49 protein-coding genes (2 of these 49 cut by a window edge) are annotated in these 57,489 nt (G+C 72.4%); 28 read left to right on the top strand and 21 right to left on the bottom strand.

What is annotated here, in order from left to right; all coding sequences use genetic code 11:
* From ACQVFL_RS12720 to ACQVFL_RS12700, 5 genes are all read left to right on the top strand, one after another.
* Positions 1 to 1,670, top strand: partial view of a serine hydrolase domain-containing protein gene (locus ACQVFL_RS12720; protein WP_431729430.1) — the 3' portion only. Its footprint begins 340 nt before the window's first position; only the last 1,670 of its 2,010 coding nucleotides appear in the window; its start codon lies beyond the left edge, outside the window; the stop codon is at positions 1,668 to 1,670.
* 41 nt (positions 1,671 to 1,711) lie between these two features.
* Positions 1,712 to 3,046, top strand: coding sequence for a sensor histidine kinase (locus ACQVFL_RS12715; protein ID WP_431729429.1), 1,335 nt, complete (start codon positions 1,712 to 1,714; stop codon positions 3,044 to 3,046).
* The gene (locus ACQVFL_RS12710; protein WP_396694015.1) at positions 3,043 to 3,699 is read left to right on the top strand and encodes a response regulator; all 657 of its coding nucleotides are present in this window, start codon (positions 3,043 to 3,045) and stop codon (positions 3,697 to 3,699) included. The genes ACQVFL_RS12715 and ACQVFL_RS12710 overlap by 4 nt, the downstream gene beginning before the upstream one ends.
* A 46-nt stretch (positions 3,700 to 3,745) precedes the next feature.
* Positions 3,746 to 3,850, top strand: coding sequence for a putative leader peptide (locus ACQVFL_RS12705; RefSeq protein ID WP_396694017.1), 105 nt, complete (start codon positions 3,746 to 3,748; stop codon positions 3,848 to 3,850).
* A 115-nt stretch (positions 3,851 to 3,965) separates the two neighbouring features.
* Positions 3,966 to 6,419, top strand: a complete 2,454-nt coding sequence (locus tag ACQVFL_RS12700; RefSeq protein ID WP_396694019.1) for a M14 family zinc carboxypeptidase — start codon at positions 3,966 to 3,968, stop codon at positions 6,417 to 6,419.
* A gap of 78 nt (positions 6,420 to 6,497) precedes the next feature.
* On the opposite strand, the gene ACQVFL_RS12695 is transcribed toward ACQVFL_RS12700, so the two are convergent.
* Genes ACQVFL_RS12695 through ACQVFL_RS12665 form a run of 7 tightly spaced genes read right to left on the bottom strand, consistent with a single transcriptional unit; the run spans position 6,498 to position 12,618 of the window.
* On the bottom strand, positions 6,498 to 7,451 hold the full coding sequence (locus ACQVFL_RS12695) for an amidohydrolase family protein (protein ID WP_396694020.1): 954 nt from the start codon (positions 7,449 to 7,451) through the stop codon (positions 6,498 to 6,500).
* Positions 7,451 to 8,386 (bottom strand): MBL fold metallo-hydrolase, encoded by a 936-nt coding sequence (locus tag ACQVFL_RS12690; protein ID WP_396694022.1) that lies wholly within the window; start codon positions 8,384 to 8,386, stop codon positions 7,451 to 7,453. Before ACQVFL_RS12690 ends, ACQVFL_RS12695 begins: the two co-directional genes overlap by 1 nt.
* Positions 8,383 to 9,198 (bottom strand): ABC transporter ATP-binding protein, encoded by an 816-nt coding sequence (locus ACQVFL_RS12685; protein WP_396694024.1) that lies wholly within the window; start codon positions 9,196 to 9,198, stop codon positions 8,383 to 8,385. Before ACQVFL_RS12685 ends, ACQVFL_RS12690 begins: the two co-directional genes overlap by 4 nt.
* A complete protein-coding gene (locus ACQVFL_RS12680) occupies positions 9,195 to 10,004 on the bottom strand; it encodes an ABC transporter permease (protein WP_396694026.1) in 810 nt (269 codons plus the stop codon). The genes ACQVFL_RS12685 and ACQVFL_RS12680 overlap by 4 nt, the downstream gene beginning before the upstream one ends.
* Positions 10,001 to 10,822 carry an ABC transporter permease gene (locus ACQVFL_RS12675; protein ID WP_431729428.1) on the bottom strand — a complete coding sequence of 274 codons (822 nt, stop codon included), beginning with the start codon at positions 10,820 to 10,822 and terminating at the stop codon, positions 10,001 to 10,003. The genes ACQVFL_RS12680 and ACQVFL_RS12675 overlap by 4 nt, the downstream gene beginning before the upstream one ends.
* Positions 10,819 to 11,835 carry an ABC transporter substrate-binding protein gene (locus tag ACQVFL_RS12670; RefSeq protein WP_431729427.1) on the bottom strand — a complete coding sequence of 339 codons (1,017 nt, stop codon included), beginning with the start codon at positions 11,833 to 11,835 and terminating at the stop codon, positions 10,819 to 10,821. The genes ACQVFL_RS12675 and ACQVFL_RS12670 overlap by 4 nt, the downstream gene beginning before the upstream one ends.
* 36 nt (positions 11,836 to 11,871) lie before the next feature.
* Positions 11,872 to 12,618 (bottom strand): class II aldolase/adducin family protein, encoded by a 747-nt coding sequence (locus ACQVFL_RS12665; RefSeq protein ID WP_431729426.1) that lies wholly within the window; start codon positions 12,616 to 12,618, stop codon positions 11,872 to 11,874.
* Between the two features lie 343 nt (positions 12,619 to 12,961).
* Here ACQVFL_RS12665 and ACQVFL_RS12660 point away from each other — a divergent pair, with 343 nt between their 5' ends.
* From ACQVFL_RS12660 to ACQVFL_RS12645, 4 genes are all read left to right on the top strand, one after another.
* Positions 12,962 to 13,711, top strand: a complete 750-nt coding sequence (locus tag ACQVFL_RS12660) for a Clp protease N-terminal domain-containing protein (protein ID WP_431729425.1) — start codon at positions 12,962 to 12,964, stop codon at positions 13,709 to 13,711.
* A gap of 251 nt (positions 13,712 to 13,962) precedes the next feature.
* Positions 13,963 to 15,645, top strand: a complete 1,683-nt coding sequence (locus ACQVFL_RS12655) for a discoidin domain-containing protein (protein WP_431729424.1) — start codon at positions 13,963 to 13,965, stop codon at positions 15,643 to 15,645.
* Positions 15,646 to 15,691: 46 nt separating this feature from the next.
* Positions 15,692 to 17,710, top strand: a complete 2,019-nt coding sequence (locus ACQVFL_RS12650) for a glycosyl hydrolase family 28-related protein (protein WP_431729423.1) — start codon at positions 15,692 to 15,694, stop codon at positions 17,708 to 17,710.
* A gap of 52 nt (positions 17,711 to 17,762) precedes the next feature.
* Complete coding sequence (locus ACQVFL_RS12645) at positions 17,763 to 18,128, top strand: MmcQ/YjbR family DNA-binding protein (RefSeq protein WP_431729422.1); 366 nt, start codon at positions 17,763 to 17,765, stop codon at positions 18,126 to 18,128.
* Positions 18,129 to 18,177: 49 nt separating this feature from the next.
* On the opposite strand, the gene ACQVFL_RS12640 is transcribed toward ACQVFL_RS12645, so the two are convergent.
* Positions 18,178 to 19,947: a family 43 glycosylhydrolase gene (locus ACQVFL_RS12640; RefSeq protein ID WP_431729823.1), complete on the bottom strand. Its 1,770-nt coding sequence runs from the start codon at positions 19,945 to 19,947 to the stop codon at positions 18,178 to 18,180.
* A 394-nt stretch (positions 19,948 to 20,341) separates the two neighbouring features.
* Here ACQVFL_RS12640 and ACQVFL_RS12635 point away from each other — a divergent pair, with 394 nt between their 5' ends.
* Together ACQVFL_RS12635 and ACQVFL_RS12630 are read left to right on the top strand one after the other, a co-directional pair.
* Complete coding sequence (locus ACQVFL_RS12635) at positions 20,342 to 21,103, top strand: MBL fold metallo-hydrolase (protein ID WP_396694041.1); 762 nt, start codon at positions 20,342 to 20,344, stop codon at positions 21,101 to 21,103.
* The gene (locus ACQVFL_RS12630; protein ID WP_396694042.1) at positions 21,100 to 21,681 is read left to right on the top strand and encodes a DedA family protein; all 582 of its coding nucleotides are present in this window, start codon (positions 21,100 to 21,102) and stop codon (positions 21,679 to 21,681) included. The genes ACQVFL_RS12635 and ACQVFL_RS12630 overlap by 4 nt, the downstream gene beginning before the upstream one ends.
* Here ACQVFL_RS12630 and ACQVFL_RS12625 read toward each other — a convergent pair.
* The 6 genes from ACQVFL_RS12625 to ACQVFL_RS12600 form a co-directional block, all read right to left on the bottom strand.
* Positions 21,614 to 24,076 carry an alkaline phosphatase family protein gene (locus ACQVFL_RS12625; RefSeq protein ID WP_431729421.1) on the bottom strand — a complete coding sequence of 821 codons (2,463 nt, stop codon included), beginning with the start codon at positions 24,074 to 24,076 and terminating at the stop codon, positions 21,614 to 21,616. The genes ACQVFL_RS12630 and ACQVFL_RS12625 overlap by 68 nt on opposite strands.
* A 76-nt stretch (positions 24,077 to 24,152) precedes the next feature.
* Positions 24,153 to 24,551 carry a hypothetical protein gene (locus tag ACQVFL_RS12620; RefSeq protein ID WP_431729420.1) on the bottom strand — a complete coding sequence of 133 codons (399 nt, stop codon included), beginning with the start codon at positions 24,549 to 24,551 and terminating at the stop codon, positions 24,153 to 24,155.
* A 13-nt stretch (positions 24,552 to 24,564) separates the two neighbouring features.
* Positions 24,565 to 27,249, bottom strand: coding sequence for a CHAT domain-containing protein (locus ACQVFL_RS12615; RefSeq protein WP_431729419.1), 2,685 nt, complete (start codon positions 27,247 to 27,249; stop codon positions 24,565 to 24,567).
* Positions 27,246 to 27,644 (bottom strand): tetratricopeptide repeat protein, encoded by a 399-nt coding sequence (locus ACQVFL_RS12610; protein ID WP_396694050.1) that lies wholly within the window; start codon positions 27,642 to 27,644, stop codon positions 27,246 to 27,248. Before ACQVFL_RS12610 ends, ACQVFL_RS12615 begins: the two co-directional genes overlap by 4 nt.
* A 115-nt stretch (positions 27,645 to 27,759) precedes the next feature.
* Entirely contained in the window at positions 27,760 to 28,137 is a 378-nt protein-coding gene (locus tag ACQVFL_RS12605; protein WP_396694052.1) for an MmcQ/YjbR family DNA-binding protein, read from the bottom strand.
* A gap of 119 nt (positions 28,138 to 28,256) precedes the next feature.
* On the bottom strand, positions 28,257 to 29,273 hold the full coding sequence (locus ACQVFL_RS12600; protein ID WP_396694054.1) for a hypothetical protein: 1,017 nt from the start codon (positions 29,271 to 29,273) through the stop codon (positions 28,257 to 28,259).
* Between the two features lie 416 nt (positions 29,274 to 29,689).
* On the opposite strand from ACQVFL_RS12600, the gene ACQVFL_RS12595 reads away from it, so the two are divergent.
* Positions 29,690 to 29,920, top strand: coding sequence for a hypothetical protein (locus tag ACQVFL_RS12595; protein WP_431729418.1), 231 nt, complete (start codon positions 29,690 to 29,692; stop codon positions 29,918 to 29,920).
* 192 nt (positions 29,921 to 30,112) lie between these two features.
* The gene (locus ACQVFL_RS12590; RefSeq protein WP_396694058.1) at positions 30,113 to 31,537 is read left to right on the top strand and encodes a cellulase family glycosylhydrolase; all 1,425 of its coding nucleotides are present in this window, start codon (positions 30,113 to 30,115) and stop codon (positions 31,535 to 31,537) included.
* A 39-nt stretch (positions 31,538 to 31,576) separates the two neighbouring features.
* Here ACQVFL_RS12590 and ACQVFL_RS12585 read toward each other — a convergent pair whose 3' ends face one another.
* Positions 31,577 to 32,287 carry a siderophore-interacting protein gene (locus ACQVFL_RS12585; protein WP_396694060.1) on the bottom strand — a complete coding sequence of 237 codons (711 nt, stop codon included), beginning with the start codon at positions 32,285 to 32,287 and terminating at the stop codon, positions 31,577 to 31,579.
* An 88-nt stretch (positions 32,288 to 32,375) separates the two neighbouring features.
* On the opposite strand from ACQVFL_RS12585, the gene ACQVFL_RS12580 reads away from it, so the two are divergent.
* A complete protein-coding gene (locus ACQVFL_RS12580; protein WP_431729417.1) occupies positions 32,376 to 32,939 on the top strand; it encodes a GNAT family N-acetyltransferase in 564 nt (187 codons plus the stop codon).
* A 111-nt stretch (positions 32,940 to 33,050) separates the two neighbouring features.
* Here the strand turns inward: ACQVFL_RS12580 and ACQVFL_RS12575 are convergent, their stop codons facing one another.
* Both ACQVFL_RS12575 and ACQVFL_RS12570 read right to left on the bottom strand, forming a co-directional pair.
* On the bottom strand, positions 33,051 to 34,157 hold the full coding sequence (locus ACQVFL_RS12575; RefSeq protein ID WP_431729822.1) for a sporulation protein: 1,107 nt from the start codon (positions 34,155 to 34,157) through the stop codon (positions 33,051 to 33,053).
* Between the two features lie 208 nt (positions 34,158 to 34,365).
* Positions 34,366 to 35,796, bottom strand: coding sequence for a glucose-6-phosphate dehydrogenase (locus ACQVFL_RS12570; protein WP_431729416.1), 1,431 nt, complete (start codon positions 35,794 to 35,796; stop codon positions 34,366 to 34,368).
* A gap of 208 nt (positions 35,797 to 36,004) precedes the next feature.
* Between ACQVFL_RS12570 and pgi the strand changes: the two genes are divergently transcribed.
* From pgi to ACQVFL_RS12530, 8 genes are all read left to right on the top strand, one after another.
* Positions 36,005 to 37,639, top strand: a complete 1,635-nt coding sequence (gene pgi, locus ACQVFL_RS12565) for a glucose-6-phosphate isomerase (RefSeq protein ID WP_431729415.1) — start codon at positions 36,005 to 36,007, stop codon at positions 37,637 to 37,639.
* A gap of 753 nt (positions 37,640 to 38,392) precedes the next feature.
* Positions 38,393 to 39,424, top strand: a complete 1,032-nt coding sequence (locus tag ACQVFL_RS12560; RefSeq protein WP_431729821.1) for an AAA family ATPase — start codon at positions 38,393 to 38,395, stop codon at positions 39,422 to 39,424.
* On the top strand, positions 39,421 to 40,404 hold the full coding sequence (locus ACQVFL_RS12555; RefSeq protein WP_396694070.1) for a DUF58 domain-containing protein: 984 nt from the start codon (positions 39,421 to 39,423) through the stop codon (positions 40,402 to 40,404). Before ACQVFL_RS12560 ends, ACQVFL_RS12555 begins: the two co-directional genes overlap by 4 nt.
* Entirely contained in the window at positions 40,401 to 41,351 is a 951-nt protein-coding gene (locus ACQVFL_RS12550) for a VWA domain-containing protein (RefSeq protein ID WP_396694072.1), read from the top strand. The genes ACQVFL_RS12555 and ACQVFL_RS12550 overlap by 4 nt, the downstream gene beginning before the upstream one ends.
* A gap of 20 nt (positions 41,352 to 41,371) precedes the next feature.
* Positions 41,372 to 42,301 carry a S1C family serine protease gene (locus tag ACQVFL_RS12545; protein ID WP_431729414.1) on the top strand — a complete coding sequence of 310 codons (930 nt, stop codon included), beginning with the start codon at positions 41,372 to 41,374 and terminating at the stop codon, positions 42,299 to 42,301.
* Between the two features lie 6 nt (positions 42,302 to 42,307).
* Entirely contained in the window at positions 42,308 to 43,003 is a 696-nt protein-coding gene (locus tag ACQVFL_RS12540; RefSeq protein WP_431729413.1) for a response regulator transcription factor, read from the top strand.
* 47 nt (positions 43,004 to 43,050) lie between these two features.
* Positions 43,051 to 44,256, top strand: a complete 1,206-nt coding sequence (locus ACQVFL_RS12535; protein WP_431729412.1) for a sensor histidine kinase — start codon at positions 43,051 to 43,053, stop codon at positions 44,254 to 44,256.
* 204 nt (positions 44,257 to 44,460) lie between these two features.
* On the top strand, positions 44,461 to 44,760 hold the full coding sequence (locus ACQVFL_RS12530) for a BON domain-containing protein (RefSeq protein ID WP_396694179.1): 300 nt from the start codon (positions 44,461 to 44,463) through the stop codon (positions 44,758 to 44,760).
* Positions 44,761 to 45,003: 243 nt separating this feature from the next.
* Here the strand turns inward: ACQVFL_RS12530 and ACQVFL_RS12525 are convergent, their stop codons facing one another.
* Positions 45,004 to 45,567: an STAS domain-containing protein gene (locus tag ACQVFL_RS12525; RefSeq protein WP_396694079.1), complete on the bottom strand. Its 564-nt coding sequence runs from the start codon at positions 45,565 to 45,567 to the stop codon at positions 45,004 to 45,006.
* Positions 45,568 to 45,776: 209 nt separating this feature from the next.
* On the opposite strand from ACQVFL_RS12525, the gene ACQVFL_RS12520 reads away from it, so the two are divergent.
* From ACQVFL_RS12520 to ACQVFL_RS12505, 4 genes are all read left to right on the top strand, one after another.
* Positions 45,777 to 46,883 carry an L-dopachrome tautomerase-related protein gene (locus tag ACQVFL_RS12520; RefSeq protein WP_396694081.1) on the top strand — a complete coding sequence of 369 codons (1,107 nt, stop codon included), beginning with the start codon at positions 45,777 to 45,779 and terminating at the stop codon, positions 46,881 to 46,883.
* A gap of 94 nt (positions 46,884 to 46,977) precedes the next feature.
* Positions 46,978 to 47,148, top strand: a complete 171-nt coding sequence (locus tag ACQVFL_RS12515) for a hypothetical protein (protein WP_162854384.1) — start codon at positions 46,978 to 46,980, stop codon at positions 47,146 to 47,148.
* Positions 47,149 to 47,338: 190 nt separating this feature from the next.
* Positions 47,339 to 48,667: an extracellular catalytic domain type 1 short-chain-length polyhydroxyalkanoate depolymerase gene (locus tag ACQVFL_RS12510; RefSeq protein WP_431729411.1), complete on the top strand. Its 1,329-nt coding sequence runs from the start codon at positions 47,339 to 47,341 to the stop codon at positions 48,665 to 48,667.
* A 114-nt stretch (positions 48,668 to 48,781) separates the two neighbouring features.
* The gene (locus tag ACQVFL_RS12505; RefSeq protein WP_431729410.1) at positions 48,782 to 50,383 is read left to right on the top strand and encodes an RICIN domain-containing protein; all 1,602 of its coding nucleotides are present in this window, start codon (positions 48,782 to 48,784) and stop codon (positions 50,381 to 50,383) included.
* 135 nt (positions 50,384 to 50,518) lie between these two features.
* Here the strand turns inward: ACQVFL_RS12505 and ACQVFL_RS12500 are convergent, their stop codons facing one another.
* From ACQVFL_RS12500 to ACQVFL_RS12490, 3 genes are all read right to left on the bottom strand, one after another.
* The gene (locus ACQVFL_RS12500; RefSeq protein WP_396694087.1) at positions 50,519 to 51,943 is read right to left on the bottom strand and encodes an endo-1,4-beta-xylanase; all 1,425 of its coding nucleotides are present in this window, start codon (positions 51,941 to 51,943) and stop codon (positions 50,519 to 50,521) included.
* 263 nt (positions 51,944 to 52,206) lie between these two features.
* Positions 52,207 to 53,250 (bottom strand): acetylxylan esterase, encoded by a 1,044-nt coding sequence (locus ACQVFL_RS12495; protein ID WP_396694089.1) that lies wholly within the window; start codon positions 53,248 to 53,250, stop codon positions 52,207 to 52,209.
* A 20-nt stretch (positions 53,251 to 53,270) separates the two neighbouring features.
* A complete protein-coding gene (locus ACQVFL_RS12490) occupies positions 53,271 to 54,299 on the bottom strand; it encodes a LacI family DNA-binding transcriptional regulator (RefSeq protein ID WP_396694091.1) in 1,029 nt (342 codons plus the stop codon).
* A gap of 295 nt (positions 54,300 to 54,594) precedes the next feature.
* On the opposite strand from ACQVFL_RS12490, the gene ACQVFL_RS12485 reads away from it, so the two are divergent.
* A complete protein-coding gene (locus ACQVFL_RS12485) occupies positions 54,595 to 56,973 on the top strand; it encodes a glycoside hydrolase family 3 N-terminal domain-containing protein (protein WP_431729409.1) in 2,379 nt (792 codons plus the stop codon).
* Positions 56,970 to 57,489, top strand: the 5' portion of a protein-coding gene (locus ACQVFL_RS12480; RefSeq protein WP_396694095.1) for an ABC transporter permease. 458 nt of this gene lie beyond the right edge of the window; only the first 520 of its 978 coding nucleotides appear in the window; the start codon lies at positions 56,970 to 56,972; the stop codon falls past the right edge of the window. Before ACQVFL_RS12485 ends, ACQVFL_RS12480 begins: the two co-directional genes overlap by 4 nt.

Genomic DNA, 57,489 nt, shown 5'->3' with positions numbered 1-57,489 from the left:
TCGACCCGGACCGGCACCTGTTCCGGGTCGGCTCGGTGGCGAAGCTGGTCACCGCCGTCGCGGTGCTCCAGCACGTGCAGAGCGGCGACCTCGACCTCGACGCCGACGTCGAGGAGTACCTGGACTTCACGCTGCCCCGCCGCTACGACGAGGCGATCACGCTGCGGCACCTGCTGACCCACACCGCCGGGTTCGAGGAGCGGGTCGCCGGCCTGATCGGCCGCGACGGCAGCAGCCCGGACCTGCGCACGGCGTTGGCCACCGACCCGCCGGAGCAGCTCTACCGACCGGGTACGACGCCCGCGTACTCCAACTACGGCAACGCCCTGGCCGGGTACGTCGTCGAACGCGTCAGCGGCACGCCGTTCGACGAGTACGTGGGACGTCACGTGCTGGCCCGGTCCGGCATGGCGTCGTCGACGTTCGCGCAGCCACTGCCGCAGGCGCTGGCCGACCGGATGGCCAGGGGCCACGACGCCGCCGGTGTCGCCCGCCCGTTCGAGATCGTCGGCACGGTCCCGGCGGGCGCGTTGAGCGCACCCGCCACCGACATGGCCCGGTTCATGTTGGCGCTGGCCGGCGAGACGGTCGGCGAGGGTCCGCTGCTCGACCCGCCCACCCGCGAGTTGATGCAGCGGCCCGCGCTCGACGCCACCTCGCTCGGCACCCTCGCGGACGGCCCCCGGATGACGCTCGGGCTGTTCGACGAGAGCCGCAACGGCCGGCGCATCCTCGGCCACGGCGGCGACACCCTGTACTTCCACTCGCACCTGCAGATCTACCCGCAGGAACGGGCCGGCATCTTCGTCTCGCTCAACGGCGGCGGCCGGGGCGGATTCGACAGCCACGAACTGCGTCAGGCGGTGGTCAACGGCTTCGCCGACCGCTACTTCCCGGCCACGTCGGACCAGCCGACGGGGGTCGACGCGGAGACCACTGCCGCACACGCCGCCGCGGCGGCCGGCACGTACACCGAATCGCGCGGGATCGGCAGCAACTTCCTGACCCTGATCGGTCTGGTCGGCCGGACCACGGTCAGCGTCACCGACGACAACCGCCTGCTCTTCGAGCCGGGCCCGCTGTCGGCCACCCCGGCCCGCTACGAGGAGGTGGCCCCCTGGGTCTGGCGCGAGGTGGGCGGGCAGCGCACGCTCGCCATGCGGGTCACCGACGACCGGGTGACGGCGATCAGCTACGACTCCGCGTTCACCCTGCTGCCGGTCGAACCGGCACGGGCCACGGCGGTGGTCGTACCGGTGCTCGGCGTCTCGGTCCTGGTGCTGGCGCTGACCGTGCTCTCCTGGCCGTTCGGCGCCCTCGTCCGGCGAGTGCTCGGTCGACCCCGTCGCGACCCGGCCGGACGTACCGCCCGGGTGCTCAGCCGCGTCGCGGTCGCCGGTGCGCTGCTCGCGCTGACCGGCTGGGCGGTGAGCGTGGTGACCGTGATGGGGTTGCAGGACGTCTCCGCCGCCTCGCTGCGCACCATCCAGGCGCTCCAGGTGATCGGCCTGCTCGGGGTGCTGCCCGCCGGGGTACGGCTGGTCGACGACGTACGGCGTCGTGTCGGCCGGCACCGGGTCGCCGCCAGCGCCCTGATCCTGCTGGCGCTCGCCGGTACGGGTTGGTTCGCCGTCGAGTTCATGCTGCTCGCGCCTAGCATCTCCTACTGACGCGTCGATCCGGGACGGACCGGAGCAAGGAAGTCCACCGCATGAGCACCCACCCTGATCCGCAGACCGAGGCGACTCCCCGGTCGCCCCGGCTGACCGGGCGGCTCGACGAACAGCTCACCCGACTCGGCGTGACCGGCCGCTTCGCCCGGGACTGCCTGCTCGCGGCGGCACTCACCGTGCTCACTCTGCTGCTGCTGGCGCTGCTGTTCTGGATCGTCGCACCGGCGGAGGGGCTCTCCCTCGATCCGGCGCGGGCCTGGCCGCTGCTCCTGCTCTGCGGCGTCCAGGCGATGCTGCTCTGCCTGCGCCGGGTCCGTCCGCTGCTCTGTCTCGCCCTGGTCGTCGCCCTGCAACTGGTGATCGTCGGTCTGTCCCTGCCGGAGTTGTCGATCCGGGGCATCGCGCCGTTCGTCGCCGCGTACACCGTCGGCACGCTGCGGCCGGTCCGGACGGCGCTGCTGATCGCGGGGGCCGCCACGCTGGCGGAGACGGCGGGCGCGGTGGTCACCACCGCCGTCGCCGCCGCCTCCGACCTCCTCCTCACCACGATCGGCAGCCTCACCGCGAGCGCCCTGACCTACCTCGGCGCGGCCTTCGTCGGCGGCTACGTCGCCACCTATCGGCGCTACGTCGAGCTGGTCCGGCTCCGGGCCGACGAGGCGGTCCGGGCGCAGCAGGCGGGCGTGCAGGCGGCGATCGGCGCGGAACGGTCCCGGATGGCGCGGGAGCTGCACGACGTGGCCGCCCACCACCTGTCCGGCATGGTGGTGCAGGCGGCGGCGGTGGAGCGCCTGATCGACCGCGACCCGGCGGCGGCCCGCGCCGGGGTGGCCTGGATCCGCGCCCAGGGCAAGCAGACCCTGGACAACCTGCGCCTGGTGGTGGGGGTCCTGCGCGGGCGGACCGGGGCGGACGCGGGCGACGGCACCGTCCCGGTGCCCGGCCTGGCCGTCCTCGACGACCTCGTCCGCACCGCCGGTGACCTCGGCGGCCCGGTCGAGTTCGTCCGTGAGGGGCAGCCGCGCGAGGTGCCACCGATCGCCGACGTGGCGCTCTACCGGGTGGCGCAGGAGTCGCTGTCCAACGCCCGCCAGCATGCCCCCGGTGCCCCGGTCCGGGTGGCGCTGCGTTACCTGGACCGTCGGGTGACGCTTGAGGTACGCAACGACCCGCCGACCCGGCGGCCCGAGCCGGCCACCCGCGCCACCGGTGGCGTGGGCCTGGTGGGTATGCGGGAACGCGCACAGCTCATCGGCGCCGAGTTCACCGCCGCACCGACCGCCGACGGCGGCTGGGCGGTCACCGTGAGCCTGCCGACCGGACCGGAGGCCGCCCGCGTCGCGACGGCGACCGCGAAGGGGGACCCGACATGATCAGGGTGATGCTCGTCGACGACCAGGCGGTGGTGCGGGCCGGGTTCCGGGTCATCCTGGAGCAGGCCGGGGACATCGAGGTGGTGGCCGAGGCGTCGAACGGCGACGCGGCGGTCGACCTGGCCCGCCGACACCGGCCGGACGTCATCTGCATGGACGTCCGGATGCCCGGCGGCGACGGGCTCACCGCCACCCGCCGGATCGTCGGCGCGGCCACCGAGACGCCGCCCGCCGTGCTCGTGGTGACCACGTTCGACCTCGACGAGTACGTCTTCGGCGCGCTGGAGTCCGGTGCCAGCGGGTTCATCCTCAAGGACTGCGAGCCCGAGGAGCTGATCGAGGCGGTACGCCGCCTGGCCGGCGGATACGGGCTCGTCGACCAGGCGGTCACCCGTCGGGTGATCACCGAGTTCGCCCGCCGCACCGCCGCACCGCGCACCGACGCGGTGGCCGCGCACCAGCTCACCGCCCGGGAGGCCGAGATCGTCGGGCTGCTCGCCCAGGGTCTGTCGAACGTGGAGATCGCCACCGAGTTGTTCATCGAGACCAGCACCGTCAAGTCACACCTCGGCCGGGCGATGGCGAAGATCGGCGTACGGGACCGGTTGCAGACGGTCGTCTGGGCGTACCAGAACGGTGTGGTGTCCCGCTGACCCGCCGCCGGTGTGACGAGGTCGATCAGCACATTGACATTCGGGGATGGTCCGGGGAAAGATCCTCAGCGTGCGAAGCGCCTATCTGACCAAGCGGGGTCACATCGACCTCCTGCGCGTCGCCAGCGCTGCCTGTCGACCCTGCCGCTGACGCCGGGTTCCCCCTCTTCCGCCCGTCGCGGGCGTCGCCATCCGCGTTAGGTCTCCGGCCCTACCGTCGCGCCCGTCACCGGCACCGCTCCATCCCGACAGGAGAGCTGTCCATCGTGCACAAAACGTCCATACGTCTGGCCACCGCCGGGCTCGCCCTCACCCTGCTCGGCACGACGGCCTGGGCCGCACCGGCGAACGCCTCGGCGTTGCCGGCGGTGCCGCCGTCGGCGCCCGGCCTGCACGAGATCGCCGGCTACCCCCGGCAGAACGTGCTGCCGGTCTGGCCGGACAACCCCGCCGACGCCTCCATCCCGATCGGCGTCATCCCCTACGACGAGATCGCCCCGAAGCTCAACGCCCTCCAGGCCGCGAGTGACCGGGTCTCCGCCCGGGTGGCCGGCCGGTCCAGCGGCGGCCACGACCTGTACGCGGTCGTCGTCACCGCCCCGGAGTCCCGGAAGGAGGCCCGCCAGCAGGAGGAGTGGAAGCGCCTGATCGAGGAGGACCCGGTCCGGGCCCGCACCGACCGCAAGCTGCTGGCCGGGTACAAGACGCCGCTGTTCGTCAACGCCAACATCCACGGCAACGAGTGGGAGGGCACCGACGCGGCGTTGCGGGTCATCGAGGAGTACGCCACCAGCACCGATCCCGAGGTGGCGACGCTGCTCACGCGTAACCGACTGATCTTCAACATCACCGCCAACCCGGACGGCCGGGTCGCCGGCACCCGGGCCAACGGCAACGGGTACGACCTCAACCGGGATCTCACCATCGTCTCGCAGCCGGAGACGAACCTGATCCGCGAACTCGTCGTCGACACCAAGCCGATCATCACGCTCGACCTGCACGGCTACGTCAGCCCGACGCTGCTGCACCCGAGCACTCCGCCGCACAACGTCAACAACGAGTACGACCTGTTCATCAAGCACGCGCTGCCGAACGCGCTGGGCATCGAGGAGGACCTGCGGGCGCTCGGTCACGCCGAGACGCAGCGGGCCCGGATCCCGTTCCGGGACGACGCTCCTGGGGTGTGGGACGATTTCCCGCCGATCTACGTGCCGTCGTTCGCGCTGTTGCAGAGCAGCATCCCGTACACGATCGAGGCGCCGCTCAACCCGCGCGGCACGACGCTGACGCCGCAGGAACGGGTGCGTCGGTCGGGCATCAACACCGACGTGCACGAGGTGGCGATCAAGTCCTCGCTGCGGTACATCCAGGACAACCGCGCGCAGGTGCTGTTCGACCAGGCGGAGGTGTACCGGCGCGGGTGGGCCGGTGAGCCGCTGCGGGACATCCCCGACGACTTCGTGCCGGGTTGGGGCCCGGAGGACAACTACAACACCGTCTTCCCCCGGGCGTACGTCATCCCGACCGGTGCCGGGCAGCGTTCCGCGCCGGCCGCCGCGCGCCTGGTCGACCTGCTGATCGGCAGCGGCGGTCGGGTGTGGAAGGCCAAGCAGTCCTTCCGGGCCGACGGTAGGAGCTACCCCGCCGGCTCGTACGTGATCGACCTGCACCAGCCCAAGCGTGGCCTGGTCAACTCGCTGCTCGAACCGGGTATCGACCTGACCGACCGGGTGAACGACCTGTACGCCGGCCCGGCCGCGTGGAGCCAGGGGCTGACCTGGGGCGCCACCGTCGACACCCTGTGGGACGAGAAGCTGCCGAAGGTGCAGTTGACCCGGGTCCACGACGGGGTGGCCGAGGGCACGCTGCCGCCGGCCAGCGCCGACCTCCGGTTGGACATCCAGGACGCCGCCGACCTGCTCGTGGTCAACTCGCTGGTCCGCAAGGGACTGCGGGTGTACCGGCTGGCCGACGGGTCGGTGGTGGTGCCGTCCACCCCGGGCAGCCGCAAGCTGCTTCAGGAGGCGGTGCGGACGCACGGGGTGACCTTCGAGCGGGCTCCGGCCCGCTGGCAGGGCACCCCGGTGGGGGAGATCGTCGTCGGCTACCTGGGTGGCGTGGAGCAGCGCGACACCCTGGCCGCCCTCGGTTTCGAGGCGCGGCAGGTGACCGCCGCGACGCTTGCCGGCACGCTGACCGACGAGGTCGACGTGCTGCTGGTGGCGAGCAACCTGAACGTGGCGACGCTGACGCCGGAGAACCGGGCCGCGCTGGACGCGTTCCTGGCACGGGGCGGCGGCGTGGTCGGTCTCGGCACCGCCGGGGCGGCCTTCGGCAACGCCACCTCCCTGCTGAGCGTCACCGCGACCGCCGGGCCCTCGCTGGCCAGCGGGGTGGCGAACGTGGTCAACCGGGGTGGCCCGGTGAGCACCGACGCCAGCCCGTACACGTTCATCAGCCAGCCGGTCTGGTTCACCAACCTCGGTGCCGGGGTGACCGTGGAGCAGTCGTACGCCGCCGATCCGCTGCTCGCCGGCTGGTGGGCGACCACCGGGGCGAACGGGCAGGCCGCCGCCGCGCACCAGGCCAGCATCGTCCGGAGCGTGAGCCCCGGCGGCAACGGGGTGGTGCTGTTCGGCAGCAACCCGACGTTCCGGCTGCACCCCAAGGGGCTCCAGCCGCAGTTGGGTCGGGCTCTGCTCTGGGCCGCGCAACCGTGAGCTGACCGGCCCGCCGCCTGAGCGGGCAGGTGGGTAGGTCTCGTGTCGCTCGGACGACGAGAGACCTACCCACCCAGGTCAGCGGTCCGGCCCGGCACCGAGCAGCCGCAGCGCGTTGCCCCCGGCGACCAGCCGGGTGTCGGCCTCGTCCAGTCCGGCCCGCGCCAGCGCCGACTCGACCCGGGCGCGGCTGGTGGCGCGCGGGCCGATCGGCCAGTCCCCGCCGACCAGCACGTGGTCGGCCCCGAGCAGGTCGGTGGCGAACCTGATGGCGGCCGGTGCGAACCCCATCGTGTCGAGATAGACGTGCGCGCGCTGCGACGCGGGCGCCGCCGATGTCAGGACCTCTCCCCCGTCGGTGGCGGCGGCCAGGGACAGCCCGGCCACCCCGAGCATCGGGAAGACCACGTGCAGCCCCGGCAGCTCGGCCAGCACGCCGTCGACCAGCAACGACAGCAGCGCCGCGGCGTTGATCGTGCCCCGGGCCAGCGAGGTGCCGAACCGACCGAGACCGGCGAAGGCGGTGGTCATCGCCACCGGGCTGATCGGGTGCGCGAAGACCGGCACGCCGAGGTCCGCCGCGACGGCCAGGGTGGGGCGGGCGGCCTTCGCGCCGAGCAGGAGCCCGTCGGTGGCGCAGTCCACCACCAGCCCGGAGAGCCCGAGTTCCCGCACGGCGCGTACCGCCTCGTCGGCGGCCGGGTCACCGGCGAAGGCGTCGATGGTGGCCAGGCCCCGCAGGCGGTCCGGTGCGCTCGCCACCGCCTCGGCGAGATGGTCGTTGAGCCGCCGCAGGTCGTCCGGGCGGGTGCGTTCGCCGTGCGGCGTCACCAGCGCCGGTGGCGCGCTGAGCACCCGCAGGTCGATGCCGTGCCGACCGGTGTCGGCCAGCAGCCCCTCCAGGTCGGCGATCCGGCGGGCCAGCCCGCGCCAGCGTTCGGCCAGTTCCGGGGCGGCGTGCCGGGGCGGCAGCGCCGGATAGGCCGGACAGGCGTGGTGGGTGTGGAAGTCGGCGACGAACAGCGGCGGCATCAGACCTCGATGAAGGTGTACGTGAAGCCGCGCTCGGCCCGGTGCACGTATCCGGCGGCGGGGAACGGGAAGTGCGTCGGCACCAGCAGGTCACCGGAGTCGGCGGCCCGTTCCAGCAGGCGGCGGCGCTGGTCGGCGGAGTCGCCCGGCACCACGCAGTACCGGATGCTCCACTCGGGACGCTCCAGTTGCACCCCGTGGTGCAGCATGTCCCCGGCGAACAGGGCGCGTCGGCCGGCGGACTCGACCACCAGGTAGACGTTGCCGGGGGTGTGCCCGAACGCCGGTACGAGGTGGATCTCCGGCGTCAGTACGTGATCGGCCGGGACCAGGTCGAGCACACCGGCGTCGCGCAGCGGCAGGATGCTGTCCGCGAGGTAGTCGCCGGTGCGCCGCAGCGCCGCAGCGCCGTCGGGGCCGGTCCACCAGTCGAACTCCTCGCGGACCACCAGGTAGCGGGCGTTCGGGAAGGTCGGCACCCAGCCGCCGGAGCCGTCGGCGCTGGTGGCGAAGCCGACGTGGTCGACGTGCAGGTGGGTGAAGACCACCGTGTCGACGTCGTCGAGGCGGACCCCGGCGCGGGCGAACTGTTCCAGGAACGGTCGGTCGGCGCGGTCGAAGACGCCGCCGTTGCGGGGTTTGCCGTTGCCGCCACCGGCGTCGACCAGGATCAGCCGGTCCTTCGTCCGGAGCAGGTGGGCCTCCTGGTTGAGCACGATCCGGCCGTCGCGGGTGAACGGTTCGGCGGTGTAGAAGGCACCGTCGGTCCAGGACTCGGTCTCCAGTTGCGGAAAGAAGTCCGTCGGGCGCGGGAGGTAGTCGACCTCGCGGATCGGGAAGACCTCCACCTCGCCGACGTGGAAGGACCAGAGCGGGCCCTCCCCGCCGCCGGTGTCCTGCCAGCGTGGTGCGGTCTCCGGGGACTGCTCGCTCATCGGGTCACCTCGTGGGTTCGCGGGGTTTCGGGTTCGGGTGCGCGGCGGACCCGCGCGTAGACCTGGGCGCGCAGTTCGCCGAAGCGGGCCGAGGAACGGGTGCCGAGCTGGTCACGCTTGGGCGGCAGGTCGACCGGGAACTCGGCGACGACGCCGGTCGGGGCGGCACCGAGGACGACGACCCGCTGGCCGAGGTACACCGCCTCGTCGATGTCGTGGGTGACGAACAGGACGGTCATCGCGTACCGCCGCCAGAGCGTGGCCAGCAGATCCTCCAGGTCACCGCGGGTCTGGGCGTCGACCGCGGAGAACGGCTCGTCCATCAGCAGCAGCCGGGGCCGGTACGCGATCGCGCGGGCGATGGCGACCCGTTGCTGCATGCCGCCGGAGAGCTGCCACGGGTACGCCCGTGCCGTCTGGGCCAGCCCGACCGCGTCGAGCGCCTCGGCGACCGCCTCCCGACGTGCGGCGCGACCGAGCCCCCGGTGCCGCAGCGGCAGCTCGACGTTCTGCTGCACCGTCTTCCAGGCGAACAGGCTGCGGCCGTACTCCTGGAAGACCACGCCCAGGTCGGCCGGGGGCTCGGTGACCCGTTGCCCGGCCAGGTACACCTCCCCGGTCGACGCGGGCAGCAGCCCGGCGACGATCTTCAGCAGCGTGGTCTTGCCGCAGCCGGACGGCCCGACGACGGTGACGAACTCGCCGTCGCCGACCGTGAGGCTCACCCCGGCCAGGGCGTCCACGGTGCGCTCCCGGGCCCGGTACGACTTGCCCAGCGCGTCGATCCGCAGCAGGTCGGGTCCGACTGTCACGATGACTCCTCTCGTCCGGTGGTGCCTCGGTGCCACCGCAGGGCACGCCGCTCGACCAGCTCGAAGACCTTCGCCAGGGCGAAGCCGAGCAGACCGAGCAGGAGCACGCCGCTCCACATCTGCGGGATGGCGAAGGTGCGCTGGAACCGGATCACGGTGAAGCCCAGGCCGTCGGTGCTCATCAGCATCTCGCTGACCACCATGACGATGAGCGAGATGCCCAGCGCCTGGCGGGCACCGGCGAAGATCTGCGGGCTCGCGGCACGCAGGACCAGGCCGTGCCGGGTCCAGCTCGGCAGCCGGTACGCGGCGGCGGTCTCCAGGTGGACCTGGTCCACGGCGCGTACGCCGTCGGCGGTGTTCAGCAGGATCGGCCAGACCGCGCCGAGCACGATGACGATCAGTTTCGTGGCGTCGCCGATGCCGACCGCGACCAGCAGCACCGGGATCATCACCGGGGCCGGGAGCACCCGGAAGTAGGCGAGGATCGGGCTGGTCAGTGCGCGTACCACCGACCAGCGGCCGACCACGTAGCCGACGCCGACGCCGATCACCAGCGCGGCGGCGTACCCGGTGGCGAGCCGGCGCAGGCTCGGCACCACGTCGCGGACGAGGACGTCGGAGAGCCAGACCTGACCGAACGCCTCGACGATGCGGCGCAGCGGCGGCAGGAAGATGTTGGTGCTGTCCGCGCTGAGCACCCACCAGAGGGCGAACAGCAACACCGGCAGCCCCAGCGCGAATCCGACGGCGGAGGCACCCCGGGCCAGGCCGGTGCGCAGCGGGACGGATCGTGGGCCGGTCATCCGGTCGCCACCTCCCGCCGGGTCGCCACGTGCCAGTGCAGCAACCGGCGCTCGGCCAGGCGGGCGCCCAGGTCGAGCAGGATCCCCACCCCGCCGGTCAGCAGCACCAGCGCGTACATGCCGGTGAACTCGCCGGACTCCTGGCTGCTCCAGATCAGCTCGCCGAGACCGGCGGCGCCCATCACCAGCCCGCCGGTGATGGCCAGCGCGAGCGCCACCGAGACGATCAACCGCAGCGCGGTGCCGAGGTACGGCAGCACCGTCGGCCAGGTCACGTGCACGACCCGGGCCAGCGGGCCCAGTCGCATGCTGCGGGCGGTGTCCACGGCCACCCGGTCCACGTCGCGCAGCCCGTACAGCACCTGGAACAGCACGATCCAGAAGCAGGAGACGGCGACGAGCAGGACGGTGATCTGCGCGACGTCCAGCACCAGGACCAGCACCGGGATCAGCACGATCGACGGGACCGGGCGCAGGAAGTCCAGGGTGGACGAGGTGACCCGCAGCAGCCACGGCACCGAGCCGATGGCGAAGCCGACGACGATCCCGGCCACCACGGCGATCACCAGACCGGACGTGACGGCCAGCAGGGTACGGCCGGTCGCGGTCCAGAACCGGGCCTCGGTGAGCAGGCGGAGTGCCTCCGGGGCGACAGCGGACAGCGGCGGCACGTGCAGCGGCGAGAAGAACACGCGGGTCACCGCCTCGTACCCGGCCGCCGCCGCCAGCAGCCCGACCACGCCGAGCAGCCGGCGACCGGCGACCGGGCCGCCGGCCGACCCCCGGGTGGGGGCCGGCGTGCGGCTGCTCGTGGTCACGGCAGGATCAGCTCGTCGAGGTTCGGCGTGCTGCTGATCAGGCCGTCGCGTCGCGCGTACCCGGCGAGCTTCTCGGCGGCCTGCCGGCTCACCTCGTCCCGCCAGCCGGTGATGGTGATGGTCTTCGCCACCTCGGGGCTGATCTGGGTGAAGGTGGGGATCTTCGCGCGCACCTCGTCCTCGTGCTCGCGGGCGTACGCGTACGCCTCCCGGATGGCGTCGCGGAAGGCCGAGACGACCTCCGGGCGCTGCCCGATGTAGGTGCCGGAGGTGTACCAGGCGGAGACGGTCAGGTCCTCGGCCAGGTCGGTGAAGCCCCAGCCGATCGGCACCGCGCCCTGCGCCTTGGCCGCCGACAGGAACGGCTCCACCACCCAGGCGCCGTCCACCCGTCCCTCACTGATCGCGGCCGGGACCTGCGGGAACGGGATCTCGACCAGCTTCACCGAGTCGGAGTCGCCGCCGGCGGTCCGAACCGCCTCGCGGGCGGCGGCTGCGGCGATGTTGGTCAGGATGTTCACCGCCACCGTCTTGCCTTCGAGCTGCTTGGGGCTGGTGATGCCGGAGTCGCCGGCCACCACGAGCGCGCCGTAGTCCGCGCCCGCCTTACCGGTCGACGCGGACGCGGGCACCACCGCCTTCACGTCCAGCCCCTGGGTGCGCGCCACGATCAGCGTGGTCAGGTCGCCGGTGGCGAAGTCCACCTTGCCCGCCAGCACCGACGGCACCGAGGTCAGGTCGGAGGTCTGGGTGTCCACCTCGACCCGCAGGCCGTGCTCGGCGAAGATGCCGTTGTCCTGGGCGAGGTAGATCGGCGCGAGGTGGCCGAGCGGCGCGGAGGCCAGCCGGACCGTGGTCAGGCCGTCCGTGCCGGCCGCGTCGGCGGAGTCGTCGGCGGAGGAGCAGGCGGCGAGGGTGGTGGTCAACAGCGTGGCGGCGAGGACGCCGGCCAGGCCGCGGCGAACGGCGGATGTGGCGGGTACGTGCCGGAGGGTCGGGGTCGTGCGGAACATGGTCTTTCTCGATTCTCGGGTGGCTGACGGGGTCGGTCAGAAACGCAGACGCAGGTCGAGGTCGTTGACGTACTCCGGGAAGGGCACCGGTCCACCGAGCGGCCGGGCGGCGACGCTCGACACGGCGGCCTCCTCGATGGCGACCACCAGGCTCGCCGCGTGCCTCGCATCGTCCCCGGCGACGAGCAGGCCGTGGTTGCCCAGCAGGACGCCGTACGTCTCGGGGTGGGCCCGGTAGGTGTCGGCGATGGCGCGGACCGCCTCGGCGGTGCCGCGCGGCGCCCACGGCGCGACCGGTACGTCCACGGCCTGGCCGTGCACCAGCAACGCCTCGTACCGGGCGGGCAGGCTGGTCGAGGCGAGCGCGTAGCCCGTGGCGTGGGGCGAGTGGGTGTGGATGACGGCGGCCACGTCCGGGCGGGCCTGGTAGACGCCGACGTGCATCTTCAGGATGGCCGCCACCGACGTGGTGGGCGTGCCGTACAACACCTCGCCGTCGAGGTTCACCACGACGACCTCGTCGTTCACGGTCCGCAGGGCGGGTACGCCGACGCGCAGGTCGTCGGCGGGCCACGGGCGCAGCAGTTCACCCGCGTTGATCGCGAGCAGGTCGTGATGGCCCGGCAACCGGACGCTGATGTTGCCGTGTCCGCTGGCGGACATCGCCGAGGCGGCGAAGATCCGGTTGACGGCGGTGGTGAGGTCGGTGCGGGCGGCGGCCAGTTCGTCGGTGCCGAACGGTGCGGCCCGTCGTGCCGAGGGGGTGGGGACGTGCTGGGTCATGGGGTGACTGCCTTGTCGTAGTCGGGGTGCCGGTCGACGCACCGTGCGGCGGGCAGGCGCGGGTCGCGTCCGTGGTCGGACGCGTACGTGTACCGGTGCGTGGGGGGGGTGGTGGATGCCTTCGCGCGGGCCCCGGCGATCTGCGGCCGGGTCAGCGGCAGGGACAGAGCGCGCTGCCGGTGCGACCGTAGTCGACCGCGCGGCGGGCGGTCAGCGGCGTTGGCATAACCCTAGTATGCCCCTAGGATTTACAGGAGATCAAGCCGGTGAACGCTGTGACCTGCACCCCAGCCTCCACGCCGACCCCGCCTCCACACCGACGAGCCGCGACAGGACCCCCACCATGCCCAAAATCAACGTCTACCTGCCCGACGCGCTCGCCGAGCGGGTACGCCAGGCGCGGCTGCCGATCTCCCGGATCTGCCAGACCGCGCTGACCCGGGCGCTCGACGGCGCGGACCGGGTCGCGCACGACGCGGTGTCCGACCTCGCGCTGCCCGAGCCGGTCACGCTGACGCCGCCGCCGAACCACCACGTCGCGGCGATCCTGCGCCAGGCGTACGACGTCGCGGCGGCTCGCGGGTCGGCGGTCGTCGAACCGGTCGACCTCCTCCAGGCGTTCCTCGACGAGGGCGAGAGCCTGGTGCTGAACGCCGTCGACCTGCTCGGCTTCCCGGCCGCCTCGATCCAGGCCGCGATCGACGGAGCCGTCGGCCGTCGGCCGGGGCGGTCCCGCCCCTCGCGACGCCACGGCGGGGCCACGCCACCCACGCTGGGCGCCGGCGCCCGCACGACGTTGGCCACAGCCGCCACCCAGGCCGCCGACCACGGGTCCGCCACCATCGCCGGCAGCCACCTGCTGCTCGGGCTGACCACCGACGACGGCGCGGCCGGGGCAGTGCTGCGGGACGTGGGACTCACCGAGGTGGTCACCCCCGCCGTACTGTCCGCGCTCTACTACGGTGCGACCTTCGGTCGGGTGGCCACGGACCGGGACGCGGACACCGCCTCGCTCCGGATCATGATGTTCGACGTGCTCGAACGGCTCGACCGGCTGCACCAGCAGATCGCCGCGCCCGCGCCACGTCACTGAGGCCGCTTCCCGCTTCCGCTCACACTCCCGCTTCCCGCCGCGACGCCACGTCCCACCCCCGGGCAGTGGCCACCGTGCGTCCCCTTTGCTCTGCTCCGACCGGCGGCGGCCGACATGAGCATGCGCTTCTTACACTCATATTGCCGCAGTCTTTCATTCGATGGTCGGAGTATTGCGAGTCTGTGTCCACGGCTGGCATCATGACCGTCGATTCACCCCCTGCCCTCGTAGGATTCGAAGGAGTGGTCGGCATGGCGCTCACCCGCCGCACCGTGCTCGGCTCCATCGCCGCCGGTTCCGCGCTCGCCGCCGTCGGCGACACGCTGCCCGCCGTCACCCCCGCCGCGTACGCGGCCAGTCCGCCCGGCGACGTGGTCGGCAAGGTCACCGTCGGCTACCAGGGCTGGTTCAGTTGCCCGGGTGACGACGCCCCGATCGGCGGCTGGTGGCACTGGAGCAGGGACCGGTTCCAGCCGCCCTCCCCCGGCAACACCACGATCGTGTCCTGGCCCGACATGCGGGAGTACACGCGCGGCTACCCGACCGCGTACCCGAACCTCGGCGACGGTCGACCCGCGACGCTGTTCTCCTCCTACGACCAGCAGACGGTCGACACCCACTTCCGCTGGATGCGCGAGCACGGCTGCGACACCGCCGCGTTGCAGCGGTTCAACCCGTTCGGCGACGAGGGGCCGACCCGCGACGCGATGGCGGCGAAGGTGCGCGACGCGGCCGAACGACACGGGCGCAGGTTCTACATCATGTACGACGTCACCGGCTGGACGTCGATGCAGTCGCAGATCAAGCAGGACTGGACGACGCGGATGGCGGCGTACACCGCCTCGTCGGCGTACGCCCGGCAGAACGGCAGGCCGGTCGTCTGCATCTGGGGCTTCGGCTTCGCCGACGACGGGCGTCCGTTCGCCCCGGGACCCTGCCTCGACGTGGTCACCTGGTTCAAGGCGCAGGGCTGCTACGTGATCGGTGGGGTGCCGACCTACTGGCGGCAGGGCGTCAACGACTCCCGGCCCGGTTTCGGCGACGTCTACCGCGCGTTCCACATGCTCTCGCCGTGGATGGTCGGGCGCACCGGCACCCTGGACGGGTTGGACTGGTTCCACGCCAACGTCAACGTCCCCGACCTGGCCGACTGCGCCGCCCACGGCATCGACTACCAGCCCTGCGTGATGCCGGGCGACCTGTCCCAGGGGCACCGCCGGCACGGCGACTTCTACTGGCGGCACCTCTACAACATGGTCCGGCTCGGCGCGCAGGGCCTCTACGTGTCGATGTTCGACGAGTACAACGAGGGCAACCAGATCGCCAAGACCACCGAGACGCGGGCGAGCACGCCGGCCGGCGCGGGCATCCGCGCGCTCGACGAGGACGGCACCTTCTGCTCCGCCGACTACTACCTGCGGATCACCGCCGACGGCGGACGGATGCTGAAGGGACACCTGGCGCTCACCCCGGTGCGGCCCACCCCGCCGGTCGTCGGCGACGGACCACCGCCCGGCACCGACCTTGCCCGTGGTCGGCCCACCACCGCCAGTAGCAGTCTGCCGGGCTACCCCAGCCCGGCCACGGTCGACGGCGACCCGAACAGCTACTGGGAGAGCGCCAACCACGCCTTCCCCCAGTGGGTGCAGGTCGACCTCGGCACGGTCGGCACCGCCGGGCGCGTGGTGCTCCGGGTGCCGCCCTCACCGGCCTGGCAGACCCGCACCCAGACGCTCGCGGTGCAGGGCAGCACGGACGGCACGACCTGGACCACGCTGGTCGCCGAGGCCGGCCGGGTGTTCGACCCGGCGACCGGCAACCAGGTGACGCTGACCGTCGCCGCCTCGCCGACCCGGTACGTCCGGGTCCGGTTCACCGGCAACACCGGCTGGCCCGCCGGCCAGCTCTCCCAGTTCGAGGTCTACGCCGCCTGACCGTGCCCGGTCGCCTCCCCCACCACCGAGCAGAGACGAGTCACCCATGCACCGAGACAGATCCCCGGCCCGGCTGCGGGTGACCGCCGCCGTCACGGCACTGGCCACCGTCGGCGCGATCCTGGCCGGGCCACCCGCCGGTGCCGCCGGCCGTCCCGACGCCCCGGGGCCGGTGGTGACCCGGGCCGCCCTCGATCCGGCCCTGGTCACCGGCCGGGGCGCGCGGGTCGCCTTCCTGGAGCAGGAGGCGGAGAACGCGACCACGAACGGCGAGGTGATCGGTCCCGACCGGCGGGCCTACACGCTGCCGTCGGAGGCCAGCGGGCGGCGGGCGGTGAAGCTGCGCGCCGGCCAGTACGTCGAGTTCGTGCTGCCGGCCGCCGCCAACGCGATCACCGTGCGCTACAGCATCCCGGACGCGCCCGGCGGCGGCGGGATCACCGCGCCGCTGGACGTCGCGGCCAACGGCCGGCACCTGCGCACCATGACGTTGACCTCGCAGTACTCCTGGCTCTACAACCAGTATCCGTTCACCAACGATCCCGACGCCGACCTGCTGCACCCGGACTGGTGGATCACCGAGTGCTCCTGCGTACCGGCCGAGACCACGCCGTACCCGAGCATCCAGAAGCCCTTCCGGCCCAGCCACTTCTACGACGAGGAGCGCCTGCTGCTCGGCCGCACCCACCGGGCGGGCGAGAAGATCAGGCTCACCATGCCGCAGGGCACTACCGCCGCCTGGACCGTGATCGACCTGCTCGACTCGGAGCTGGTCGGGCCGCCCCGGGTCCGGCTGCGCGCCGCGAACGTGCTGGCCTTCGGTGCCGACCCCACCGGGCGGCGGGACGCGGCCCCCGCGATCGAACGGGCGATCGTCGCCGCCAAGCGTGCCAAACTGCCCGTCTACCTGCCGCCCGGCACCTACCAGGTGAACCGGCACATCGCCGTCGACGACGTGACGATCGAGGGCGCGGGCAACTGGTACACCGTCGTCAGGGGCCGCGAGGTGGCGTTGCCGACGCCCGCGCCGGACGGGTCGGTGCACACCGGCGTCGGCTTCTACGGCCGGGACGCCGCCGAGGGCGGTAGCCGAAACGTGCACCTGTCCGGGTTCGCGGTCCTCGGCGACGTCCGGGAGCGGATCGACACCGACCAGGTCAACGCCATCGGTGGCGCGTTCTCCGACTCCACCTTCCACGGGCTGCACATCCGGCACACCAAGGTCGGCATCTGGCTGGACGGCCCGATGCGCAACGTCCGGATCACCGGCAACATCATCGTCGACCAGATCGCCGACGCGGTGAACTTCCACACCGGCGTCACCGACTCGCTGATCGCGGAGAACTTCGTCCGCAACACCGGCGACGACGGCCTCGCCCTCTGGTCGGAGTCGACGGCGAACGCGCGCAACGTGATCGACCGCAACACCGTGCAGTCGCCGGTGCTGGCCAACGGCATCGCGATCTACGGCGGCACCGACAACACCGTCTCCCGCAACCTGATCGCCGACCCGGTCCGGGAGGGCAGCGCCCTGCACGTCGGCGCCCGCTTCGGCGCGGAACCGTTCGACGGGTATCTGCGGATCAGCGACAACACCACCGCCCGCGCCGGCACGTACGAGCTGAACTGGAACATTGGCCTCGGCGCGATCTGGCTGTACGCGCTGGACCGCAGCATCGACGCCCGCATCGAGGTGACCGGCGACGCGTACCTCGACAACACCTACAACGCGATCATGCTGGTCAGCGAGTGGGGCGTGAAGGACCTGTACGCGATCGACGGCGTGCACTTCCGCGACGTCCGGGTGGACGGCACCGGCACCTCCGTGGTGAGCGCCCGCACCGCCGGATCGGCCTCCTTCGCCAACGTCGACGCCCGGCACGTGGGCGCGGTGGGCGTCAACAACTGCGGCACGTTCCGCTTCACCCCGGCCGGTTCCGAGTTTCGCCTCACCGACCTCGGCGGCAACGACGGGGGCTGGCTGGCCGACTGGCTGTTGCCGAACACGCTGACCTGCGACGACCGTCCGCCGGTGGTGCCGCCACCACCGCCGGCCGGCTGGTGACGGCCGCGAGGCGTTCGCCCAGCCCGGCGTCCGGGTGCCGTACGGTGTGCCGATGACCGACTTGGTGGCGACCATCCGGCGGGTGTGCCTGGACCTGCCCGAGGTCACCGAACGCCCCAGCCACGGGACGCCGGCCTGGTTCATCCGGGGCAAGAAGTCCTTCGCCCAGGTGTGGCCGGACGGCCACCACCAGAACGACTTCCCGCACCTGTGGTGCGCCGCGCCACCGGGCTCGGCCGAGGAGCTGATCGCGTCCGCCCCGCAGACCTACTTCCGTCCGCCCTATGTGGGGCATCGGGGGTGGGTGGGTGTCCGCCTGGACACCGGTGTGGACGAGACGGAACTCGCCGAGGTCATCGAGGACGGGTATCGGGTGGTGGCACCCAAGACCCTGCTCGCCCAACTCGACGCCCGCTGACCGGCACGACCGTGGGCCCGGCCGACGACCGGGCCCACGGTACGGCGGTTCACTGGAACGACACGTCGTCCAGGTAGAGGCCGTCGGTGCCGGCCGCCGTCTCGACGTAGAGGCGGGCGCCGGTCAGGCTGCCGCTCCACGAGACCGTGGCGGTGCCGGTGAGCTGGGTCCAGCCGTTCGCGTTGACCGTGGCCGCCGGGGTGAGCTGTACGTAGTTCGTGGTGCCGTTGGCGGTCACCGCCAGCGTCGGCCGCACCGACGGGGTGCCGCTCTGCGACCGTACCCAGAGCGTCGTGGTGTACGTGCGGCCGTTGGTCAGCTTCGACGTCACGTCCTGGCTGGGGCCGTTCCACGACGCGGTACGCCCGGAGTGCAGCAGCGAGCGCGTGCCGCCCCGGACCACGCTGGTGTTCGACGCCAGCGTGCCGGCGCCGAAGACCGTCCAGCCGGTCGTACCGCTCTCCATGTCGCCGTTGGTGACCAGGTTGCCGCCGGTGCCGGTGCCGCCGGTGAACCGCCAGTTGTCGATGTTGAACAGGTAGCCGCTGCCGCCGGTGAAGCGCAGGTACAGGTCGCGGGTGCCGGTGGCGCCGCTGACGTTGCAGGTGGTGTTCGCCCAGTTCTGCCAGCCGCCGGTGCCCGGCACGGCACAGGTGCCGACCAGTGGGCCGGTGGTGCTGTCCAGCCGCAGCTCGATGTTCCCGCCGCTGGTGCCCGAGGCCACCCGGGCGGTGAAGGACGACGCACCGGTGCCGAACGCGACACCCTTGACCCGGATCCAGTCGTCGTTCTCGATGAACCCGACGTTCATGCCGCCCCCGCTGGACGCCTCGGTCTCGATGCCGTTGGCCCAGTCGATGGTCTCGGCCTCCTGCGTCACGTACGGGTTGAGCGTGCCCACCTGGGGTGGCCCGGCGGTGGTCATGTTCATCGTCGGGATCGACCCGTCGGCGTTGTAGCTGAAACGCTCCACCGCCACCGACCGGGTGTAGCCGCCACCGCCCGGCAGCGCGCCGTTGTGGTAGAAGAAGTACGAGTTCCCGGCGAAGTCGATGATGCCGGGGTGGTTGGTGAAGCTGCTGCCCTGCCTCGGCATGACCGTGCCCCGATAGGTCCACGGGCCGGTCGGGCTGGGCGCGGTGGAGTAGCCGATGAACTCCGAGCAGCACTCGGCGGCGAAGACGTTGTAGTAGACGCCGTTGCGCTTGTAGACCCACGGCCCCTCCTCGTAGAGGGTGGGTCGGCTCGCGTTGCCGGTCCGGGTGCCGAAGCCCGCCGTGGTCAGCGGGATCTGCGTCGGGCTGCCGGAGAACGAGATCATGTCGGCGTTCAGCCGGACGTACCACAGGTTCGGGTTGCCCCAGTACAGGTACGCCTGGCCGTTGTCGTCGATGAAGGCGTGCGGGTCGATCTCGTTGTTGCCGACCAGCGGCCGACCCAGCGCGTCGCGGAACGGCCCGGTCGGCGAACTGGAGACGCCGACACCGATCACCATCTGCCCGTTCGAGCGCTGCCGCACCGGCACGTACCAGTAGAACTGGCCGTTGCGGGCGACCACGTGCCCGGCCCAGGCGTTCGCGTCGGCCCAGGCGAACGTGCCCAGGTTCATCGGGACGCCGTGGTCGGTCCAGTTCACCATGTCCGCCGAGGAGAAGACCCGCCACTCCCGCATGGTGAAGTAGGTCGAGCCGTCCTCGTCGCGTCCGGTGTAGAGGTACACCCGGCCGTTGTGCACCAGCGGCGCCGGGTCGGCCGTGTAGACGTGCTGCACGAGCGGATTGTCCGCCTTCGCCGGAGCGGCGAAGAAGGTCACCAACATCATTGGAACCATCAGCCAGGCGATGCCACGTCTGGCTCTGGCGCTGCGCGGCAGCGCGGACACGAAGCTCACAACGGACTCCTGTAAAGGTGGTGGCGCGCTCGCCGGACCAGCCGTACGGGGACGGGAACAGCGGGGGCGAGCAGTGCCGGTCGACCGTGACCGAGGCGGTGTTAGCGAAAACATCAACGCCTCGGCCGCTCACCGGAGAGCTGCGGAAGCCGTGCTCACCTCCACCACCGATGGCAACGCTAACATGTGAGCGATCACACAAACAAGGATGACCATCTATCCCTTGCCGGGTCGGAGATGGGCCCGGCGCGGCCCCTGATCATGGCCGCCCGCCGACACCCGTTACGGTGGCAGGCGTGTCGACGTCGGTGCGGGTGACGGTGTGGTCGAGCTGACCTGGCACGGTCACAGCACCGTGTGGATCGAGGACTCCGGCACCAGGCTGCTCACCGACCCGCTGCTCCGCGACCGGCTCGCCCACCTGCGGCGGCGGCGCGGCACCACGCCCCGGCTACCGGACGCGCCGGACGCCGTACTCGTGTCGCACCTGCACGCCGACCACCTGGACCTCGCGTCGCTGCGTCGGTTGCCCCCGGCCACCCGCCTGGTGCTGCCGGCCGGGGCCGCGCCGCTGGTGCGGCGGGCGCTGGGCACCACCGCCGACCGGTACACCGAGTTGACGCCCGGCGAGGCGACCACCGTCGGCGAGGTGACCGTCACGGCCGTGCCCGCCGCCCACCCCGCCGGACGCGGCCCCTGGTCACGGCACCGGGCCCCGGCCATCGGGTACCTCGTCGAAGGGCGAGCCCGCACCTGGTTCGCCGGGGACACCGGACTCTTCACCGAGATGGACTCGCTCGGTCCGCTCGACCTGGCGCTGATCCCGGTCGGCGGCTGGGGACCCACGCTCGGCCCGGGTCACCTCGACCCGGAGGGCGCGGCCGAGGCGGCCCGGCGGGTCGCGGCGGCGTGGGCGGTGCCGATCCACTACGGCACCTTCTGGCCGATCGGATGCGACCGGGTCCGGCCGGACCGCTTCTTCGCGCCCGGCGACGACTTCGCCCGGCACGCGCGACGGATCGCCCCCGACACCCGGGTACGCGTCCTCGAGCCGGGTGAGTCCCTCACCGTGCCCGGCTCATGACCGAGATCCTCGGCACGCTGGCGTGGCTCACGCTGGTGGTGCTGTTCGGCGCGGTCGTCCCGGTGGTGCCCACCGGTGCGGCGGTCAGCGGGGCCGCCGCGCTCGCCGCCCACCAGGATCCGGTGACCGTGCTCCTGGTCGTGCTCGCCGGGGCGCTCGGCGCGTACCTCGGTGATCTGGTGGTCTTCGCGGTGCTCGGCTGGGGCGGCGAACGCATCGCCCGGCGGCTGCGCTGGCTGCGCGGGCCGCAGCGACTGGACCGGATGTCGGCGCGGGTCCGCGAGGGCGGCGTGCCGATGCTCCTGGTCTCCCGGCTGGTGCCCGGCGGCCGGCTGCCGGTGCTGCTGGCCGCGGCGATGGCCGGCATGACCTGGCGACGGTTCGCCGTGGCCAACCTGCCCGCCACCCTGCTCTGGTCGGTCCTCTACGCCATGATCGGCGTCCTCGGCCGGGCCATCTTCCCCGAACCGTGGCAGAGCGTGCTCGCCGCGATCGTGCTGGTCCTGCTGATCACTCAGGGATTGAGCCTGCTGGGGCGACGCCGGCCCGAGCCGCTCCATCCACCGGCGACGCCATGACCGGTATCCGCCGCCCCGCCTCCCCCGGAGCGGGCCGCGCCACCGCATCCGACGGCTCGGGCCCGGCCGTTCTGCCGGCACCCTCCCCCGCCTCGGAACGGGTCACCGCGTCGGCCCCGTCCGCCGGGTCGTCGGGGCCGTCGGGGCTGCGCAGCCCGAGCCGGGACAGCCAGTCGAGCAACTGACGGTGCACCGCGTCCGGGCCGACCAACTCGCCCTCCTGCGGCCAGTCGGCCGGATGCACCAGCAGCGCGTCGTTCTGCCAGCCGCCCAGCCCGCCGTGGCTGCCGACGAGTTCCTCGAAGGCGGTCACCTCCTCCAGGCCGGGGTCCACCGCACTGATCAACACCAGGTCACCGACGTGGTCCATGTCCTGGTGCCGCAGCAGGTCGTGCCGGGCCCTCGGCCCGTACGGCGTCAGCGGGTCGTCACCCTCGACGTGCCCGTCGGACAGCCGATGGGTCCCGGACCGGCCCACCGCGAGCGGTCCGGCGGCCGAGTCGACGACCACCATCCCGACGCCGGGATGCGCGGCCAGACCCGCCACCAGCCCCGGCGTCACCTCGTCGATCCGTTCGCGGGTGAGCCGCCCCGGATGCCGGGTCAGATAGACCATCGCCAGGTTGCCGGAGGCCACCACCACGGTCTCCGGTTCGGTACGCGTCGACGCGGCAGCCCGCTCGTGCGCCCGATGCGGCGGCGGGTGCGGGCCGCGTGCCGTCGCCGGGCGGGCCCGGACCGCCATCCGGGTCGCGGTGGCGGTCACCCCGCTGCGGCCGGAGACCTCGCTGAGCAGGGTGTCCACCCGGGCCCGCTCCTCGGCGTTGCGGGTGGTCTCGTGCTCGCCACCGGCGAGAGTCGTGTCCCGGCCCGGCCCGCGTGGGCGGCGTCGCGGCACCGGAACGGGTTCGGCCGCACCCGGTGCCACCAGCCGGGACACCACCTGGGTCAGGGACTCGCCGTACCGCTGGCGGAACGTGGCGCCCTGACTCTGGCCGTGGTCGCTGAGCACGACGATGTGGTAGCGCCGGGTCGCCTCGGCGGCCAGCCGTTGCAGGATGCCGAGCGTGTGGTCGAGCGACTCCAGCGCGGCCATCGCCTCCGGCCGGGCCGGGCCGGCGTGGTGGGCCACCTCGTCGTAGTCGACGAAGTCGCAGAAGATGACCGGGGCGCCCCGGGCCATCTGCTCGGCGATGAGCGACACGTTGAGGTCGTTGAGCAGGCTGGCCAGCGGACGCAACGCCAGGTACGAGCCGCCCCGGTCAGCCCGGGGCAGTACACCGCGCACCCGTCGCCGCCGCGCGGCGTGCAGTTCCCGCAGCACCTGCCCGGCACCGAGCACCACCGTCCGGGCGAAGCCGTACGGGCTGGTCATGAACGCCGCGTAGCCGGCCGTGGAGCGGCCGGGCAGCCCGGCGCGACTGACCGTCAGCAGGGTGGTGGGGGCGTCACCGGAGAAGGCGGTGCTGATGCTCACCCCGCCGTCGCGCAGCAGTCCCCGACCGGTGGACAGTCGCCGCTCGACCTCGGCCGCGTCCCGGGGACGGCTGGTCACCACGAGCCGCCCGGCCGGGGTGGTCCCGTCCGGGCCGGGCGGTGCCTTCTCGTACCAGCGGTAGGCCGGCACCCGACCGAACTCCCCGTGCAGCAGGCCGGCCTGGGCGGCGGGCGTGGTGGCGGGCAGTCCGGTGTGCCAGCGGGTCATCCGGTGACTGCGCGACCGCAGCCACCGGCCCATGGTGGGCAGGTTGCCGGCGCGCACCGCCCACTGCACCACCGGTGCGGCCACCCCGTCGAGCTGGACGACGAGCAGGCCCTCGGGCGGGGCGTCACCGACCGCGTCCCGCCGGGCCGGCGCGCGGCGGCGCCAGCGCCACCAGCGGCGGCCGTCCCGGTCGGTGGACCGCCGGACCCGGCTCATCAGCCGCAGCATCTCGCTGACGAAGGTGTCGTCGGTGCCGGCGTCGGCGAGCCAGTTGACCGCGGCGGCCAGGGCCACGGCGAGCCAGGCGGCGGCGAACGCGACGGCGAACCCGGCGACGTGCGCCTCCGGGGCCAGTTGCAACGCCACGTACATGACCACGGCCTGGACGCCCACACCGATGGTCAGCGCACCGAGACCGCCGAGCGCGGTGGCCAGGGCCAGCAGCACCGGGCGCAGCACCGCACCGACGCCGGTGACCAGGGCGACCAGCCAGAGCAGCCCGACCAGGCCGCTGATGGTGACGCCGGGCAGCAGCCAGAACGTCACGCTGAGCACCAGGAACGAGGCCGCCATGCTGCGCACCAGGGCGCGGACCCGGGCGAAGGTCGGCCGGTAGTCGCGCAGCACCCGCAGGGCGACCCGGACGGGTTCGGGCAGAGCGCGGCGCTCGGCATCCACCTGCGGTTCCATGTCGCCACCATGTCACACGGCACCAACAAGATCGAAAAGCCGGACCCGGCTTCCCGGCCGGTGGCGGACGGGACGGTCAGGGGTCGAGACTGGTGGCGGTCTCCGGCGGCCCGGACAGGCCGGTGCTGACCCAGCGGCGCTGGGTGGCGTCCCACGACAGCAGCAACCAGCCGGATCGGTACGGCGGCAGGTGCAGGTTCTCCAACCGCAGCGCCATCTCGGGCGTCACCCGTTCCGGCAGCCGCAGCACCACCCGCGCGGCGGCGGCGGTGAGCGTGACGGTGCCCTCGGCCCGGATCTCGTCCCGCACGTCGCGGCGGGCCCGGCGGGACAGCCTGTCCCGGATCATCTGGTAGACGTCCTCCCCCGCCTTGGTCGCCAGCGCCTGGACGAACGGCAGCAGTGCGGACCCGGCCAGCGCACCGATGAGAAGCTCGGGTACACCACGGCTGACGTCGTCACGCGGTTGGGTCACATCGACCATCGTGTCACGGACCGACGTGCAGGAAGGGCGCCCAGAGCGTGGGCCGGTCCGGTCGCGCGGCGCGCAGCGCGGACACCGCCTGGTGCAGGGCCGACGCGGCGTCGTCGACGCCGACCAGCCGGGCGTAGAAGTCGGCGGCGACGCCGGGGGCGACCGCGTCGTCGATCGCCCACGCCGTGCCGACCACGTGCCGGAAGCCGGCGATGTGGCAGGCACCGGCCACGTGCAGGGCCTCGTCGTCCAGGTCCTCGTGGGAGACCCCGGTGTCGCACGCCGACAGGTAGGCGACCTCGGCGTGCGCCAGCCGCAGCCGCGCGATGTCGGCCACGGTCAGCGGGGCGGCGGCGTGGTCGTGCAGGACGAGGTGACCGTCGGCGCTCCCGTCGGCCGCGGTGACGGCGTGGCCGGCGAAGTGCAGCCACGGGTGCCGGGGCAGCGCGTCGAGCACGGACCGCCGGACCGCGCGATCACCGAGGAGCACCCGACCGGCCGGATACCGGGTGGTCAGCATCCGCACCTCGGCCGGCACGTTCGGCAGATCACCCCGTCCGGGTGTCTGCGGCAGGGCGACCACCAGCGGCACGGCTGTCCGGGTCGGCGGGCGGGACCGCCAGGCGGCGACCAGGCTGCGCACCGTCGGCGCGTACGAGGAGATCACCCGGTCCAGCACGCCCGGCCCGTCCGCCGGCCCGGCGGCGTGCAGCGGGAGACTGCTCAGCGGCCCGGTCGGCACCCACCACATCCGGGAGCCGGGCGGCGGGGCGAGCACGTCGAACACCGGAGCGGCGACGGTGTCCCAGAGCCAGACCAGCGTCTCGGCGACCGTGGCCCGGGCCTCCTCGCGGAGTCGGGCGGGCAGGCTCGGCCGGTTGGTGCGGGTGACGGCCGCGCGCAGCCGCCGGGCCCGATCGACCACCTCATCGAGACCCAGCCGCAGCGGCACCACCTGGACCCGGCCCCCGGTGAGCACCAGGGCGTCACACCGCAACCCGCTGATGTTGAGCACCACGACGGGCCCGCGCCGGGCGATCTCGGCGAGCAGGTCGTCGACCGGAGGCGGGCGTAGGAACCCGGCGAGACCGTCGACGCGACGGATCTCGTCCAGCAGCGCGTCCCAGTCCCGGGCCAGCGCGTGCCGGTCCTCGCCGGGCATCGTCACGTCGTCCGGCCGGGAACTGAAGCCGACCCCCTCCGGCCGGTCGAAGGCGCTCCGCAACGCCTCGAAGCGATCCGCCAGGTCGGCTCGCCGCCGCCGCAACTCGGTCAGCTCGGTCCGGGTGTCCAGGGCGTGTCCGAGCAGCACCCCCCGGCCGTGTTCCAGCAGCCGCAGCGCGTCGAGCGGGTCACCGGCGGCGAGGGCGCAGGCGGCGGCGTCCCGGGCCAGACCGACGAAGGCGGCCAGGTGCCGCTCCCGGTCGGTGTGCGTGACGCGCCTCGGCGCGGTCCGAGGCAGCAGTCCGACCGCGAGATCGTACGCCTGTCGGGCCTCGGCGAGGTCCCGTCCCCGGCTACTGGCGAGCACGGCGTTGGCCCACCGTCGGGCGGCCTCGACGCGTACCCGGACCGGTGCGGTCGGGTCCCGCGCGACCCGGCGCAGGATCGCGATCGCCTCCCGGTACGCCTTGGGTTCGCCGCTGACCGCCCACACGGTCAACGCGGCGGCCTCGCCGAGCAGGGCATCGGCCCGCAGGTAGTGCCCGTCGGGCACGGCCGCCGCCGCGTCCCGGGCGGCCCGGGCCACCCGGCGGGCCTCCCGGGGACGGGGCACCTCGGCCGCGAGCCGGGTCACCTCCGCCCGCCGGATGTTGGTCAGCACGAGCATCCGTTCCGCCCGGTTGGGGTGCCCCTCGGGGGTCGCCCGCACCGCGTGCTCGGCGAGCCGGCCCGCCTCGGCCAGGTCGGCCGGATGCCGCCCGGCGGCGTACCGCTCGACCAGGACGAGCGCGAGATTCGACTCGAAGCGCGCCCGCAGCGGGTGTCGGTCACCGGCCGCCGCCACCGCCTCACGGCCCCGCTCGACCGCCTCGTCCAGCAGGGCCCGCTCCCGACCGTTCGTCGAGCGGTACCGCAGTCGCAGCATCTCAGCGAGGTTGGAGAGCATCCCGGCGAGGTCGTCACCGGGCCCGGCCACCGCCACCGCCTCGCGGGACAACTCGACCGCCTCGGTGAGGGCGGACGAGTCGTCGTACCGCAGCGACAGGGTGAGCAGCCCGTCGGCGAGGTTGGTCAACCGGCCCGCGCGACGCGGGTGGGCGGGGACGGTCTCGGCCAGCGCCGCACGGGCCTGGGCCACCGACTCGACCAGGTCCGCCTCGACACCGGTACGCCGCCAGCGCAGCCGCAGCACGCCGCCGAGGTTGGCGTGGAAGGACGGCGTGGCGGGGGTGCGCTCGTTCGGATACATCGCCAACGCGTCGCGGAACAGCCCGATCGCCGCGTCGAGGTCGGCCAGGTCGCCGAAGCGCTCGTAGCGGGACCAGCGGGCTGTACCGAGACCGTTGGCGGCGGTGCTGCGGATGTCGACGTTCCGGGCGACCGTCAACACCTCGGTGAAGACGGCGAGGGCGAGCTCCAGCTCCCGCAGCGACCCGGTGCGTTCGTACGTGTCGTGGTGCGCCTCGGCCTGTCCGCACACACCGACCAGCAGGTGGTACTGCGGTGTTCCCCAGGCGTCGGGGATGCCGGTCACCGGTCCGGCGGGGTGTCGGGCTCCGCCGACAACCGGCGGGCGAACGCCTCGCCGAGCGGGTCGCCGATGCGGCGGAACCACTCGGCGGCCTCCCGGTTACGGCCCTGCCCCATCAGGTAGAGGGCCAGGTTGGCCATCCCGTCGGTGTTGCCGGCCTCGGCCGCCCTGCGGAACCACTCGGCGGCCTCGTCCGCCCGGCCGCCGAGCTTCAGGGTGATGCCGAGACGGTTCATGTCCTCCGGCGACCCGCCCTCGGCCGCCTGCCGGGCCGCCGTCTCGCTGGGCAGCGCGGTGACGGTGAAGCCCGGTCCGCCGGCCCCGGCCGGCCGTGTCCCGCCCGACGGTCGTTGCGCGCCCGACGGTGGTGCACTGCGCCTGCGCCAACGACCGAACATCGCGCACCCCCGAAACATCGACTGTCGTCCAGTCTGTCACCGGGCCCTCGCGCAACGCAGTCCCCGAGGAGGAAACCCGACACCGCCCGCCCCGCGCCGACGCCGGGCGGCGGGGTCAGCGGACGGCGGCCTCGTCGAGGTCGGCGGCGAGCGACTCCGGCGCGCGCATCCGCCAGGCGTCGGTGACCAGCTCGGCGAGCCGGTCCACCTGCACCGCCGCCAGACGCAGCATGACCAGGGGCAGCCCGTCGTAGCCGGGGGTGGTGAAGAACAGGTCGGGCTCACCGAGCAGCAGGGCCTGCTTCTCGGCCTCGTCTCCGACGTAGAGCACGGCCACGTCGGTGCGGATCACCCGTGGCCGGCCCGGCAGGCGCTCGGGATAGGACCAGACGAACCCCCGGTCGGCCACCCGGAAGTCGAAGCCGTCGCTGTCGATCTCGACCGCCTCGGGCAGCGCGAGCGCCAGCCGACGGACGTCGTCCGCGTCAGCCATCAGGACCCCTTCCGCCCGCCCGTCGCGTCACGACGACAGGCTAGTACCCGGGTCGGACACCGCGACGACGGCGGGGGCGGGACCTTCCGGTCCCGCCCCCGCCGATCAGACGTCTGCGCTCAGGAGGTGAACTTGTCCAGAGCCAGCTCGATGGCGCCGTTGTCCGGCTGCGCGTACGACTTCAGGGTCTCCCGGTTGTAGGAGATGAAGCTCGGGCAGCGCCCGGCCGGGGCGTTGATCCGGCCGCCGTCGCCGATCTTCTCGCCGGTCTGGGCGTTGTGGAAGGTCAGCGTGTAGCGCGAGGAGATGTAGTCGACCGTGATCTGCTTGTCGTCGCGGTCCTTGTACTGGCACTTGCGCGGCTCGCCCTCGCTGCCCTGGACGAAGGTCAGGCAGCCGACGACCGAGACGGTCGACCAGTCGGAGGTCCGGGCGTAGTACGGCTTGTTGAAGCCGACCGACTTGCTCAGCCAGGAACCGGGGCGGTCCGGGTTGTTGGCGAAGGTGTAGACCTTGGCGCCCTTCGCGGAGGTGTACGGCGCCGCGTTGAGCACCGGGTTGCCGTCGCACACCGCGTTGAAGTCACTGGAGTTGCGGGCCGTGACGGCGTTGTTGTTGCCGTTGCCGCCGTCGTTGTCCGGCTCGGCCGGCGTCGGCGAGGGCTCCGAGCCTTCGCCGCCGTTGTCGCCGTCGGGCGAGGGGCTGCTGCTGGCGGCGATCTGCGTGGGCTCGTCGTCGTCGCCGAGCACGAAGTACCCGATGGTGCTGCCGCAGGCGACCAGCACGGCCATGACGGCGGCGCCGATGCCCAGGCCGAGCCAGACGCCCCGGTTACCACCGGACTTCTGCGGCTGGACGGCGTAGGGCGGCGGAGGAGGGGGCGTGGGTGCGCCGTACGGCGACGACGGGTACCCCGGGGCACCGGGCCCGCTCGTGGGGTACCCCGGCGCACCAGGTCCGCTCGTGGGGTACCCCGGGGCACCGGGCCCGCTGGTGGGGGAACCCGGCGGCATCGGGTAGCCCACCGGACTGCCGGGCGGCATCGGCGGCGGACCGACCGGGGAACCGGGCGGGTTACCCCACGGGGCGGCGTTCGGGTCCGGCTGCCCTCCGTACGGAGAGTGGCTGTCGCTCATCTGAAACCCTTGTCAAGTCGAGAGGCTCACTACCGATGATCAGGATCAGGGTAGTGAGCAGCGCAAATCCTGGTGGCACACCTGTGCCACGGTCCCGTGACGTGGACACGCGACCTCCCGAGAACCCTCACTCTGGGTATCCACTGTGCTGCGGAGCGCCGATCTTCGACCTTGCTCCATGGGAAAACGGGCCATCCTAGGCACTCAGCGTGATCTTTGCCATACGACAAGCGGAGGCAACGAATCGGCAACGATCCCGGACATCGACGAACTCCCCCGTACGCCTGATCGTGCGTTCAGGAACGGGGCGGCTCTCGCGGAGACCCCCGACCAGTCCGGGGTGGACACCCCGTGCCGGTGTGCGCCGCGCCGGTGGCGGGTATCCAGACCAGGACACCGGCGACGAGGAGGACGACATGACCGAGCCCCGATACACGCCGATCGCGTTCGCCGCGGCCGGAGATCTCGTACGCGAGGACGGCGCCCCGGAGGCGGGCGAGGTGGTCGGCGCGGACGACGCGGCGGCCGACGCCGCCCGGGCCGGCGCCGACATCGACCTGACCGGAGCGCAGCGGGACACCGACCCGACCCCGGTCGGCGCCGCCGACGCCGAGGCCGACCGGCGACGTGCCGCCGGTGAACTCTGACGTACGTCGCGACGTCCACCGCGACGCCCCGGGAGGCACTCCCGGGGCGTCGCCGCGTCAGGTCGCTTCGATGGCGCTAAATATTGCGCCGATGTTTCCAGCCATCGTAGGCTCCCGTGGGAGCGCTCCCGAGCCTCCGTCCCCTCTCGCCGGAGGGCCGTACCCCACCACGACCAGATTGCGACGGTCCCCATGAAGCATCCCCCGCGCCGTACCCGACGCCTCCTGGTCGCGGCCGGTGCCGTCGGCGCGCTGACCCTCGGCACGCTGGCCGCCCTGCCGACGACCGCCGCGATGGCCGCGCCCGGCTGCTCGGTCGCCTACACGACGAACAGTTGGTCCGGCGGGTTCACCGCCAGCGTGACCATCACCAACGTCGGCGACCCGGTCACCGGCTGGACGCTCGGTTTCCGCTTCCCGGACGGCGGCCAGCGCCTCGCCGAGGGCTGGTCGGCCACCTGGAGCCAGAGCGGCAGCGAGGTCACCGCGCGGAACGCGAGCTGGAACGGGTCGCTCGCCACCCGCGCGAGCACCACCATCGGCTTCAACGGCACCTTCACCGGCGCGAATCCGGCACCGACCTCGTTCACCCTCAACGGCACGGTCTGCACCGGCTCGACCACGCCCACCACTCCCCCGCCGACCACGCCACCACCGACCACCCCGCCGCCCGGCGGGCAGACCCCGGTGGCGATCAACGGACAGTTGCGGGTCTGCGGGGTCAACCTCTGCAACCAGTACGGCCGGCCGATCCAGTTGCGCGGCATGAGCAGCCACGGTCTCCAGTGGTTCGGCAACTGCTACAACGACGCCTCGCTGGACGCGCTCGCCACCGACTGGCGGGCCGACCTGTTCCGGATCGCCATGTACGTCCAGGAGGACGGGTACGAGACCGACCCGGCGGGCTTCACCAACCGGGTCAACGCCCTGGTCGAGGAGGCCACCGAACGGGGCATGTACGCGATGATCGACTTCCACACGCTCACGCCCGGCGACCCGATGCACAACCTGGAGCGGGCCAAGACCTTCTTCGCCGCGGTGTCCGCGCGGCACGCGTCGAAGAACAACGTGATCTACGAGATCACCAACGAACCCAACGGGGTGAGCTGGTCGACCATCAAGAACTACGCCGACCAGGTGATCCCGGTCATCCGCGCCAACGACCCGGACGCGGTGGTCATCGTCGGCACCCGGGGCTGGTCCTCGCTGGGCGTCTCGGAGGGCGCCAACCACACCGAGATCGTCAACAACCCGGTGAACGCGAGCAACGTCATGTACGCGTTCCACTTCTACGCCGCGTCGCACCGGGACAACTACCGGGCCGAGGTCGAGCGGGCCGCCGCCCGGCTGCCGTTGTTCGTCACCGAGTTCGGCACCGTGGACTACACCGGTGACGGCGCCGCCGACCTGGCCAGCAGCACCCAGTGGCTGGACCTGCTCGACCGGCTGAAGATCGGGTACGCCAACTGGACGTTCTCCGACAAGGCCGAGGGCAGCGCGGCGTTGCGGCCGGGCACCTGCAACGGCGGCAACTACACGGGTACGTCCGTGCTCACCACCTCGGGTGCGTTCATGCGCGAGCGCATCCGGACGCCGGACGACTTCCCGACGAGCTGACCGGGGGCGGCCCCGGCGCAGATCCGCCGGGGTCGCCGCTCAGCGGGCGTTCCAGTAGCCCACTCCGGTCAACTGCTGGCGGCCCACGCCGAGCCCGCGCCGGATGTGCTTGACGATGCTGCGGGTGGTGGCCGCCTCGCAGGCCACCCAGTAGTAACCGCCGTCGCTGGCCGGCATCCCGTCGCGGACGGTGTCGACCAGGTGCCGCCCGTCGTCGCGGCGCGGCACCCACACCACCTCGTGGTGCGCGCGGGCGCGGGCGGCCAGCTCCTTCTCGTCCTCGTGGGCGTACTCGATCCAGACCGTCGCCGGGATGTCCTGCGCGCTGTCCAGCAGACTGTTCACCGCCGGCAGTGAGGCCGCGTCCCCGACCAGATAGAGGTGCCGGGGCGCCGGGTCGGGCAGGGCGAACCCGGTGCCGTGCACGGTCGCCTCGATGGTGTCGCCGGGGCGGGCCGCGCCGGCCCAGCGGGCGGCGACGCCGTCGTGCAGCGCGAACTCCAGATGGAAGCGGCCGGTCTCCGGGTCCGGGTCGACGAGCGTGTACGCCCGCTGGTGCGCCCGTCCGTCGTTGTCGAACCAGAGCCGGATCCACATCGTCGGGTGGACCTCGCACTCCTGGAGCAGCCCGCCACCGTCGACCAGCAGGCGCTGGTAGCGCTCGTTCACCGGCGCGGAGTCCAGGACGGTCAGTCGGAAGTTCCGTCCGCCCATCGCCTTGAGGACCAGCGACTCCCAGTTCCGCTTCACCCGTGCCTCCTGCTACCGTGCCGAAAAGTTAGGTTAGGTTAACCTAACTCGCCGATCTTGGCGAGAGACACCTCCGAAGTGAGGCAGCATGTACCAGGAGAAGATCGCCGACCTCGGCACCCTCAGCCTGACCACGGTCGACCCGATGGTCAACGCGGAACTCCTGCACGGCTGGGTCACCCAACCCCGTGCGGTGTTCTGGGGCATGGGTTCGCACACCCTCGACGAGGTACGCGAGATCTACGAGTTCGTCGACGCCCTGACCACCCACCACGCCTACCTGATCCGGCTCGACGACGTGCCGATCGGCCTGTTCCAGACGTACCAGCCGGCGGCCGACCCGGTCGGCGAGCGCTACCCGGTCCGCCCCGGTGACATCGGCATGCACCTGCTGCTCGCCCCGCCACCCGGTCTGCCCCGCGCGCTGGCCGGCCCGGTCGGCGCCGCCCTGGCCCGGTTCCTGTTCCTGGACCCGACCCGGGACCGCATCGTCGTCGAGCCCGACGTGCGCAACGACGCGGCCCGCCGTCGACTGCTCGCCGAGGGGTTCACCCTGGCCGAGGAGATCGACATGCCGGACAAGCGGGCTCAGCTCGCCTTCCTCACCCGGGCCCGGTTCGAGGCGGACCGACCGGTGCCGACCCACCACTGACCCGGCACACGACACCGCCCGACCACCAGTGGGGAGCCTGGCGGCCGGGCGGCCGTCGCGGGTGGACACCCGCTTCGTGGTGACGTCGACGGGGCGACGAGGATCAGCGGCTCACTCCTCGCCGCCCTCGTCACCACCCTCGTCGTCACCGAAGGAATCGAAGACCTCCTCGGCGACCATGCCGCCGACGAATCCGAGCGCCGCGCCGCCGACCACACCGGCGGCGACCGCGCCCACGCCCGGCCCGCGCCGCTCGTGGTGCTCCTCCTGGTAGTGCCCGTACGTGGGCTGCTGCGGCGGGTAGCCGACCGGCTGCCCGTACCCGGGCTGAGGGTAGCCGGGCTGCCCGTAACCGGGTTGGCCGTAGGCGGGCTGCCCGTAACCTGGCTGCCCGTAGCCCTGCGGGCCGGGTTGGGCGAAGCCCGCGCCGGGGTGCAGGGTGCGGTACTGGTCGAGCGCCTGGCGGAACCAGCCGTCGACCTCGGCGGCCCAGTCCCGCTGGTCGGCGTCGGCGTGCGCGACACGGTAGCGGCCGTAGGAGTCGTGCCCGCCGGTGAACAGGCCGCCGCGCCGGTCGAACTCCAGCACCACGTCGACGCCCTGCTCGTCGGCGAGGAAGGTCAGTTCGACCTCGTTGACCTCGTGGGCGTACTGCGGCGCGGCGAAGAACTCGATCTCCTGATAGAAGGGCAGCGTCTGGTACGCCCCGGCGATCTGCCCGTGCTCCAGGTCGGCGCCCTTGAACCGGAAACCCAGCCGTCCGAACGCCTCCAGGATCCGCTCCTGCACCGGCAGCGGGTGCACGAACACCGGGTCGAGGTCGCCCTTGTCGACCGCGCCACGGATGGCGACCTCGGTGCGCAGGCCCATGGTCATGCCGGGCAGCCGCTGGCCGTAGACGTCGGTCACCGGGGTCTGCCACGGCATCGGGATCTGGAACGGCAGGGCCAGGTGCTGCCCCTCCGCGAGGCGCAGCCCGCCCGCGACCGGCACCCGGTGGAACTCGACGGTCGCGTCGTGGTCGCCGTCCGCGCCGTCGACCTCGACCCGGGTGACCAGGCTCAACACGACCTGGTCGATGTCCACGTCCTGACTGCCGCCGGTCAGGTTCACCTGGCCGGTCAGCACCGAGCCGGGGCGGGTGCCCGGGTCGGACAGGACCGTGTCGACGCTGGGTGCGCCGATCCCGAAGGCACCCAGCATCTTCTTGAACACCACGAGCTTCTCCCTCGACAACAGGCGCGACCGTGGCACGGACGTGAGACTTCTACGCCTAAGCCGTTGCGTCGCAACGGGATCGGCGCCGTCCATCATGGATCCCGTCGAGTCGGGAAGCTAGCACCGGCGGCTGAAAAGTAGCTGAGAGATATCGCACTGTCACCATCAGTGAGAGTCCCTCACGTGGGAGGTCGGTGGTCGCCCCTGGTCAGCCGCGTACCGGGCCCAGCAGTGAGTCGTCCGGACCGGCCGAACCGGCCGCGTACTCCTGCAACGGCACGTGCCCCGCCTTCCAGGCGGCCAACACCGGCTCGACGATGCGCCAGCACTCCTCGGCCACGTCGCCCCGCACCGACAGCGTCGGGTCGCCCTCGAACGCGCCGCGCAGCACCTCGCCGTACGCGGGCAACTCGCCGGGGCCGAAGTCCGCTGTCAGGTGCACCTGGTCCAGGTCGAACGGGTTGCCGGGGCCGTTGATGTTCAGGTTCAGCCCGAGACAGTCCGGCCCGAACCCGATCCGCAGCCGGTCCGGCTCCTCGTACCCGGTCAGACCGTCCGGCACCCGGGCCGGCTGCTTGAAGGTGATGACGGCCTCCTTGCGTACCGCCGAGGTGGCCTTGCCGGAGCGCAGCCGGAACGGGACTCCCGCCCAGCGCCAGGTGTCCACCTCCAGCACCACCTCGGCGAGGGTCTCGGTGTTCCGGCCCGGGTCCACGCCCTCCTCGGCGGCGTAGTCGGGCAGGTGGCGGCCGTCGACGTCGCCCGCCGTGTACCGGGCCCGGCGGCTCGCCGCCACCGGGTCGTCCTGCCACAGCCGGACGGCCCGCAGCACCTGCGCCTTGCGCCCGCGCAGTTCCTTGGCGCTCAGCGTGGGCGGCGGCTCCATGCCGAGCAGGGCCAGCACCTGGAGCAGGTGACTCTGCACCATGTCCACCAACGCGCCCGCACGGTCGTAGTAGCCGGCCCGACCCTCCAGGCCAAGGGTCTCGTCGAAGACGATGTCCACGCAGGCCACGTGGTTGTTGTTCAACACCGGCTCGAAGATCCGGTTGGCGAAGCGCAGGCCGAGCAGGTTCAGCACGGTGGACTTGCCGAGGAAGTGGTCGATGCGGTGCACCTGGTCCTCGGGCACCAGCGTGGCCAACAGCTCGTTGAGCGAGCGCGCCGAGATCCGGTCGACGCCGAAGGGCTTCTCCAGCATCAACCGGGTGCCCGGCGGTACGCCGATGCGGGCCAACGCGGCGGCCGACCGGGCGGTCACGAACGGCGGCAGCGCGAAGAAGATCACCACCGGGCCGGCACAGCCGCTGAGCAGCCCCCGCAGGTCCTCCTCGCGGGTCACGTCGGCGCTCACGTACCGGGTCTCGCGGAGCACCTCGTTCTCCACCGGGCCCTGCGCGTCGACGCTGGCGAACGAGTCGGCCACCCGGCGACGCCACCGCTCGTCGTCCCAGTCGTCCATGCCGCTGCCGATCAGCCGCAGATTCGGGACCGCGCCGCTGGCCAGCAACCGGCCCAGCCCGGGCAGCAGCAGCCGACCGGTCAGGTCGCCGCTGGCGCCCAGCACCAGCAGCGTCTGCCGAGGGGTGGCGGAGGTCTCGGAGGCGGCTGCGGGAGCCTTCGGTGCCGACGTCGTCATGCCTCCACCTTGCCCTGTCCGTTCCGGGACCGGGCAGCGACCCCGCCGTCATCCGCCGCCCGTGCGCGCAGCGCATCGACACCCACGCGGATCGTGACCGGTCCGACCGCGTCCGGCCCGGTGCGGCGATCTTCGTGTGGCAGGCTGGTCCCATCCCGCCGGACGGACGACGCCGGCGTGCCTACCCTGCGAGGAGACGATCGATCCGATGGCTGCGGACGTCACCACCACCGAGGAGTGGCAGGCCCTGCGCAAGCACGCCGACGAGATCCGCGCGACGCACCTGCGGGACCTGTTCGCCGGTGATCCCGACCGGGGCGAGCGGTTGACCGTCGAGGTGGCCGATCTCTACGTCGACTACAGCAAGAACCTGGTCACCGACGAGACCCTGGCCCTGCTGACCGCGCTGGCCGAGCGGGTCGGACTCACCGACCGCATCGCCGCGATGTTCGCCGGAGCGCACATCAACGGCACCGAGGACCGGGCCGTCCTGCACACCGCGCTGCGGCTGCCCCGCGACGCCACGCTGACCGTGGACGGCCAGGACGTGGTGGCCGACGTGCACGCCGTCCGGCAGCGGATGGCCGAGTTCGCCGAGCAGGTGCGGTCCGGCCAGTGGCGCGGGCACACCGGCGAGCGGATCCGCACCGTGGTCAACATCGGCATCGGCGGCTCCGACCTCGGGCCGGTGATGGCGTACGAGGCGCTCAAGGCGTACCGCGACGCCGGCATCTCCTGCCGGTTCGTGTCGAACATCGACCCCACCGACATCCACGACACCACCGCCGACCTGGACCCGGCCAGCACGCTGTTCGTGATCGTGTCGAAGACCTTCTCCACCCAGGAGACCCTGGCCAACGCCCACCAGGCCCGACGCTGGCTGCTGGCCGGGCTCGACGCGGGCGACGAGGCGGTGGCCCGGCACTTCGTCGCGGTCAGCACCAACGCCCAGCGGGTCGCGGACTTCGGCATCGACCCGGCGAACATGTTCGGCTTCTGGGACTGGGTCGGCGGACGCTACTCGTTGCCGTCGGCGGTCGGCCTGTCGGTGATGCTCTCCATCGGCCCGGCGCGCTTCGACGAGATGCTGGCCGGCTACCACGCCGTGGACGAGCACTTCCGCACCGCGCCGCTCGCCCGCAACGCCCCGGTGCTGCTCGGGCTGCTGAACATCTGGTACGTCAACTTCCTCGGCGCGCAGACCCACGCGGTGCTGCCCTACTCGCAGTACCTGCACCGGTTCCCGGCCTACCTGCAACAGCTCACCATGGAGAGCAACGGCAAGTCGGTCCGCACCGACGGTCAGCCCGTGTCGTACGACACCGGGGAGATCTTCTGGGGCGAGCCGGGCACCAACGGCCAGCACGCCTTCTACCAGTTGCTGCACCAGGGCACCCGGCTGGTGCCGGCCGATTTCATCGGGTTCAGCGAGCCCAACCACGAGATCGGCGACATGCACGACCTGTTCATGTCGAATTTCTTCGCCCAGACCGCCGCGCTGGCCTTCGGCCGCACCGCCGAGCAGGTCGCCGCCGAGGGCACCCCGGCGGACCTCGTACCGCACCGGGTGATGGCGGGCAACCACCCCACCACCTCGATCACGGCCCTCAGTCTCACTCCCGCCACCCTCGGCCAACTGGTCGCCCTCTACGAGCACATCGTCCTCACCGAGGGCGCGATCTGGGACATCAACCCGTTCGACCAGTGGGGCGTGGAACTCGGCAAGGTGATGGCGAACCAGCTCGCCCCCCTGCTCACCGGCGACCAGCCCGACCTGACCACCCTGGACAGCTCCACCGCCGCCCTCATCCGCCGCTACCGAACCCACCGCAACCGCCCCTGACCCCCCTGCCCCCACCCACCCCACCCCCACCCCACCCACCCTCGGCCCGTTGATCAAGGAGTTCTGGTCACCCCTGGTACGCCCACAGAACCAGAACTCCTTGATCACCCCAGCAGGTCCGGGAAGCCGCCCCGACGGGTCGACCTGCCCTGTGCCGCCTCCAGGCGTGGTGATCAAGAAGTTTTGGTCGCTAGCGGTGCGTCTACGGGGCCAAAACCCCTTGATCACCTCGGGCTGGGCGTCGGCGTGCCGCCTCGATGGTGTCGCCGAGCCGGTGGGCGGTGCTTACGCCGGCTCACTCGCGCCTCGACGTCAAGGTCGTGCTCGATGCTGGATCGAGTGGTTGTCGTGGCGCTGGGATGCCACTCGATCCAGGATCGAGCGTGATCTCGGCGAGGCGGTCGACCGCTCAACTGCCGAACCGGTGCGCGACCAGGGTCGGCGTACATCTGTGGGTCTGGGACCTGTCGAGCTGCGATCGCGACGGGCACCGTCGTGATGCGACGGTGCGCGGGCCGGGGCCGCGATCCGTCTGTGCCATCAGCTCGATAGTGCCCGCAAACCCCACTTCACCTCGCCGGGAAGGAGACCGGGTCCATCGACCTGGCGGTCCCCGGCCTTCACGGTCGTCGTTCGGTTGTCTTTCGGGGGGCTCTGGCCCAATGGGTCAGGAGCGGGTACCCGGCCTTCCCCGTGGGTCGGGTACCCGCGTCCCTGACGCGACCGAGGAGCGACTGCGTGACGACGACCGACATACGCGAATTCGACGTCATCGGCGAGCACGCCGGGGCGGCCCGACTGTTGGAACAGACCCTGTTCGAGGTGAAGCGGGTCATCGTCGGGCAGGACCGGCTGGTGGAGCGGCTGTTGACCGCGCTGCTGGCCCGGGGGCACTGCCTGCTGGAGGGCGTACCGGGGGTGGCGAAGACGCTCGCCGCCGAGACCCTGGCCACGGCGGTGGGCGGCAGCTTCGCCCGGATCCAGTTCACCCCGGACCTGGTGCCGTCGGACATCCTCGGCACCCGAATCTATCGCCCGTCGACGGAGAGCTTCGACGTGGAGCTGGGACCGGTGATGGCCAACCTGGTGCTCGCCGACGAGATCAACCGGGCTCCGGCGAAGGTGCAGTCGGCGCTGCTGGAGGTGATGGCCGAGGGGCACGTGTCGCTCGGTGGACGCACCTATCCGGTGCCGACCCCGTTCCTGGTGCTGGCCACCCAGAACCCGATCGAGTCCGAGGGGGTGTACCAGCTACCGGAGGCGCAGCGTGACCGGTTCCTGATGAAGGTCGTGGTCGACTACCCGACGGACGACGAGGAGCTGGGCATCCTCTATCGGATGGGCACCAGCAGCCCGGCCGCGCGGCCGGTGCTGGACCCGGGCCGACTGGTGGCGCTCCAGGCCCGGGCGCGCGAGGTGTTCGTCCATCATGCGTTGGCCGAGTACGTCGTACGCCTGGTGCTGGCCACCCGGGACCCGCGCCGCTTCGGGCTGGCCGACGTGGCGGACCAGCTCGCGTACGGGGCCAGTCCCCGGGCCACGCTCGGCCTGGTCGCCGCGGCACGGGCGCTGGCCCTGCTGCGGGGCCGCGACTACGTCCTCCCCGCCGACGTGCGGGAGATCGCCGCCGACGTGCTGACCCACCGGCTGGTGCTCAGCTTCGACGCGGTCGCCGACGACGTGGACGCCGGTGAGCTGGTGCGGCGGATCGTGGAGGCGGTGCCGCCGCCGCAGATCGCCCCCGCTCAGGAGCAGCAGGGGCCCGGCCTGGGGGCGGCGGCGTGAACGCGCACACGACGAGTGTCGGGCGGCTCGCACCGCAGCGTCGGCTGCGCCGGTTGGAGTTAACGGTCACCCGCCGCCTGGACGGGCTGCTGCACGGCCAGCACCTGGGGCTGCTGCCCGGTGCGGGCAGCGAGCCGGCGGGCAGCCGCGAGTACCGGGCCGGTGAGGACGAGGTGCGGCGGATGGACTGGTCGGTGACGGCGCGTACCGCCGTGCCGCACGTGCGGACCGTGGACGCGGACCGGGAGCTGACCACCTGGACGCTGGTGGACGCCACGCCCAGCATGGACTTCGGCACCGCCGAGTTGGAGAAGCGGGAACTGGCGGTGGCGGCCGTGGCCGCCGTCGGGTTCCTCACCGCCGGCACCGGCAACCGGCTCGGCGCGCACCTGCTCGGTGACGCGGGGGTACGCCGATTCCCCGCCCGTACCGGACGGCACCACCTGATCAGTCTGCTGCGGACGCTGATGGAGGTGCCCCGGGGCCGGCCCGCCACCCAGCCGGTGGCGCTGGCCGACGGGATCGACGGGTTGCGCCGCTCCGCCGGTCGGCGTGGGCTCGCCGTGGTGGTCTCCGACTTCCTCGACGGCCTGCCCGACGAGGGGATGGGCGGCGCGGACGGGCCGCCGCCGGACTGGGAGCGACCGCTGCGGCGGCTGGCCGCCCGGCACCAGGTGCTCGCGGTCGAGGTCCGCGACCCACGCGAACTGGAGCTGCCCGACGTCGGCCTGATCACCCTCGTCGACCCGGAGAGTGGTCGGCGCCGCGAGGTGTCCACCGGCAGCCGCAAGCTGCGGGAACGGTACGCGGCGGCGGCAGCCGCCCAGCGACTGGCGGTGAACCGGGCGTTGCGTCGGGCCGGTGCGTCACACCTGCCGTTGAGCACCGACCGGGACTGGATCACCGACATCGTCCGTCACGTCCACGCCCAACGACGGCTCGCCCGAGCCACCCGACCGGCTGGAGGGAGAAGCGCGTGAGTTGGGAGTCCCCGGAAAGGTTGTGGCTGCTCGCCGGGGTGGTCGCGCTGGTCGTCGGCTACCTGGTGACGCAGCGGCGACGCAGCCGGTACGCGGTACGGTTCACCAACCTGCGACTGCTGGACAAGGTCGCGCCGAGCCGTCCGGCGTGGCGTCGACACGTACCCGCCGGTCTGTTCGTCGCCATGTTGGCGCTGCTCGTGGTCGGGTTCGCCCGGCCCACCGACGAGGTACGCGTGCCGCGTGAACGGGCCACCGTGATGGTCGCGGTGGACGTGTCCCGGTCCATGCTCGCCGACGACGTACCGCCGGATCGGTTGATCGCCGCCAAGGACGCGGCCCGGGAGTTCGTCGCGGACCTGCCGGAGGAGTTCAACGTGGGGCTGGTGGCGTTCGCCGGCAGCGCCCAGGTGATGGTGCCGCCCACCGGCGACCGGGAGGTGATGGCGGCCGGTATCGACCGGCTCGACGAGGGCGTCACCGGCGTGCAGGGCACCGCGATCGGCGACGCCATCGACGCCTCGCTGGAGTCGATCCGCACGCTGGACGCGCAGGCGGTCACCGAGCCGCCACCGGCCCGGGTGGTGGTGCTCTCCGACGGGGCCAACACCACCGGACGCAACCCCACCTCGGCGGCGGGCGACGCGGTGGAGGCCGGGGTACCGGTCGACACCATCTCCTTCGGCACGCTCGACGGTCAGATCGGCGCGGGTCAGCGCGTACCGGTCGACGGGGAGACCCTGCGGGTCGTCTCGGAGCAGTCCGGGGGCGGCTACTACGAGGCGGGCAGCAGCGCCGAGTTGCGCGAGGCGTACGCCGACATCGGTTCGTCGGTGGGCTACCGGATGGAGCGGCAGGACGTGTCGGCCCGGTTCATCGGTGGCGGGCTGGTGCTCGCGCTGCTGGCCGCGGCGGCGTCGATGTTCTGGTTCTCCCGCCTGCCGTGACGACTTCGAAGGGACAGTTCATGACGAGCACGATTCCGGGCCTCGGTGAGCCGCGCGGGCCGCGGTTCGTCTCCCCGAACCTGCATCCCGGTGCCGCCCCGCACGGCGTACCGAGAGGCACACCGGCTCCGCCGGGCGTACCCACCGGTGCTGGTGGGGTGGTCGGGCCGGACACGCCGCCGGACGTCTCCCCCGGCGGTGGGCCGTCGCGGTGGCCTCGGAAGTTGCTGGTCGGGTTGACGCTGGTGGCGGTCTCCGCGGGCGCCGGTGGGGTGGCCGGTCACCTCGCCGCCCGCGACGACGCGCCGGAGGCGGCGGAGGCCGCGCCACCGCTCGCCCTCGGGCCCGGTGGCGACCTGGTGGCCGCCGCCGACCGGGTCCTGGCCGGGGTGGTGTCGGTGCAGACCTCGTCCGGCGGGCGCGGTGCCTCCGGTTCCGGTTTCCTCATCGACGACCGGGGGCACGTGGTCACCAACGACCACGTGGTGGCCCGGGGCGGCACCATCCAGGTGGTCGGTCAGGACGGCCGTCGGTTGACCGCGCGGTTGGTGGGCCGTGATCCGGGTACGGACATCGCCGTGCTGCGCGTCGATCCGGGCAACGGGCTGCGCCCGCTGCCGCTGGCCCCGACCGGGCAGACTCGGGTGGGCGAGCCGGTGCTGGCCGTCGGTTCGCCGCTGGGGCTCTCCGGCACCGTGACCGCCGGGATCGTCAGCGCGCTGGACCGCCCGGTCCGGCTCGGTGGTGGCGCGCGGCAGCCGGCGGTGCAGACCGACGCGTCCATCAACCCCGGCAATTCGGGCGGGCCGCTGGTCAACGGGCGGGGCGAGGTGGTCGGGGTGAACACCGCCATCGCCACACTGGAGGGGGGCGGCAACATCGGGATCGGTTTCGCGGTCCCGATCGACCGCGCGTCGCAGGTGGCGCAGAGGCTGATCGCGAGAGGGTGACGGGACATGCGGCTGCTCGTGGTGGAGGACGAGGAGGACCTGGCCGGCGCGTTGCGGCTCGGGTTGGTCCGCGCCGGTTACGCCGTCGACGTCGCGGTGGACGCGGCGCAGGCGTACGAGCTGCTGCTGGTCAACGCGTACGACCTGATGCTGTTGGACGTCAACCTGCCCGACGAGGACGGGTTCGCGGTGTGCCGGGCGATCCGCTCCGGCGCGGTGGAGGTCGCCGCTGGGCAGGACCTGCGGGTGTTGATGCTGACCGCCCGGGGCGCGCTCGGCGACCGGGTACGCGGGCTCGACGAGGGCGCCGACGACTACCTGGTGAAGCCGTTCGCCCTCGCCGAGCTGCTGGCGCGGGTCCGGGCGCTGTTGCGGCGGGACACCGGCGGCACCGGGGCGGTGCTGACCGTCGGGGCGTTGACGCTGGACGTGGCGCGGCAGGAGGCCCGGCGGGGCGTACGGGAACTCCAGCTCACCCGCAAGGAGTTCGGGGTGCTGGAGTACCTGATGACGCATCCCGGTCGGGTGGTGCCCGCCGAGGAACTGCTGGAGCACGTCTGGGACGCCAACGCCGACCCGTTCACCGAGACGGTCCGGGTCACCGTGGGTACGCTGCGACGCAAACTCACCGGCACCGACACCGAGCCACCGATCGAGACGGTGATCGGGCGCGGCTACCGGTTGCGAGAGGTGGCAGCGTGAGCGAGGTGGCAGCGTGAGCGAGGTGGCAGCGTGAGCGAGGTGGCGGCGTGAGGCTGTTCCGGTCGATCCGGTTCCGGTTGACGGTGCTCTACTCGACGCTGTTGTTCGCGTTGGCCGGGGCGGGGCTGGCGGTGGCGTACGTGGCGGTGGACCGGGCGGTGGACCCCAAGCCGATCAGCAAACGGTACGAGGCGCAGCTCTACAAGCAGAAGGAGGACGGCCGGACGGTGGCCACCGGCACCACCATCGAGGTGGCCGAGGTGCAGCAGATCGAGGACGAGGTCAACCTGCGGCTGTTGCAGACCGTCCGGGACTACTCGCTGATCGCGCTCGGTGGACTCTTCGTGGCCAGTCTCGGCATCGGGTGGGTGCTGTCCGGGCGGGCGTTGCGTCCGGTGGGCGCGATCGCGCGTACCGCCCGGGACATCCAGGCCACCGACCTGTCCCGCCGGATCCGGCTGGCCGGTCCCCGCGACGAGCTGCGGGATCTCGGCGACACCATCGACTCGATGCTGGACCGGCTGGACCACGCCTTCCACGCCCAACGTCAGCTCATCGACGACGCCTCGCACGAGTTGCGCAGTCCGCTGGCGATCATCCGGGCGAACCTGGACGCGTCGCTGAACTCGCCGGAGGCGACCGAGCCGGAGCGTACGGCGGCGGTGGCGACGATCGACCGGGCGACCACCCGGATGTCGCGGCTGGTGGAGGACTTGCTGGCCACCGCACGCCGGGACGCCGACGCGATGGCCGACACCGACGTCGACCTGAGCGCGGTGGCCCGCGAGGCGGGTGAGGACTTCGCCCCGCTGGCCGCCGGGCGCGGGCTGCGGCTGCGGTACGCGCTCGGCACGGACCTGGGTCTCATCGGCGACCCGGACGCGTTGCGCCGGGCGGCGGGCAATCTGCTCTCCAACGCGGTACGCCTGTCCCCGCTGGGCGGTGCGGTGCACGTGGCGACCGGTCGGGCGGGCGGTTGGTTGTGGCTGGCGGTGGCGGACGAGGGGCCGGGTATCGCCGAGGACGACCAGCGCCGGGTCTTCGACCGGTTCTGGCGCGGCGAGACCGGGCGGGGCGACTCGGGTGACCGGCGTACCGGGCTCGGGCTGGCCATCGTGCGGCAGATCGTGGAGTCGCACGGCGGGCAGGCGGCGGTCTTCTCCCGGCCCGGCGCGGGCAGCGTCTTCGTGTTGTGGTTGCCCGCCGCGGACCGGGCCGACGACGCCCCACCGCCGGTCACCGCACCACTCTGACCTGGCCTTCTGCCGCGTGGCTGCCGGGCCGGGACGGGCCCGACGCCGGGCGCGGGCATCGGTGGGCGGCGGGCATCGGCAGGATCTGTCATGCAAATGTCATCCAACCGTGCGGTCCACTCCAAGGTCGTTGCGCAGTGTGGTGGTCGATCGGGACGGCGCCTCGCGTCGCCGGCGTCGACGACGAAGGAGACCGCTGTGGTGATGCCGTGGCCCTGGCCGATGCCCGACGACCACTCCTTCCGTGCGCTCTGGGACGAACCGCAACACCACGACGAGGACGTCCGCCTGGCCGCCCTGGTCGCCCAACGACTCAGCGCCGACTGGACCACCCGACGGCAGCAGATCACCGTGATGGTGCAGAACAGCGTGGTGATCCTCACCGGGCTGGTCGGCAGCGCGGAGACCCGCCGGGCCGCCGGTGAGCTGGCCTGGGACGTCGAAGGTGTGGTGGACGTCTGTAACGCCCTGCGGCTGGCCAACACCCGGCGCAGCCGCCACTGAGCTTCGGCTCGCCCGTACCGCCAGGCACCGGCTGGTACGGGCGAGCCGGATCTGTTCACCCCGTGTCGCCTATCCCCCGGCCAGGTCCCGCGGCCGGACCGGTCCCGGGCCCCTCCCCCAGGGCCCGGGATCGGGCGACACGACCCGTCGCGGTGTCGCTCGCGGAACAGCACCGGAGACGACGACGGTCCCGCCCGCCGATCGGCGAACGGGACCGGGCATCGCGACCGGGTCGGTCTCCGGTCAGTGGGCGGAGTCGGCGGCAGCGCCGCCGAGCCGGGCGAAGGCGTCGGCGCGGGTCTCGACGAGCGGGAACACCTCGTCCAGGCGGGTGACCTGGAGCACCTGACGGATCAGCGGCGACCTCGTCACCACACAGAGCGCCGCGCCACGCTCGGCGAGGCGGTGGTGGGCCCGGACGAGCAGTCCCAGCGCGGTGGAGTCGATCAGGTCGGTGCGGCCGAGGTCCACCATCACGTGGCCGCCCATGTCGGTCGCGTGCCGCAACGCCAACTCCAGGGCGTCGCCGGTGTCGAGGTCGACGTCACCGGCGATGGTCACCACGGTCACGCCGTCGAGGTGCTCGATGCCGGTGACGCCGCCGGGTACGCCGTCGGAGGCCGGGCCGAGTCGGGTGCAGTGGGCGCATCGGTGCGGACCGTCGGCGAGTGGGGAGCCGCTCCAGCCGTGCTCGGAGAGCAGCGTCCACACCACCTCGCCGCCCGAGGGCGCACCCGACCCGGTGACGATGTCACCGCAGTTGTCGCAGGTCAGAGTGACCAGGTGGTCGTCCAGTCCGACGGCCATAGCGCGCTCCTTTCCACACGGAGGGGTTTGACCCACCCTGCCGACGGCAGGTGGCGGGTACCGCGCGGACGCATGACGGTTGCGTGACGAATGGATTTCCGGCCGTCGGTGGGTCGGATGGCTGACGCGAGGTGTCGAACCCCCTGCCCGATTTGCAATGATTGATATAGAGAGATCAACCGATGCCGGGATCTTCCGGGAGGTCGCAGATGCGCAACGGACTACCCACCGACGAACCGGTCGGCACGCTGGACGTGGTGCACCGGTTCCGAGGCCCGATGCCGACCGGGGTCACCGTCTCACACCGGGGGCGGATCTTCGTCAACTTCCCCCGCTGGGGTGACGAGGTGCCCGCGACCGTGGTCGAGCTGCGGCGCGGACGCGAGGTCGCCTACCCCGACCGGGCGTGGAACACCCCGTCCGGCAACGACGACCCCTCCGCCTTCGTGTCGGTGCAGAGCGTCGTGGTCGACCCCGCCGACCGGCTCTGGGCGCTCGACACCGGCAGCCCGATGTTCCAACCGACCGAACCGGGCGGGCCGAAGCTGGTCCGCATCGACCTGCGCACCGACCGGGTCGCCCAGGTGATCACGTTCCCGCCCGACGTGGCACTGCCCACCTCGTACCTCAACGACGTCCGTTTCGACCTGCGGCGCGGCGAGGCGGGTCTGGCGTACCTCACCGACTCCGCCGACGGGGCGCCGAACGCGCTGATCGTGGTGGACCTGGCCAGCGGCGAGTCGTGGCGCCGACTCAACGACCACCCGTCGACCAAGGCCGCACCGTTGGCCGACTTCCGCCCGGTGGTCGAGGGCCGCCCGTTCCTGGTCCGGCCGCCGGACGGCCCGCCGCAACCGGTGGGCGTCGGTGCGGACGGCATCGCCATCTCCGCCGACGGGGCCCGGCTCTACTACTGCGCCCTCGCCACCCGTCGCTGGTACAGCGTCGCCACCGACGCGCTGGCCGACCGCACCCTGGACGACGCGGCGGTGGCGGCGAGCGTGGTCGACGAGGGAGACAAGGGCGGCGGCGCCGACGGGCTGGAGTCCGACGACGCCGGACGCCTCTACCTCACCAACTACGAGCACAACGCGGTGCTGCGCCGACGACCCGACGGCGGGTACGAGACCGTGGTGCACGACGCGCGGCTGCTCTGGCCGGACACGCTGAGCGTGGCCGTCGACCGACACCTGTACGTGATCGCCAACCAGGTGCACCGGCAACCGCCGTTCAACCGGGGACGGGACCTGCGCCGCAAGCCGTACGCGCTGTTCCGCACCCGGATCGACGCCGGTCCGGTGCTGCTGCGGCCCTGACCCCGTTCGGGTGGTCGGCGGCACCGCCCACCCTGACGTGCCGCCGACCGCACGTAGCGTCGAGGAGCAACGCCCACGAGCGGAGGAGCGGGTCGTGACCGAGCCGGAGGAAGAACGCGAGAAGACCGCGAAGACCGACCAGGTGCTCTTCTCCCCCGACGGCGACCCGCACCACGACCCGGCGCAGGCACCACAGCCCGACGAGCATCTGCCGTCGCTGTTCTCGCACGACGGCGAGACCGACGTGGTCGACGACGAGCAGTGAGCACGGGCACCCCTGCCCGGCGGCGCTGACGGCGACCGTCAGCCGGGTCGGGTCGACAGCGCGGCGGCTTGCCACCCACCACCCCGCCAACTGATAATCATCGATGTTCCTTGAGCCGGACGACCATGGGCACCGGGCAGCCCTCGATCGGAACAGCCCTGTCCGCACCCCGTCCGGAGGACACGCCCCGATGAGAACGGCGATCAGACTGTGTTGCGCCGCCCTGGCGGCCATCGCGTTGACGGCGCTGGCCGCGCTGTCGATCCCGACCCCCGCCTCGGCAGCGACGCTGACCGAGGTCACCAACTTCGGCACCAACCCGAGCAACCTGCGCATGTACCTCTACGTGCCGGACCGGGTCGCACCCCGGCCGGGGCTGCTGGTCGCGGTGCACTACTGCACCGGCAGCGGCCCGGCCCTGCACTCCGGCACCCAGTTCGCGTCGCTGGCCGACCGGTACGGCTACATCGTGGTCTACCCGTCGGTGACCCGCAGCAGCCAGTGCTTCGACGTCTCCTCGCCGCAGGCGCTGCGCCGGGGTGGCGGCAGCGACCCGGTGGGCATCATGTCGATGGTGGACCACGTCCGGCAGCGCTACCCGGTCGACCCGTCACGGATCTTCGTCACCGGTGTCTCGTCCGGCGCGATGATGACCAACGTGCTGCTCGGGGTCTATCCGGACGTGTTCGCCGCCGGTGCGGCCTTCGCGGGCGTACCGTTCGGCTGTTTCGCCACCACCAACGGCTCGGAGTGGAACAGCGAGTGCGCCAACGGGCAGGTGACGCGTACCCCGCAGCAGTGGGGTGACCTGGTGCGGGCCGCGTACCCGGGCTACACCGGAGCGCGACCGCGCATGCAGATCTGGCACGGCACCAACGACGACATCCTGCGGTATCCGAACTTCGGTGAGCAGGTCAAACAGTGGACGAACGTGCACGGGCTGAGCCAGGCCCCGACCGCGACCGACAGTCCGCAGGCCGGCTACACCCGGACCCGCTACGGGAGTAGCGGCGGCACCGCGCCGGTCGAGGCGATCAGCATGCAGGGGGTGTCGCACAACCTGCCGGTCGACGCCGCCGGGGCGCTGCGGTTCTTCGGCCTGGACGGCACGCCGCCGACCACCACCCCGACGCCGACGACCACCCCCACCACCCCACCGCCGACCCCGACCGTGCCGCCGACCCCGACCCTGCCGCCGGGTACGGGCTGCCGGGTGGGTTACACGGTCAACGCCTGGAACACCGGGCTGACCGCCTCGGTGACGATCACCAACACCGGCCCGACCCCGGTCGACGGCTGGAGTCTGGCCTTCACGCTGCCCGGCGGGCAGACCATCACCGGCGGCTGGAACGCCACCTATGCCCCGTCGTCGGGTGCGGTGACCGCCCGTAACGCCGCCTACAACGGCACCATCGCCCCGAACGCCTCGGTCACCATCGGCTTCCAGGCGACCCACGGCGGCAACACCGCCGCACCGTCGGCCTTCACCCTCAACGCCACGCCCTGCGCGATCGCCTGACCCCGGACCGGCGTACCCCTCGCCACCGGGCGGCGGCGCCCGCGCGGTCCACGTCCGCGCGGGCGTCGCCGCGTCGTAACCGACCACCACCGATCCACACCCCGGAGGAACCGCATGCTGCTCAGGACAACGAAGGGACGACCACGGCTCGGCCTGGTGGTCGTCGCCGCGCTGGTGCTCCTCGGCACCGCCGAGACGGTCACCGCGCCGGCCGCACGGGCCGCCACCGTGGACCCCAACGCCACGTACGTGTTCGTCAACCGGCACAGCGGCAAGGCGATGGACGTGTGGAACTGGTCCACCGCCGACAACGCCCCGGTCAACCAGTTCACCCGCAACGACGCGGCGGTGCAGCAGTGGCGCTTCGTCGACGCGGGCAACGGCTACTACCAGATCCGCTCGGTGCACAGCGGCAAGGTCCTCGAACTGCCCAACGCCAACGACGGCGTCCAACTCGTGCAGAACACGCCGGTCAGCGGCAACAACCGGCAGCACTTCCGGCTGGCCGACTCCGACGGCGGCTACGTCCGCTTCGTCAACCGGCACTCGAACAAGGCGCTGGACGTGTGGGAGTGGTCCACCGCCGACGGCGGCATGATCTCGCAGTACCAGGACGTCGGCGGCACCAACCAGCAGTGGCAGTTGGTGGTCCTCGGCGGTTCCAGCGGCTGCGGCACCGGCGCGTTCCAGGCCGAGGCAGTCCTGAACGGTGGCACCTGGACCGCCCGCAACGGCGGCAGCACGGTCTACACCGGCACCGACATGCGTGCCGCCGTGCAGGCGGCGGTGAACAGCCTCAGCGCCGGCCGGACCAGCAAACAGCGGGTCGTGGTCCGGGGTTCCGGCACGATCAGCGCGGGCTCGCGCATCTCGCTGCCCAGCTACACCACGATCGACGTGTGCGGCACCATCAACGTCACCGGCTCAGGCTCCGGTGACCAGGCACCGATCTACTCCCGCGGCACCACCCAGGTCGAGGTGCAGAACCTCAGCGTCACCGGCGCCCCGTTGTACGGCATCTTCATGCGCAACGTGACGAACGTGATCCTCGGGCAGATCGACATGCGGCTCTCCGGCGGCCTGGGCGTCCGCATCGACAACCGGGGCGACACCAGCCAGTGGTCCCGCAACATCCGCATCGACAACGTGTACGTCTCCGGCGCCCGGTCCCACGCGGTCGAGACGTACGGGGTGGACGGGCTGACCATCGGCACGGTGACCGCCCGCAACGTCGGCGAGTCGGGTCTGCTGCTCAACGAGACGATCAACGCCACGGTGACCACGGTGGACGCGGAGAACGCCGGTACGGGTACCGGTTACGCCGCCTTCCGGGTCGCCAACCGCGCGGGTCGGATCGGCTCGTCGTACCCGATCAACATCCGGGTCGGCACGGTCCGGGCGCGCGGCGGAGGCCGGGGTGTCTTCTGTGTCTCGGAGTCCGGCGGCACGGCGATCAACCGGGTGGACATCGCCAACACCGGCAACAACGCCGTCCTGATCGAGAACTGCACCGGCGTGGACATCGCGGCGGGCGGCGGCACCATCAGCGGTGGCGGGGAGGTCCGCCTGGCGGCCCGTGCCGAGTTCCCCGGCAACCGGGACATCACCCTGCGGAACTTCACGCTGGCCAACAACCGGATCGTGGAGAACCCCTGCGCCACCAACCTGACCATCAGCAACGTCACGCTCTCCAACGCGAGCATCAGCCGCTGCTGACACCCGCGCGACCGCGCCCGGCGCACCGGGCGCGGTCGGCGGCGTGCGGTATGCGGCGTGCGGCGTGCGGCGTGCGGCGTGAGGAAGGGTCCCCTGCTATGCACGAGGCGTTAGCAGGGGACCCTTCCTTTCATCTCAGCTCGCGGTACAGGTGGGGGTGGCGGTCGGGCCGGTCCCGTTGCCCTGGAAGCCGAACTCGGTGGTGGTACCCGCGTTGACGGTTCCGTTGTAGCTGACGTTGCGGAAGGTCACGTTGCCGCTGGTGCCGCTGCCCTGGGCGTTCCAGGTGTTGGTCACCGTGCTGCCGCCCGGCAGCGCCACCGTCACCGCCCAGCCGTTGAGTCTGGTCGAGCCGGCGGTGACCCGGACGGTGGCGACGAATCCGCCGGTCCAGGAGTTCAGCGACACGGTCGCGGTGCAGCCGGATCCGCCGGGCGGCGGGGTGGTCGGCGGCGGGGTCGTGGGCGGCGGAGTGGTCGGCGGCGGAGTGGTGGTGGGCGGCGGGGTGGTGCCGCCCGCGTTCAGGGCCTCCAGCGTCGAGTTGTACGCGGCCTTCTTGTTGCCGCTGCCGTCGAAGAGCAGCGGGGTGCCGCCGGAACGCCACGAGTCGGTGTCCCGGATGCCCCACACCGTGATGCCGGTGCAGCGGGCGACGGCGAGGCAGTCGGTGACCACGCCGCGGTACGCGTTCGCCTGCGAGGTGCCGGAACCCTCGATGTCCAGCTCGGTGATCTGCACGTCCACCCCGAGGGCGGCGAAGCTGGAGAGCGTGGTGCGGTAGTTGCCCGGGTAGGGCGAGTTGGCGTTGAAGTGCGACTGGAGGCCGACACAGTCGATCGGCACACCGCGCTGCTTGAAGTCCTGGACCATCCGGTAGACGGCCTGGGTCTTGGCGTGGGTCCAGTCGTCGGTGTTGTAGTCGTTGTAGCAGAGCTTGGCACCGGGGTCGGCGGCCCGGGCGGCGCGGAACGCGGCCTCGATCCAGTCGTTGCCGGTGCGCTGGAGGTTCGAGTCGCGCCGGGCGCCGCTGCTGCCGTCGGCGAACGCCTCGTTCACCACGTCCCAGGAGTGGATCTTGCCCCGGTAGTAGGTGGCGACCTGGGTGACGTGGTTCAGCATCGCGTTACGCAACTGGGTGCCGGACATGTTCTGCATCCAGCCGGGCTGCTGCGAGTGCCAGGCCAGGGTGTGCCCCCGGACGGACATGCCGCGCGAGATGGCGTGGTTGACGATCCGGTCCGCGTTGGCGAAGTTGAACTGCCCCTGCTGCGGCTCCGTCGCGTCGATCTTCATCTCGTTCTCGGCGGTCACCGAGTTGAATTCGCGGTTGAGGATGCCGACGTAGGTGGAGTCGGAGAGCTTGTTCGCCGCCACGGCCGCGCCGAAGTAGCGGCCCTTCTCGGCGGCCGAGGCACCCAGGGTGGTCGCGGCGCTCGCGCTGGAGGCCACCACCACGCTGGTGGAGATGAGGGCGAGACCGACGGCGGCCGAGACCAACGCGATGCGTGGCCGCAGTCGGGGAGCCGGACGCCCGCTGCCGCGGGCGAAGGCGTTGTTCATGGCATGAGCCTTTCGACGAAGCCGTGCTTGATGGAAGCCGGCCCCGACTACTGCCCAAACATGGTGGCTCCCGCCGTCTGCGCGGATGCCCGTGAGCCGCGCCGGTCGGTGCCTGCAGCCCGCCACCATGAGTAGATCGAGGCTGTTGTATCGAAAACAGTATCGAAACACGTCTGAAAGCTCAACGCGCACCGACACACTTTCGACACATCCGAGCCGGACCTGCGTGCACCTCGCCGCGGGATAACCCTGTGGCCAGGGCGTCAGCCGGTCCCGACCGACAACTCCGGAAGTTTCGGTGCACCGGACCGGTCCGCCGACCCGGAGAACAGGTCGGCGAGCCACCGCATCTGCCGACGTACGTGGGTGGCGTCGCCGTGCTCGTGGCCGTTGAACGGGTACACGTGCATGCTCCGCTGCGGGGCGGGGCCGCCGGTGCCGGCACCGTACTGGTTGTAGGCGGCGAAGACGGTGCTCGGCGGGCAGACGGTGTCCCGCAGCCCGATCCCGAAGTGCGCGGGCGCCTGCGCCCGCCGGGCGAAGGCGACCCCGTCGACGTAGGACAGGGTGCGCCGGACCGCCGCCTCCGCCTCCCGGTGCACGGCCAGATAGCTGACGATGTCGCCGTACGGCGCGGCGTCGGTGATCTCGATGGCCCGCTGCACGTGACACAGGAACGGCGCGGTGGTGATCAGCGCGGCCAGGTCGGGCACCAGCCCGGCGACGGCCAGCGCCAGACCACCGCCCTGGCTGTTGCCGGCCGCGACCGTCCGCGCGGGATCGACGCCGGGCAGGGCACGGGCGGCGTGTACGGCCCGGACCGCGTCGGTGAGCAGCCGCCGGTAGTAGTAGCCCTCCGGCGCCAGGATGCCCCGGGTCACCGGCGTCGGCCCGCCGGGCGTCGCGCCGTGCGGGTCGGGCGTGTCACCCAGGCCGTACTGGCCGGACTGTCCCCGGGCGTCCATCAGCAGGTGCGCGTACCCGGCGACCGGCCAGGTCAGACGCTCGTGCGGCAGGCCCCGGCCGCGCCCGTAGCCGACGTACTCCACCACCACCGGCAGCGGCCCGTCCACCCCGGCGGGCCGGGTGTACCAGGCCCGCACCGGCTCGTCGGCGAAACCGGCGAACGTGACGTCCCAGGTGTCGACCAGACGCAGGTCGGTCGGCTCGGCTCGAACGTCGATCAGCACCGGAGTCGCCGCCGTCGCGTGCAGGGTGTCCCGCCAGAAGGCGTCGAAGTCGGCGGGCTCGACCACGGCCGGGGCGTACCGCCGCAGCTCGTCGAGGGGCAGGTCGAACAGGGGCATGGCACCTCACAGCGGGTGGCTCAGGTGGGCGGTGGGGCGGTGCTCTCGCGGATCATCAGCTCGGCGACCAGGTCGATGCGGCTGGTCGGCAGCGCGACGCCGCGCGCCAGGTCGAGCAGCATCTGGGTCGCCGTTCCGGCCATGTCGCGCAGCGGCTGGTTGACGGTGGTCAGCGCGGGACCGATCCAGGCCGAGACGGGCAGGTTGTCGTAGCCGACCACGGACAGGTCGCCCGGCACGTCCAGGCCGAGCTGCCGGGCGGCCCGCAGCACCCCCATTGCCTGGAGGTCCGACCCGGCGAAGACGGCCGTCGGGCGGTCCGGACGACTGAGCAACTGCATGCCGTGGGTGTAGCCGGCGTCGAGGTGGAAGTTGCCGAACCGGACCAGGTCGGGTGCGATCGGTACGCCCATCTCCTCGTGCGCGCAGCGGAACCCCGCCGTCCGGGCCCGCGCGCAGAGCACGTCGGGTGGACCGGAGATGATCGCGATCCGCCGGTGGCCGAGCTCCAGCAGGTGTCGGGTGGCCAGCAGGCCGCCGTTCCAGTTGTTCGAGCCGACCGCCGGCACCGTGGCGGCGCTGGCGCTGTCGTTGTCGATCACCACCACCGGGATCGACTGCCGGTCGAAGCGTCGTCGCTGCTGGTCGGTCAGGTTGCACATGACCAGCAGGACGCCGAGCGGACGCCGGGCGAGCACCGCGTCCACCCACGACGGCGGCGGTCGACGCGCGCCGCCGAGCTGGGAGAGCACCAGGTTGACCGGGGGCAGGGCGGCGACGGCCTCGACCCCGCGGATGATCTCCAGGGCCCAGTCCGAGCCGAACTCGTGGAACACCAGCTCGATCTGTCCCTCGCCGGACGACCGCCGGGCGCGTCGACGATAGCGGTGGCGCTCCAGGCTGGCCTCGACCCGCGCCCGGGTACCGGCGGCGACGTCGGACCGGCCGTTGAGGACCTTCGAGACGGTCGCCGCAGAGACCCCCACCTCCCGCGCGATGGTCGCGATGGTGGTGGAGCCGAGCACGTCCGGCGATCGGTTCTCCGTCATCCGGCCCTCTGCAAAGATCCCGAAAATTTCGGGGAACCATAGCATGGGATCCCGGCGATGGCGACGACGTCAGTCGATGTGGTGGCGAGAAGTACGAACGGTCGGAAATCGCTTGCCTGCACTGTCGGTGCCGTGTGGGCAGTCGCTTCACGGACCCTTGACACACTCCATCGACAGCCTTAGGTTCCCGACACAGGTGACGAACTGGTTTCCGAAAATTTCGAGAATCGCCGTCCGCAGCGGCGTCCATGTGGCCTGCCGAGACGACCTGCCCGGTGCGGCCAGAGGGGTTCGCATGACGAGTCAGCTACCTGTCGACGATCGATTGACGTCACCGGACGAGGATCGGTGGCGCGACCCGGCCCTGCGCCCCGACGAGCGGGCCGACGCGCTCATCCCGCTGATGTCGCTGGAGGAGAAGGTCGCCCAGTTGGTCGGCCTCTGGGTCGGCGCCGACGCCTCCGGCGAGGGCGTCGCGCCCCACCAGACCGACATGGTCGAGCACACTCCCCCTTGGACCGAGGCGATCCGGCACGGCCTGGGGCAGTTGACCCGGCCGTACGGCACCGCGCCGGTCGACCCGGTCCTCGGCGCCCGGTCGTTGGCCGCCTCGCAGGCGCAGATCGTCGCGGCGAGCCGCTTCGGCATCCCGGCGCAGGTGCACGAGGAGTGCCTGACCGGCTTCGCCGCCTGGCGGGCCACCGTCTACCCGGCGCCGCTGACCTGGGGCGCCGCCTTCGACCCGGAGCTGGTCGAGGAGATGGCCGACCGGATCGGCCGGTCGATGCGGGCAGCCGGCGTCCACCAGGGACTCGCCCCGGTGCTCGACGTGACCCGCGACTACCGGTGGGGACGCACCGAGGAGACCATCGGCGAGGACCCGTACCTGGTCGGGACCGTCGGCGCGGCGTACGTGCGGGGGTTGGAACGGGCCGGGGTGGTGGCGACCCTCAAGCACTTCGCCGGCTACTCGGCCTCCCGGGGTGGGCGCAACCTGGCGCCGGTGCCGATGGGGCGCCGGGAACTGGCCGACGTGATCCTGCCGCCGTTCGAGATGGCGTTGCGGCTCGGCGGCGCGCGCTCGGTCATGCACTCGTACGCCGAGATCGACGGGGTGCCGGTGGCCGCCGACGAGGAGTTGCTGACCGGGCTGCTCCGCGACCGGTGGGGCTTCACCGGGGTCCTGGTCGCCGACTACTTCGCCATCCGTTTCCTGCAGAGCCTGCACGGGGTGGCCGCCGACGCCGGGCACGCCGCCGGTCTGGCGTTGCGCGCCGGCATCGACGTGGAACTGCCCACCGTGGACGCGTACGGTGCCCCGCTGGTGGCGGCGGTCCGCTCCGGTGCCGTCGCGGAGGCGCTCGTCGACCGTGCGCTGCGCCGGGTGCTGATCCAGAAGATCGAGTTGGGGCTGCTGGACGAGGACTGGCAGGAGCTGCCGGCCGACGTCGACGAGCTGCGCCTGGACGACGAGGCCGGTCGGTCCGTCGCGCTGCGGCTGGCCCGCCAGTCCGTCGTCCTGCTGCGCAACTCCCACGGGGTGTTGCCGCTCGCCGCCGAGCGGCAGGTGGCCCTGATCGGCCCGGTGGCGGACGACCCGATGGCGATGCTCGGCTGCTACTCGTTCCCGCTGCACGTGGGGGTGCACCATCCCGAGCACGGCGTGGGGGTGGAGATCCCGTCGCTGCGTACGGCCCTCCAGCAGCGCCACCCGCGCCTGACGTACCTGCCGGGGACCGCCGTCACCGGTGACGACACCTCCGGCATCGCGGCGGCGGTCCAGGCCGCCGCCGAGGCCGACGTGGTCGTCCTGGCGGTCGGCGACCGGGCGGGCATGTTCGGCCGGGGCACCTCCGGCGAGGGCTGCGACGCCGTCGACCTCGACCTGCCCGGCGTGCAGGCCGAGCTGGTCCGTGCGGTGCTGGCCACCGGTACACCGGTGGTGCTGGTGGTGCTCTCCGGCCGACCGTACGCGCTCGGCGCGCAGATGGACGACGCCGCCGCCGTCGTGCAGGCGTTCTTCCCCGGGCAACTCGGCGGTCAGGCGCTGGCCGAGGTGCTCACCGGTGAGGTCAACCCGTCCGGGCGGTTGCCGGTCAGCGTGCCCCGGCACGGCGGCGGCCTGCCCGGCACGTACCTCTCCCCTCCGCTCGGCCACCGCACGCAGGTGTCGTCGGTGGATCCGACACCCGCGTTCCCGTTCGGGCACGGCCTGAGCTACACCACCTTCGAGTGGGGTGACGCCACGGTGGCCGGTGCCGACGAGGACGGACCCACGTCGTGGCCGGTGGACGGCACCGCCACGGTCGGCGTCACGGTCCGCAACACCGGCTCGTGGGCCGGCACCGAGGTGGTCCAGCTCTATCTGCACGATCCGGTCGCGCAGACCACCAGACCGGTGGTACGCCTGGTCGGCTACGCGCGGGTGCCGTTGCGACCGGGCGAGGCGGCCCGGGTCACCTTCGAGGTCCCCGCCGACGTCGCCTCCTTCACCGGGCTGCGCGGCCGACGCGTGGTGGAGCCCGGCGACGTCGAGCTGCGGCTGGCCCGCTCCAGCGGCGACCCGGTGGCGCGCCTGGCGCTGCGGCTGGTCGGCACCGAACGCGAGGTCGGCCCCGAGCGGGAACTGGTCTCGCGGGCCCGGGTCGCCCCCGCCACCCGGGGTCGGCGATGAGTGCCCCGGCCATGGTCACCGCACCGGCCCCCGACCCACCGGCGCGCCCGCCCGGCCCGCCACGCGCGGCCCGACGCACCTGGCGGCGGGCGCTGCGCCGGGACTGGCAGCTCTACTCGCTGGCGATCCTGCCGCTGCTGTTCTTCCTGATCTTCCGGTACCTGCCGATGCTGGGCAACGTGATCGCGTTCCGCCGGTTCCAGCCCGGCGGAAGCATTTTCGGCGAGTACTGGGTCGGGCTGCGGTACGTGAAGATGTTCCTGACCGACCCGACGTTCTGGAACGTCTTCACCAACACGCTGGTGCTCGGCGGGTTGACGCTGCTGTTCTGCTTCCCGCTGCCGATCGTGCTGGCGTTGCTGCTCAACGAGGTCCGGGCGCGTCGACTCAAGCGGTTCGTGCAGTCCGTGTCGTACCTGCCGCACTTCCTGTCGATCGTGATCGTGGCCGCCATGGTGATGCAGTTGCTCGCCATGGACGGCACGGTGAACTCACTGGTCACCTCCGCCGGTGGCG

The organism is Verrucosispora sp. TAA-831, from assembly GCF_050780145.1.
In the GTDB taxonomy this organism is placed as follows: domain Bacteria; phylum Actinomycetota; class Actinomycetes; order Mycobacteriales; family Micromonosporaceae; genus Micromonospora.
This window is presented reverse-complemented; position numbering and strand designations above follow the sequence as displayed.

Bases quoted from the DNA above. Each gene is read 5' to 3' on its own strand.
- ACQVFL_RS12610 (WP_396694050.1), bottom strand. From the start codon at position 27,644: ATGTTCGGTCGTTGGCGCAGGCGCAGTGCACCACCGTCGGGCGCGCAA.
- ACQVFL_RS12485 (WP_431729409.1), top strand. From the start codon at position 54,595: ATGACGAGTCAGCTACCTGTCGACGATCGATTGACGTCACCGGACGAG.
- ACQVFL_RS12520 (WP_396694081.1), top strand. From the start codon at position 45,777: ATGCGCAACGGACTACCCACCGACGAACCGGTCGGCACGCTGGACGTG.
- ACQVFL_RS12690 (WP_396694022.1), bottom strand. From the start codon at position 8,386: ATGAGCGAGCAGTCCCCGGAGACCGCACCACGCTGGCAGGACACCGGC.
- ACQVFL_RS12605 (WP_396694052.1), bottom strand. From the start codon at position 28,137: ATGGCTGACGCGGACGACGTCCGTCGGCTGGCGCTCGCGCTGCCCGAG.
- ACQVFL_RS12640 (WP_431729823.1), bottom strand. From the start codon at position 19,947: ATGTTGGTGACCTTCTTCGCCGCTCCGGCGAAGGCGGACAATCCGCTC.
- ACQVFL_RS12600 (WP_396694054.1), bottom strand. From the start codon at position 29,273: ATGAGCGACAGCCACTCTCCGTACGGAGGGCAGCCGGACCCGAACGCC.
- ACQVFL_RS12650 (WP_431729423.1), top strand. From the start codon at position 15,692: ATGCACCGAGACAGATCCCCGGCCCGGCTGCGGGTGACCGCCGCCGTC.
- ACQVFL_RS12625 (WP_431729421.1), bottom strand. From the start codon at position 24,076: ATGGAACCGCAGGTGGATGCCGAGCGCCGCGCTCTGCCCGAACCCGTC.
- ACQVFL_RS12680 (WP_396694026.1), bottom strand. From the start codon at position 10,004: ATGACCGGCCCACGATCCGTCCCGCTGCGCACCGGCCTGGCCCGGGGT.
- ACQVFL_RS12630 (WP_396694042.1), top strand. From the start codon at position 21,100: ATGACCGAGATCCTCGGCACGCTGGCGTGGCTCACGCTGGTGGTGCTG.
- pgi (WP_431729415.1), top strand. From the start codon at position 36,005: ATGGCTGCGGACGTCACCACCACCGAGGAGTGGCAGGCCCTGCGCAAG.
- ACQVFL_RS12695 (WP_396694020.1), bottom strand. From the start codon at position 7,451: ATGCCGCCGCTGTTCGTCGCCGACTTCCACACCCACCACGCCTGTCCG.
- ACQVFL_RS12495 (WP_396694089.1), bottom strand. From the start codon at position 53,250: ATGCCCCTGTTCGACCTGCCCCTCGACGAGCTGCGGCGGTACGCCCCG.
- ACQVFL_RS12655 (WP_431729424.1), top strand. From the start codon at position 13,963: ATGGCGCTCACCCGCCGCACCGTGCTCGGCTCCATCGCCGCCGGTTCC.
- ACQVFL_RS12705 (WP_396694017.1), top strand. From the start codon at position 3,746: ATGGTCCGGGGAAAGATCCTCAGCGTGCGAAGCGCCTATCTGACCAAG.
- ACQVFL_RS12715 (WP_431729429.1), top strand. From the start codon at position 1,712: ATGAGCACCCACCCTGATCCGCAGACCGAGGCGACTCCCCGGTCGCCC.
- ACQVFL_RS12660 (WP_431729425.1), top strand. From the start codon at position 12,962: ATGCCCAAAATCAACGTCTACCTGCCCGACGCGCTCGCCGAGCGGGTA.
- ACQVFL_RS12595 (WP_431729418.1), top strand. From the start codon at position 29,690: ATGACCGAGCCCCGATACACGCCGATCGCGTTCGCCGCGGCCGGAGAT.
- ACQVFL_RS12545 (WP_431729414.1), top strand. From the start codon at position 41,372: ATGACGAGCACGATTCCGGGCCTCGGTGAGCCGCGCGGGCCGCGGTTC.
- ACQVFL_RS12540 (WP_431729413.1), top strand. From the start codon at position 42,308: ATGCGGCTGCTCGTGGTGGAGGACGAGGAGGACCTGGCCGGCGCGTTG.
- ACQVFL_RS12670 (WP_431729427.1), bottom strand. From the start codon at position 11,835: ATGTTCCGCACGACCCCGACCCTCCGGCACGTACCCGCCACATCCGCC.
- ACQVFL_RS12530 (WP_396694179.1), top strand. From the start codon at position 44,461: ATGCCGTGGCCCTGGCCGATGCCCGACGACCACTCCTTCCGTGCGCTC.
- ACQVFL_RS12710 (WP_396694015.1), top strand. From the start codon at position 3,043: ATGATCAGGGTGATGCTCGTCGACGACCAGGCGGTGGTGCGGGCCGGG.
- ACQVFL_RS12580 (WP_431729417.1), top strand. From the start codon at position 32,376: ATGTACCAGGAGAAGATCGCCGACCTCGGCACCCTCAGCCTGACCACG.
- ACQVFL_RS12525 (WP_396694079.1), bottom strand. From the start codon at position 45,567: ATGGCCGTCGGACTGGACGACCACCTGGTCACTCTGACCTGCGACAAC.
- ACQVFL_RS12665 (WP_431729426.1), bottom strand. From the start codon at position 12,618: ATGACCCAGCACGTCCCCACCCCCTCGGCACGACGGGCCGCACCGTTC.
- ACQVFL_RS12505 (WP_431729410.1), top strand. From the start codon at position 48,782: ATGCTGCTCAGGACAACGAAGGGACGACCACGGCTCGGCCTGGTGGTC.
- ACQVFL_RS12645 (WP_431729422.1), top strand. From the start codon at position 17,763: ATGACCGACTTGGTGGCGACCATCCGGCGGGTGTGCCTGGACCTGCCC.
- ACQVFL_RS12500 (WP_396694087.1), bottom strand. From the start codon at position 51,943: ATGAACAACGCCTTCGCCCGCGGCAGCGGGCGTCCGGCTCCCCGACTG.
- ACQVFL_RS12490 (WP_396694091.1), bottom strand. From the start codon at position 54,299: ATGACGGAGAACCGATCGCCGGACGTGCTCGGCTCCACCACCATCGCG.
- ACQVFL_RS12570 (WP_431729416.1), bottom strand. From the start codon at position 35,796: ATGACGACGTCGGCACCGAAGGCTCCCGCAGCCGCCTCCGAGACCTCC.
- ACQVFL_RS12510 (WP_431729411.1), top strand. From the start codon at position 47,339: ATGAGAACGGCGATCAGACTGTGTTGCGCCGCCCTGGCGGCCATCGCG.
- ACQVFL_RS12590 (WP_396694058.1), top strand. From the start codon at position 30,113: ATGAAGCATCCCCCGCGCCGTACCCGACGCCTCCTGGTCGCGGCCGGT.